At 39.3% G+C, this 57,671-nt stretch carries 44 protein-coding genes and 1 riboswitch (2 of these 45 cut by a window edge); of the genes, 9 read left to right on the forward strand and 35 right to left on the reverse strand.

All coding sequences use genetic code 11. The features are described 5' to 3' along the window. The 10 genes from IGL93_RS12860 to IGL93_RS12905 form a co-directional block, all read right to left on the reverse strand. Positions 1-1,965, reverse strand: the 5' portion of a protein-coding gene (locus tag IGL93_RS12860) for an AIPR family protein (protein WP_002385149.1). It extends 108 nt beyond the left edge of the window; the window shows 1,965 of its 2,073 coding nt (coding positions 1-1,965); its start codon is at positions 1,963-1,965; its stop codon lies beyond the left edge, outside the window. Then, positions 1,956-2,864, reverse strand: coding sequence for a PD-(D/E)XK motif protein (locus tag IGL93_RS12865; protein WP_002385148.1), 909 nt, complete (start codon positions 2,862-2,864; stop codon positions 1,956-1,958). Before IGL93_RS12865 ends, IGL93_RS12860 begins: the two co-directional genes overlap by 10 nt. After that, positions 2,861-5,494, reverse strand: a complete 2,634-nt coding sequence (locus IGL93_RS12870; RefSeq protein WP_002385147.1) for a Z1 domain-containing protein — start codon at positions 5,492-5,494, stop codon at positions 2,861-2,863. The genes IGL93_RS12865 and IGL93_RS12870 overlap by 4 nt, the downstream gene beginning before the upstream one ends. After that, positions 5,487-6,938, reverse strand: a complete 1,452-nt coding sequence (locus tag IGL93_RS12875) for an ATP-binding protein (protein ID WP_002385146.1) — start codon at positions 6,936-6,938, stop codon at positions 5,487-5,489. Before IGL93_RS12875 ends, IGL93_RS12870 begins: the two co-directional genes overlap by 8 nt. Continuing rightward, complete coding sequence (locus tag IGL93_RS12880) at positions 6,931-8,088, reverse strand: DNA cytosine methyltransferase (protein WP_002389497.1); 1,158 nt, start codon at positions 8,086-8,088, stop codon at positions 6,931-6,933. Before IGL93_RS12880 ends, IGL93_RS12875 begins: the two co-directional genes overlap by 8 nt. A 1,019-nt stretch (positions 8,089-9,107) precedes the next feature. Further along, entirely contained in the window at positions 9,108-9,500 is a 393-nt protein-coding gene (gene rpsI, locus IGL93_RS12885) for a 30S ribosomal protein S9 (protein ID WP_002354786.1), read from the reverse strand. Between the two features lie 13 nt (positions 9,501-9,513). Then, positions 9,514-9,942 (reverse strand): 50S ribosomal protein L13, encoded by a 429-nt coding sequence (rplM, locus tag IGL93_RS12890; RefSeq protein ID WP_048670019.1) that lies wholly within the window; start codon positions 9,940-9,942, stop codon positions 9,514-9,516. 236 nt (positions 9,943-10,178) lie between these two features. Next, positions 10,179-10,646, reverse strand: a complete 468-nt coding sequence (locus tag IGL93_RS12895) for a Dps family protein (RefSeq protein WP_002354782.1) — start codon at positions 10,644-10,646, stop codon at positions 10,179-10,181. Positions 10,647-10,773: 127 nt separating this feature from the next. After that, complete coding sequence (locus IGL93_RS12900) at positions 10,774-11,493, reverse strand: DUF5105 domain-containing protein (RefSeq protein WP_010706963.1); 720 nt, start codon at positions 11,491-11,493, stop codon at positions 10,774-10,776. Positions 11,494-11,576: 83 nt separating this feature from the next. Beyond that, the gene (locus IGL93_RS12905) at positions 11,577-13,097 is read right to left on the reverse strand and encodes a gluconokinase (protein WP_002396789.1); all 1,521 of its coding nucleotides are present in this window, start codon (positions 13,095-13,097) and stop codon (positions 11,577-11,579) included. Positions 13,098-13,205: 108 nt separating this feature from the next. On the opposite strand from IGL93_RS12905, the gene IGL93_RS12910 reads away from it, so the two are divergent. Then, positions 13,206-13,898, forward strand: a complete 693-nt coding sequence (locus tag IGL93_RS12910; RefSeq protein ID WP_010713678.1) for a prepilin peptidase — start codon at positions 13,206-13,208, stop codon at positions 13,896-13,898. A 49-nt stretch (positions 13,899-13,947) separates the two neighbouring features. Here IGL93_RS12910 and rpoC read toward each other — a convergent pair whose 3' ends face one another. The 5 genes from rpoC to IGL93_RS12935 form a co-directional block, all read right to left on the reverse strand. After that, positions 13,948-17,601 (reverse strand): DNA-directed RNA polymerase subunit beta', encoded by a 3,654-nt coding sequence (rpoC, locus tag IGL93_RS12915; RefSeq protein ID WP_002354777.1) that lies wholly within the window; start codon positions 17,599-17,601, stop codon positions 13,948-13,950. Between the two features lie 166 nt (positions 17,602-17,767). Then, the gene (gene rpoB / locus IGL93_RS12920; RefSeq protein ID WP_010712913.1) at positions 17,768-21,382 is read right to left on the reverse strand and encodes a DNA-directed RNA polymerase subunit beta; all 3,615 of its coding nucleotides are present in this window, start codon (positions 21,380-21,382) and stop codon (positions 17,768-17,770) included. Between the two features lie 625 nt (positions 21,383-22,007). Further along, positions 22,008-22,349, reverse strand: a complete 342-nt coding sequence (locus IGL93_RS12925) for a type II toxin-antitoxin system PemK/MazF family toxin (protein WP_002360937.1) — start codon at positions 22,347-22,349, stop codon at positions 22,008-22,010. After that, positions 22,349-22,579 carry a type II toxin-antitoxin system PemI/MazE family antitoxin gene (gene mazE, locus IGL93_RS12930; protein WP_002354773.1) on the reverse strand — a complete coding sequence of 77 codons (231 nt, stop codon included), beginning with the start codon at positions 22,577-22,579 and terminating at the stop codon, positions 22,349-22,351. Before mazE ends, IGL93_RS12925 begins: the two co-directional genes overlap by 1 nt. A gap of 170 nt (positions 22,580-22,749) precedes the next feature. Then, a complete protein-coding gene (locus IGL93_RS12935) occupies positions 22,750-22,965 on the reverse strand; it encodes a zinc ribbon domain-containing protein (RefSeq protein WP_002354768.1) in 216 nt (71 codons plus the stop codon). Between the two features lie 138 nt (positions 22,966-23,103). On the opposite strand from IGL93_RS12935, the gene IGL93_RS12940 reads away from it, so the two are divergent. Continuing rightward, on the forward strand, positions 23,104-24,096 hold the full coding sequence (locus IGL93_RS12940) for a biotin--[acetyl-CoA-carboxylase] ligase (protein ID WP_010776203.1): 993 nt from the start codon (positions 23,104-23,106) through the stop codon (positions 24,094-24,096). A gap of 263 nt (positions 24,097-24,359) precedes the next feature. On the opposite strand, the gene IGL93_RS12945 is transcribed toward IGL93_RS12940, so the two are convergent. Further along, positions 24,360-24,998: a lytic polysaccharide monooxygenase gene (locus tag IGL93_RS12945; protein ID WP_002375448.1), complete on the reverse strand. Its 639-nt coding sequence runs from the start codon at positions 24,996-24,998 to the stop codon at positions 24,360-24,362. Positions 24,999-25,427: 429 nt separating this feature from the next. Beyond that, positions 25,428-25,594, forward strand: a riboswitch (M-box (ykoK) riboswitch). Between the two features lie 91 nt (positions 25,595-25,685). On the opposite strand from IGL93_RS12945, the gene IGL93_RS12950 reads away from it, so the two are divergent. Together IGL93_RS12950 and IGL93_RS12955 are read left to right on the forward strand one after the other, a co-directional pair. After that, positions 25,686-27,302 (forward strand): phosphatase PAP2/LCP family protein, encoded by a 1,617-nt coding sequence (locus IGL93_RS12950; RefSeq protein ID WP_002408396.1) that lies wholly within the window; start codon positions 25,686-25,688, stop codon positions 27,300-27,302. Between the two features lie 331 nt (positions 27,303-27,633). Further along, entirely contained in the window at positions 27,634-27,777 is a 144-nt protein-coding gene (locus IGL93_RS12955; protein ID WP_033628601.1) for a putative holin-like toxin, read from the forward strand. 192 nt (positions 27,778-27,969) lie between these two features. Here the strand turns inward: IGL93_RS12955 and IGL93_RS12960 are convergent, their stop codons facing one another. The 5 genes from IGL93_RS12960 to pplA all read right to left on the reverse strand — a co-directional run bounded on the left by IGL93_RS12960 (position 27,970) and on the right by pplA (position 35,813). Beyond that, positions 27,970-31,863 (reverse strand): WxL domain-containing protein, encoded by a 3,894-nt coding sequence (locus IGL93_RS12960; RefSeq protein WP_010776205.1) that lies wholly within the window; start codon positions 31,861-31,863, stop codon positions 27,970-27,972. Continuing rightward, the gene (locus IGL93_RS12965) at positions 31,850-32,212 is read right to left on the reverse strand and encodes an LPXTG cell wall anchor domain-containing protein (RefSeq protein WP_010776206.1); all 363 of its coding nucleotides are present in this window, start codon (positions 32,210-32,212) and stop codon (positions 31,850-31,852) included. The genes IGL93_RS12960 and IGL93_RS12965 overlap by 14 nt, the downstream gene beginning before the upstream one ends. Positions 32,213-32,599: 387 nt before the next feature. Beyond that, entirely contained in the window at positions 32,600-33,547 is a 948-nt protein-coding gene (gene menA / locus IGL93_RS12970; RefSeq protein ID WP_002358958.1) for a 1,4-dihydroxy-2-naphthoate polyprenyltransferase, read from the reverse strand. Between the two features lie 13 nt (positions 33,548-33,560). Next, positions 33,561-34,628 (reverse strand): FAD:protein FMN transferase, encoded by a 1,068-nt coding sequence (locus tag IGL93_RS12975; protein ID WP_002354751.1) that lies wholly within the window; start codon positions 34,626-34,628, stop codon positions 33,561-33,563. A gap of 255 nt (positions 34,629-34,883) precedes the next feature. Beyond that, positions 34,884-35,813 (reverse strand): extracellular electron transfer flavoprotein PplA, encoded by a 930-nt coding sequence (gene pplA, locus IGL93_RS12980; RefSeq protein ID WP_002367507.1) that lies wholly within the window; start codon positions 35,811-35,813, stop codon positions 34,884-34,886. A 277-nt stretch (positions 35,814-36,090) separates the two neighbouring features. Here pplA and IGL93_RS12985 point away from each other — a divergent pair, with 277 nt between their 5' ends. The 4 genes from IGL93_RS12985 to IGL93_RS13000 all read left to right on the forward strand — a co-directional run bounded on the left by IGL93_RS12985 (position 36,091) and on the right by IGL93_RS13000 (position 40,634). Continuing rightward, on the forward strand, positions 36,091-38,037 hold the full coding sequence (locus tag IGL93_RS12985) for an NAD(P)/FAD-dependent oxidoreductase (protein WP_002354747.1): 1,947 nt from the start codon (positions 36,091-36,093) through the stop codon (positions 38,035-38,037). 581 nt (positions 38,038-38,618) lie between these two features. Then, positions 38,619-39,041, forward strand: a complete 423-nt coding sequence (locus tag IGL93_RS12990) for a NusG domain II-containing protein (protein WP_002358956.1) — start codon at positions 38,619-38,621, stop codon at positions 39,039-39,041. Positions 39,042-39,052: 11 nt separating this feature from the next. Then, on the forward strand, positions 39,053-39,610 hold the full coding sequence (locus IGL93_RS12995; protein WP_002354743.1) for a Gx transporter family protein: 558 nt from the start codon (positions 39,053-39,055) through the stop codon (positions 39,608-39,610). Positions 39,611-39,647: 37 nt separating this feature from the next. Further along, complete coding sequence (locus IGL93_RS13000) at positions 39,648-40,634, forward strand: polyprenyl synthetase family protein (RefSeq protein WP_010713672.1); 987 nt, start codon at positions 39,648-39,650, stop codon at positions 40,632-40,634. A gap of 1,282 nt (positions 40,635-41,916) precedes the next feature. Here IGL93_RS13000 and folP read toward each other — a convergent pair. The 6 genes from folP to gor all read right to left on the reverse strand — a co-directional run bounded on the left by folP (position 41,917) and on the right by gor (position 46,256). Then, on the reverse strand, positions 41,917-42,708 hold the full coding sequence (folP, locus tag IGL93_RS13005; RefSeq protein WP_010713671.1) for a dihydropteroate synthase: 792 nt from the start codon (positions 42,706-42,708) through the stop codon (positions 41,917-41,919). Beyond that, entirely contained in the window at positions 42,701-43,294 is a 594-nt protein-coding gene (locus IGL93_RS13010; RefSeq protein WP_010713670.1) for a non-canonical purine NTP pyrophosphatase, read from the reverse strand. Before IGL93_RS13010 ends, folP begins: the two co-directional genes overlap by 8 nt. Before the next feature lie 3 nt (positions 43,295-43,297). Continuing rightward, entirely contained in the window at positions 43,298-43,867 is a 570-nt protein-coding gene (gene folE, locus IGL93_RS13015; RefSeq protein WP_002383148.1) for a GTP cyclohydrolase I FolE, read from the reverse strand. After that, positions 43,861-44,346, reverse strand: a complete 486-nt coding sequence (gene folK / locus IGL93_RS13020; RefSeq protein WP_002378871.1) for a 2-amino-4-hydroxy-6-hydroxymethyldihydropteridine diphosphokinase — start codon at positions 44,344-44,346, stop codon at positions 43,861-43,863. The genes folE and folK overlap by 7 nt, the downstream gene beginning before the upstream one ends. Beyond that, a complete protein-coding gene (gene folB, locus IGL93_RS13025; protein WP_002372599.1) occupies positions 44,347-44,709 on the reverse strand; it encodes a dihydroneopterin aldolase in 363 nt (120 codons plus the stop codon). A 197-nt stretch (positions 44,710-44,906) separates the two neighbouring features. Beyond that, complete coding sequence (gene gor, locus IGL93_RS13030) at positions 44,907-46,256, reverse strand: glutathione-disulfide reductase (RefSeq protein ID WP_002354732.1); 1,350 nt, start codon at positions 46,254-46,256, stop codon at positions 44,907-44,909. A 424-nt stretch (positions 46,257-46,680) separates the two neighbouring features. Between gor and IGL93_RS13035 the strand changes: the two genes are divergently transcribed. Next, positions 46,681-48,198 carry an RNA-binding domain-containing protein gene (locus tag IGL93_RS13035; protein WP_002386215.1) on the forward strand — a complete coding sequence of 506 codons (1,518 nt, stop codon included), beginning with the start codon at positions 46,681-46,683 and terminating at the stop codon, positions 48,196-48,198. A 56-nt stretch (positions 48,199-48,254) separates the two neighbouring features. On the opposite strand, the gene IGL93_RS13040 is transcribed toward IGL93_RS13035, so the two are convergent. The 8 genes from IGL93_RS13040 to IGL93_RS13075 all read right to left on the reverse strand — a co-directional run. Beyond that, a complete protein-coding gene (locus IGL93_RS13040) occupies positions 48,255-49,808 on the reverse strand; it encodes a hydantoinase/oxoprolinase N-terminal domain-containing protein (RefSeq protein WP_002360919.1) in 1,554 nt (517 codons plus the stop codon). Beyond that, the gene (locus tag IGL93_RS13045) at positions 49,809-50,903 is read right to left on the reverse strand and encodes a DUF917 domain-containing protein (RefSeq protein ID WP_002354727.1); all 1,095 of its coding nucleotides are present in this window, start codon (positions 50,901-50,903) and stop codon (positions 49,809-49,811) included. Between the two features lie 19 nt (positions 50,904-50,922). After that, a complete protein-coding gene (locus IGL93_RS13050) occupies positions 50,923-52,197 on the reverse strand; it encodes a cytosine permease (protein WP_016617646.1) in 1,275 nt (424 codons plus the stop codon). Between the two features lie 133 nt (positions 52,198-52,330). Next, positions 52,331-53,893, reverse strand: a complete 1,563-nt coding sequence (locus IGL93_RS13055; RefSeq protein ID WP_010706951.1) for a PucR family transcriptional regulator — start codon at positions 53,891-53,893, stop codon at positions 52,331-52,333. A 23-nt stretch (positions 53,894-53,916) separates the two neighbouring features. Then, positions 53,917-55,164 carry a peptidase U32 family protein gene (locus IGL93_RS13060; RefSeq protein WP_002368523.1) on the reverse strand — a complete coding sequence of 416 codons (1,248 nt, stop codon included), beginning with the start codon at positions 55,162-55,164 and terminating at the stop codon, positions 53,917-53,919. A gap of 27 nt (positions 55,165-55,191) precedes the next feature. Then, on the reverse strand, positions 55,192-56,112 hold the full coding sequence (locus IGL93_RS13065) for a peptidase U32 family protein (RefSeq protein WP_002354722.1): 921 nt from the start codon (positions 56,110-56,112) through the stop codon (positions 55,192-55,194). 179 nt (positions 56,113-56,291) lie between these two features. Then, entirely contained in the window at positions 56,292-57,326 is a 1,035-nt protein-coding gene (locus IGL93_RS13070; protein WP_430600013.1) for an FUSC family protein, read from the reverse strand. A gap of 217 nt (positions 57,327-57,543) precedes the next feature. Next, positions 57,544-57,671 carry the 3' end of an ATP-dependent Clp protease ATP-binding subunit gene (locus IGL93_RS13075; protein ID WP_002360915.1) on the reverse strand. It continues 2,368 nt past the right edge of the window, so the window shows 128 of its 2,496 coding nt (coding positions 2,369-2,496); its start codon lies off the right edge, out of view — the gene reads right to left on this strand; its stop codon occupies positions 57,544-57,546.

Raw genomic sequence — 57,671 nt, forward strand, 5'->3', positions numbered from 1 at the left:
CTCTTTCGGTAAGAACTCTTTACAATGTCCATCAATGAAAATTAACATATCTGTATAATATTTTGGGTTCTCATCAAGTCTTTTATACACTGATGCGGTATCAAGAAAATCACTTTCAAATTTTTCATTATTTCTAGCTGTTTTTTTTAATTGTGCTACATCATCTTTTGAGATAGTAATACTAGATAAATCATAATCTCTATTTATCGTTACCATTGATTTAACATCATCCCATGCTACTATTCTTTTGGCATACTCAGTTACATTTCCCTCTACTCTTGTCAAGATATCACGGATTTCATATGAAATATCGTCCATGAATTCTAAAACTAGCTGGGGTACTGATTGTTGTTGCCATATTTTCAAATAGTTAAATTTCATATTCATTTTTTCTTCAAGATACCAATAAAGATATGCTAGCGTATAAGCATTAATATTTGCTTTGTATCCATTAGAACCTGCGCCACATTTAGTTAGTTTATCTAGTTCTTTAAACATAATAATATTTGAAACCATTTCTTTATAAAATTCTTGGTTTACAAGATTAGAATCCTTATCCCATATTTGAATTATCCATGTTGAAAAGGCTTTGAAGGCAGCTTGCCCGCCTTTAGAAGCAATATCAGGTCTTTTCTGATATATATTAAAGTACTTAGCAAAATCTGATTTTTTAAACATCTGATTTTTAGGGTTTCTATCCAAGAAATTTTTTCTCTGGCTAGTAGGCATTTTATAGGTCTCTTGCGCATATTGCCCCGCTGCTCTTTCATAGTACCAATACGTTCCATGAGAAAAACCGTCTGCTGCTGGAGTAGAAATTTTTCTTGATAATTCTTCAATTTTTTTATGAAATGGGTGGTTGCTTGCTAAATCAACATCTGATACTTTATTCTGTGAATTTGCATAACGAGATATAGCTGGAACCAACTCATCTTCTATATCCATATTTTTTATAACGTTCAATTTCATAGGAACTGAGACTTCTTGAAGCTTTTCGGCACCATCCTTTTCATTGACTAGAACGTTTGCTAAACTGGCTGTTGTTTGACCACCATTTACAATTTGCAAACCAATAATTTCAGAGATGGTATTGTTCTTAAAAAGTATACTTTTAGCCGTACAGGTTAAACCATTGTTATAGGCAAAAAATTTCTCTGGCTCTTTTAATATGGTAAGTCTAATTCCTTTATTAACTTTACCACGGGTCTGTAAAAAGGAACGGACATTGCTCTCTATTAATCTACTACCGTAGTCATTATATAATTTCGCTAATGTATATCCGTTTATGTTACACAAGTATGACTCATATTCATCTGTCTCATTTGCTTTTATAGCAGGTATTAATTGAAAATTGTTTAAATCGATCTCTAAATCAACCTTACCTTTTCTGCTTTCCGATAAACTTAAAATACGTTCTATCCCTACAATCATCGTTGAAATTTTTACTTCTTGAATTTGTTCATCTTCCATCCTTTTAAAAGTACGTGACAAAGGTTTATCGGTTAAAATGAAGACTTTGACAGATGTCAACTCGTAAAATTGATTTTGATCATTTTTTTTCCTAGTATAAATTGATTTAGCAAGATTCACAGCTTCATTTGACTCCTCACCATACTTTGAAATTTCTTCAGAATGTAAAAAAAAGTTTCGAGCCCTTTTATAAAGTCTCTCAGCATCGGCAAGTAATAAAGTGGGAACTTCATAAGAAAAATCTATATCATCGACAATCATCAAATACAAGATCCCATCAAACTCGTTATAAGCAAAGCCGGAGATACATGCTTTCTGATTACGAGATAAAGGCATTTCAAAGTGAAGGAAGTTTGGTTCACCGATGATTTCATCATTTTCCACTAAATAATCAACATAATTCTCAAAAAAAGCTTCCTCAAACGTAGAGCCAGTCAATTGCCGGTGTTCATTAACTTGTTGTATAAAAGACTGATGAAAATCTTTTAGTTCCATACTTCTTCCTCACTCAATTTTGATTCTGTTATATTATCAAGAGATAATTCATAACTATATTGTATTATGGCACTTGGCACATCTTCATGATCAATGAAAGGAAAGTCACGATTGATTCTAAAATACACGAGAGAAATAAATTCGTAAGAATATTTATCATACATCTTTGCTTTAGTAGTTGGAAACAAGTCAAGTTCTAAAAGTTTTCTGTTAAACTCTCCAAGAATTTTAGGATTTTTAATTTTAGCATAAATTGATGCTATCAGCTTATATAGATTAAAAGAATTCGCCGCTACTTCACTAGATCTAGAGAGTTCTATAACAGTTAGATACATATCTCTTGAAAGTTGGTTTTCATTTGAAATTCTAATAGAATTGGCTTGCTGAAGCTTTGTCTTTATTTCAAAAATTTTATCAGAAGTAATGAAGTCTTGATTTCCTTTTTCCGGTCCAATCCAAGATCTTATAGCCATATCACTTCCTAATTTATCAATTAACACATTATCAAGAAACCATAATTCTCCACAAAAACCTTGAATCCATTTTTCATCATATGTTCGTTCAGACCTTTTAAATAACTCAGTCCAATACTTAAATCTATTTGCAATAATTACTAATACTTCTACTTCAGTAGTTGCAACTTCAATACTTGTGATAATGTCGTTAGAGAATGTTTCAAAAATTTCCTTTGTGGTTGAATCATCATCGACTAATGATATAAATAAGCGCTGAGTATCACTAAGCGATACAATACGGCTAGAGATTTTGTTTGTAACCAATTCAAAATCCGGCTTACAGGCAAAATCAATTGCAATTGATTCCATTCCACGGCTATCTATTCCTATATAAACGCGCGTTGCGTTAATCTGAGGAACAAGGACAAAACTATCAGTTCTCATTCAATATCCTCCTCAATCTCGTCTTCTGCTTCTAACTCCCGTTGAGTAAGTAATTGCTGTTGTAATACAGTATTCATCTTGGTTTTATAACTTATTGGTGCTAAATCTGAGTTTGGTATACCCAACGACAATGCCCAAAAAACATTATCTTTATTCTTTTCCCAAAAATCGTGAGAAATCTTATCTGCGTTTTTAGGCTCGGGCAAACTAACAGGAAAAATCACGATCAGTGGATTTCGTTCATTAGAATAAAAATCAGAGAAGTATTCCTTTTCTGTTTTAAATGATTTAGCAAATTCCTTCTGTTGCTTTGTAAGACCATATTGTCCATCCCTCACGCTACCGATTCGCGAATTTCCAAACGCAATTAAATCGAATTCTTTTACATAACGAAATGCACGAGTCCTGCTTTTTTCTTTAATAGAATTAAAATCAATACTAGCTCCTAATCTTGCACCGATTTTAATGTCAAATTTGTCAAAATTATTTAACGCTTCTTTAGATACCGAAAGATTCAACTGATTATAAGAACCATAAGCATATTCCAAAAGTAATCTTTCAGCAACTTCTTTCGGAGCATCCTTGATTAAAAGATCACTGTCAAATAATAATTTATTCTTTTCAAACCATTTTTCTATGAGGTTGCTATTTCTACTTGCCACATTAATGGATAATTTCGAGGTTTCTTTATAATCACCAGAAATACGAATCGTAACATCATGATTCCTTGCACTACGCATTTTATTTCGAGCTGTAATTAGTATTGTCGCTTCATCTCTATTCTCAGCTTCACGAATGTAATATCCAAAATCTTCAGGCGTCTTCTTTTCATTTATCATCTCTTTTATTTGTTTTTTTAAATCATTCATCGCTTGTAATATTTGATAGTACCAATCTACAGATCTCTCAGGCATATAAAGATAAACAATATTGTCGTATCTTGGCCGATAACCAAACCATCGTCCCATTTGCATTAGTGTATCGTACATTAATGTATTTCTATATAGATAACTTGTTGATAACCCTTCAAGAGTAAGTCCTCGAGAAAGTGCAAATCCGCCAACAGCAATCACTCGAGCACCATTGGGATAATCCTCATACTGAAATCCTTTATTAGCATTATTTATTACATGAGTTTCGATAGTATCTGTCGACTTATATAAAGTTGGATATACGTCTTCCCAAGACTCCGGTATATTGTTAAATTTCTCTTTAAAAATCGCTTTCATATCAAGATGAATGGACTTCTCTGTATCTAAAATATAGTGTCTAATTTGGCGCTTTAATTCCCCAACATAAGCATCAACTAAAAGTTTTATTTGATCTTGAATTCTATTTAAATGACTGACGTTGATCAACATAGAACGATGTTTTTTTTGATCTCCTCGTAAATCCCTAATTGCATTTTGTAAGAAGAAGACACATATTGCCTCCTCCATACTAGGAGGCAACCCTTGAACTTCAAATGTTGCCCTATCTTCTTTCGGAATTACTATTGGAATATAGTCTTCCGCATCATCATTTGAAATTAGTATACTATGGTAGATACCACCCTCATCTTTTTCAGGAAAAATTGTGCTTGCTCCCATATAATTTGTAGGGGTATCTAATACTTGGATAAAAGAACTTGGAAAAAGATCATCTTTATTTTTATGATCTATCATTATATTAGCAAAGGGGGTAGCTGTAAAGCCAACATAACTAGCGCGTTGAAATAGATTCAGGATCGCTCTAATACCTAAATTAATAGTAGTCGGATCTTCCGTCTTCTTAGTATTAACGGTAGCATTATCTGCTTCATCATCAATAAAAAGAATGCTTCGATCGATTTTCCCTAAACGATTAATATCTTGTTGATTATTATTCTCTAACCACTCAGCAAGATCTTCAATTGATTTTTTATTTTTTTTAATCACCGCTACAATAGGAGCCGACCCAAACCCAACAGGATTTGCTGTTTTTAAGTTAAAATCTTTATCTGCATTAGTTAAAGCTAATGTTTGTTCAGTATTACCAAAATCCTTAACAGTTTTAGTTTTCGATTCTCGATTACGAGTTGCTGTGAAATATCCAAAAAAACCTTCTTCTATGCGTACTTGGGTTTGTCTTCTTAACTTTTCTATCGTTCCAGTAGTAATAACAATCATGTTATACCCCGCGTCAGCAGCTTTGTTCATCAAAGCAATAAAATTTCCTGTTTTACCAGATTGAACATCACCAATCACTAAACCTTTTTTTACAAACTCACCTTCAAAAGTAGGATCGCCAATATTATTCATGATAGTATCCATGGAGTTGCCGATCGTTGTCACTACATTAGATGAATACCCTAAAACATTTTGAAGATATTGCTCATATGCATCGAATCTTTTGCTCCCTCTATCAGCACGTGACTCTGTAAACCATTTAGGGCTTGGTTTAGATAATGTCATTGCCGGTTCAAGACTAACAGGAACAATAGATAAAACTCTATTCACCAACTCATTAAAAGTATCATCATTCATTCCAAAAATTGTTGTTTTGAATAAATTTAGATGGGCTTCTACATCTTTTGGAGTTTGCTTTTTTTCACTCTCAATAGCTATTTTAGCAGTATTAAAATGCTTCTCTATTAGTTCATAATCAACCATTTAACTCACGCTCTATTCTAGCCAATAAGGCTATTTTTTTTGAATAAACTTCTGAATACTTAAGACTATTCAACAACAACTTTTTACTTTTTTCAGTTGTTTGGTTGCTAAGTAGCAACATTATCTCTTCATAAATTTCATCATCTGTATCTTCATTTTCTTCAAATCCTTTGTTTGAAGCCAAGTCATATTGGATACTATCCAATGGTAAATGTTCTTCAATTTGCTTTAATAATGCCTTAAATATGATGATATCACTGTCTGATAAATTTTCTTGAAGTTGCTTTATCAGTGGATTTTCCATATTTAGGTAATAAGCAACTTTGTTATCTTTCTCAACACGATCAAACACATATTGTAAATTGTCTTTATTTCTCTTTGTGCCACGATATTTATATACTCTTTCAGATTCACCAATACTCTTTGTAATTACGTTTCTAAGTTGTGTCCTGAGACTGGTCGGAATATTTAATTGTGATTTTTTAACATCAATTTCCCAAAGATCATCTATCGTATTTGGAATATCAATTTGAATTCTTGCTAAATTCGCCAGTTCATTTGGTCGCACAAGCCTAAACCATTTTCCCCAAGCAATTAGCCTTCTGTTCCTATAAATATACAAGCCCGGACCAAGTTTACAATGCTCAAATTTTTTTAATACATGTCTTTCTTTCTGAGATAATCTCTTTTGATAAGGTACTATATAAGGTTTAATATCAATTCTAGCATTACGGCTATTCTCAAAAATCACGTCGGATGATTTAGGTTGCGTTGCCTTATTACTAATAAAAAAAGGGTCAACAAAATCAATTGCTCTTTGATTAAAGAAGATATCGATTTGGTTTTCTTGTAAAAATCGATGAAATACTAAAGATAAATGATTTTCAGTCTTTTCTAAAGATTCATCAAAATTAAATTTAAAATCTGCATATTGTTCCAATTTATCAAACTTTTCCCAAATGACCAGTGTCCCAGAACTTAATATTCCTAGCTCACTAAATCTATGTGTATTTCTTATTTCCTCATCATTTAGAATTTGCACTATCCATGCATTTTTCTTTTTGACAACATCAAGATCCCATACAGCACCCGAATATTCACCATCTTTGATTGATACAACTGTCAATTTTCTACATTGACTAAAAGAAGCCATTTTTAGACCAAGACCAAACCTACCTAGATCGTCCTGAGTGCGTAAATCATATATAGATCTCGATCCATATTTCATTGCTTGTAGCAACTCAATTTTAGACATTCCATACCCATTATCAAGAATAGATACATATTTTTGTTGATTATTGAAATTAATATCAATTCTCGTGGCGTTTGCTGAAACTGAATTATCAACTATGTCTGCAATAGCGGTTTCGAACGTATATCCAACAGAACGTTGGCTTTCTATCAGATTTGAAGCATCCGGAACTAATTCATAAAAGCTACTCATTAAAATAAATTCCTTTCAGTCTTTCAATTTCTTGGAATATCTTTGTCAGAACGTCAACCACAATCGAATTCCCAGACATTCTATATAGATGGCTATTTGTAAAATAACTATTACCTTCATTAGACTTCATAAGTTTTTCAAATTTACATTCCGGAAATCCCATCAGCAAGAATGTTTCGCGAGGCGTCAAGTATCGCATTCTATCATCTTGTAGTATAACACCTGCATTGGGATTACGATCTTGTTTAGTAGATATTGTATTCGTGAAATCTGCCTTAACTACTCCATTTTTTGCAAGGAGTCGGTTTTGATTATAAATTTTTATCCTACTAGGCGTATAGTTAGGTGTTGCCTCAATGATCTCTTCTTTATGATTAAACCTTAAATAGTCGCCTAAATTAGATTGAATATTATAATTCAAATTTGATATTTCTTCAGGTTCTATATCTTTATTTCTAATCGATAACATAAAGGTTCTTGATCGTGATTGTGGAACACCAAAATCCAAAGCGTTTAAACCCTTATAAACTTTATTGGTATAACCCATCGATTCGAGTTCCTCTTGCCATTGAACAAAATTTGGATTGTGTTTAGGTGAAGTAATTGCATTAACATTTTCCATTAACAAAAATTTAGGCAAAGGAACGTTAATCATTATACGTTCTCTTAGTATCCTCTCTATTTCCCAAAGTAAACCAGATCTTGTTTTTGCACCTTTTCTTATCCCGTCATTATCCTTGTTGTACCAAACTGAACCAATAGAAAGATCTTGACAAGGGAAACTATAGGTCAATAGATCAGTATCATCAGGAATCATATCACCTGACACTTGGGTTATATCACACAGATTGTTATTTCGGCGTATTGCTGCATATAGCTTCTGTAATTTTTCTTCTTTAATCCTATACAAACCATTGTCTGAAAAAGGTTTTTTTCCATCCGGACTAAGAGTTACATTAGCTAACCTTTCTATAATTTCATGTTTACTTAATTTTGACGGAGAATTATCATTATGATGCATAATATCATATGCATAAATCGCATTAATATCCCACTCAATTGTATTAATAATTTCATGTTCAATATTTAGTTTCTCTAAAGCTTGTTTTTGCGCTCCAATGCCAGAGAAAGCTTCTACCACTTTCAACATAATTATTCCATTCCTCATTTACTATCAATATTTAATTATTATACCTACCCGTATCAGTTTTATTGATACAATATAGGATTTAGTTTTTTTCATTCAATTAGTTGTGGAAAGTTTAATATTTTTTTAAGCAACTATGTGATTATTAAATTCATATAGTTAAATTCGTTATAATGATTTGTTTAACGTTAAATCTTAAAAAGCTAACTTACTAAACTTTTAAAACAATTATTTATCAAATAACATTATTACTTATTAGTATCCTATTAACTCTGTTTTTAGTCAAGCTTACACATTGTGATAGAAAATCCCCACTAAGTTTATTGGCCTAACTGACTCAACATCCCTAATGATTTTGTCCATATATTACCTCCCATTTAACATGTACGATAAGCCTTATTTCTTATAGGGAAAACTAAAATTAATTATATCATCAAATTCCTAATTCCACGCCGACATAACAATATTTTTTTAATTTAAACTAGAATAATTTACTTGCGATCGGTACACAAGTTTACTCTATCAACAAATGGTAATTATATTCAAATTAACAGACTCGCTTACAATAAATATAATCAGTCGATTTATATACTGCTGTACAGAAAATGTAAATGTCATTATATTAATATCTTCAATTATCAGATCGTAATGTATGTATAATTAGCTATTTCCCACAATTTATTGGAAGCGAAAGACAACCTTTTCTATTAGTAAATTTAATGATAAGAAAAATAATATTTTTCGATTGAGAATATTAGATTTCCAGTGGATACCCTATTTAATTTTTGGTTGTTTTCAATTGATCTTCTTCTAAAAAATCAGTCATCATCGAATTATCTTTACGTGATTCTTTCTCAAAAATTGTTTACATATTCATCCTGTTGATTAACCTAACAAAAAAAGACACTTTCCAATTTGGAAAGTGTCTTTCAAAATGATAATTGAGTGGCACTCGATTTCCAAGGAAATCTTCGTCCCAGATTGTTTTCGTAAGCGAACACGTTCGCAACGACTCCAAGTAATTAACGTTTTGAAAACTGTGAAGCTTTACGAGCTTTTTTAAGACCTGGTTTTTTACGTTCAACCATACGTGCGTCACGAGTAAGTAACCCAGCGCGTTTTAAAGCAGAACGGAAGTCAGGATCTACTTGTAACAATGCACGAGCGATTCCGTGACGGATAGCTCCTGATTGTCCAGCATAGCCACCACCGTTTACGTTTACGATTACATCGTAAGCGCCTTTTGTTTCAGTTACGCCAAATGGTTGGTTGATAACTTCACGCAAGTCAGCATGTGGAATATATTCTTCTACGTCTTTTTTGTTTACAGTAATTTTACCAGTACCTGGTACTAAGCGTACGCGGGCAACTGCATTTTTACGACGGCCTGTGCCGCTATATTGTACTTGTGCCAATGAATTTCCCTCCTTAAATTAAGTTCGTGATATCTAATACTTCTGGTTGTTGTGCAGCATGTGGATGCTCAGCTCCACCGTATACGTTCAATTTAGTAAATTGTTTACGTCCTAAAGTGTTTTTAGGTAGCATACCTTTTACAGAAGTTTCGATAAGACGGCGAGAGTTTTTGTCGCGTAATTCACCAGCTGTCACTGATTTTAATCCTCCAGGATACATTGAGTGACGGTAGTAAATTTTGTCTGTAGCTTTTTTACCTGTTAATTTTACTTTATCAGCGTTAATTACGATTACGAAATCTCCAGTATCCACATGTGGTGTGAATGTTGGTTTATTTTTACCACGTAGTACAGAAGCAACAACTGCTGATAGACGTCCTAAAGGAACATCTGTTGCATCTACTACGTACCATTTACGTTCTACTTCGCCAGCTTTGGCCATATATGTTGTACGCACGTTTCTTTCCTCCAATTTTGTTTTCGATGTTTGACATACACTTGAGTTTCCGGGGCTCATTGTGGGGCAAACAATACCATTTAATATTTTACCTTCAATCACTGATAAAGTCAATGTTTTTCTGCGCTTTCAGAAAATAGATTTTCACTTATTTTTTCGTGCCTTTTAAACAGAAAAAAACCGCCAACGTCAACGTCAGCGGCTTTGGGAGTTGTTTTAAATTATGCGTCAATACCAGGCGCTTTGCCAAGTTTGGCTTGTAACATCCAAATATTTTTTTCGATGTCTGTTTTGTTTGCGATGAAAATGTCTTGTGTGCAGTCGTCGCCTTCTTCACCAGAAACTTCGATTCCTTTTGCGTAAAGGTCTGCTAAATAACGGTAGCCTGCTACTAATTTTTCCATACGTTCTGGAATGGTGCGGTCCCAGTTACCAATTTCATCTTCAATTTTTGTATTTTCTGCGAATTCACGCAATGTTGAGAATGGAGAGCCGTCCAATGTGATTAAACGTTCTGAAACAACATCTAATTGCTCATTGATTTGATCCATGTATTCATCCATTTGTGGGTGAAGTGTTAAAAATTCAGGTCCACGCATATACCAATGTGTTTGATGAATTACCACGGAAAATTGGCTTAAATCTGCAACGAGTTGGTTCAAAATTTCTTTTGTTTTTTCAAATTTCATTCTTTGTCATCCTCCTAAATATTATTTCTACACTCTTAGTGTAATATGAATTGTGAAAAAAGTACACTGAAAACCTTTCTTTTTTAAAATTATTATCAAATTATAATAATTACAATTAAGAATCTAATTAATTTCCTGAAATCGCTGTTCTTTCATCCGCAGTGACGACTTTTTGTTCCGCTTGAGTGAGGATTGTGTCGAGTGCCTCTGTCAACTGGTCAGTATCTTCTTTTCCTGTGACGAAAGCTAAAAAAAACTGATTCAGTCTCAGCTGCTCCGCTGCCGGCAAGTACCATTGTCCTTCTACTTGCTTAACCGTTAATGGCAGTTCAACTGGCTCATAGCTGACATTGATTTGTTGGATTTCTTTTTTTAAAACGGCTAACGTGTGCTGCATGTCTAGCGCTTGTGTCGCCTGTTGCGTTTGCTGAAGAAGAGCAGTGGTTGTATCTTCAATCGCCGTCACAAAATCTAAGCCCTTAATCTGAAAAGTGATTGTCGCTTGCCCATTCAATTCTTTTGTGGCTACTAGTTGATATGACGCTTTTTTCTTCACTTGAGCCAGTAATTCTGCGCTAAGCTTCTGGGCTTCAGTTTCGGTGACTTCAGCGTTCATTTCTTTTAAGCTATTGAAAAATTGTTTCTGGAACTGTTGACGGCTCGTCTGCAAATGCTCCACCAAGACTTTCGGTTCACGAAAAGTTTGAGAGAATGTCGCTGGCTTTTCTTGATAAATAAAGTAATCTACCAACTGTTGCGCTGCTTTTTCGCCGGAACGAGACGGTGCACTGCAGCTTGCTAACGCCCCAATGAATAACAGAAATAGTGGTAGTAGCTGTTTCTTCATTCCTCATCCTCATTTCCTCAAGTCTTCGTCTCTCTTCTAGTTAAGCAACTTCTCAGCCATTTGTCAAAGCTATTTACTATCAATTATTTGCGGAATTCTGCTAATTTTTGATAACTTTGTGCTAAAACTTGTTGGGTTTCTTGAAAAACAGGATACAGTTCTTGATAAACTAGCAATTGATCCGCCCGTGGCGTGACCGTTTCATGAATCAGCACCTGTTGCGCCGCTGCTTGTAAATTTGGTAACTGCCCTAAGCCTTGCCAACCTAGCAAAACAGCGCCTAATGCCGAAGCTTCGGTGCTATCAGTGAACGATAACGTTTCTCCCAGCACATCAGCCATGATTTGACGGAACACAGGGGAATCAGCAAAGCCGCCTGTCGCTCGAATCTCCTGAACGGGTCCACCGAGTTGTTTCAAATCTTCTAAAATGGTTTTTAAATTGAAACAGATGCCTTCCACCACCGCTCGAGCTAAATGTCCGGCATGGTGATTTTTGCGCAAGCCAATAAAACTTGCGCTCGCCTCTGCATTCCACAGCGGTGCTCGTTCACCTAGCAAATAAGGATGAAACAGTAAGCCATTTGCCCCGGCTGGCACAGTTGCAATTTTGGCCATAATTGGGTCATAGAGATTGGTCCCGTTTTGAATAGCTTGCTGACGTTCTTCTGCAAAAATCGTTTGGCTCGCCCAATCTAACGCAACTGCACCATTACTACTTGCGCCACCAATCACCCAGTGCTGTTCATCTAGAGCAAAACAAAACGTTTCACCTTGCGGATGCAAAAAAGGTTCTTCGACAATATACCGAAGTGCGCCGCTCGTACCAACGGTCAAAGTCGCTACACCCATTCCTAGCGCTCCCAAACCTAAATTAGACAATGGACCATCCGCGCCACCAAGAACTAAAACCGTTTCCTCCTCAACACCAAGCATCTCTTGCCAAGAAGGCGCTAACGCTGGAAAAATGAACGTTGACGGGGCAACTTTTGGCAACTGTTCCTCCTCAATAGATAAATACGCTAAAATCGACGATTCCCATTGCCGCGTGTGAATATTAAATAAACCCATCCCCGAAGCACTACTATAATCTGTCCAGTATTCGCCAAAGAAACGGTAAAAAATGTAGTCCTTAATCCCAATAAACTTGGCCGCGCTCTGCGCAACGGCTGGCTGATTTTCCTGCAGCCAGCGAATCTTGTACAAAGGCGCCATTGGATGAACTGGCATGCCTGTCAATTGATAAAACAATTGGGCCGCTGGCGTTTCTTTTAACGCTTCCGCATAATCAGATGCTCGTGTGTCAGCCCAAGTAATCACTTGGGTCAATGGGCGTCCTTGCGCATCCATGGCAATTAAGCCATGCATCGCTGAAGCAAAAGAAATGAGCCCAATTGGTTGATTCTTCACTTGCTGTGTGACGGTTCGAATACAGTTCACCACAGCTTGGAACAGCGTCTCTGGGTCTTGCTCCGCCATTCCTTCAGTCTCTTGAATTAATGGATAACGCACATAGCTAGAAGCTACGACTGTGCCATTTGCTTGAAAAGCCACTGCTTTGGCTTGCGTGGTGCCAACGTCGACACCAATCGCTAATTTTTCCATTTGATTCCCTCATTTCTTGTTTCTTTTATTATTCCTAACAAAAAAAGATTTGTCTAGTCAAACGAAAAAGTTTAAAAAAAGCGTAGTTTATTTTTAAGGAGGTAACCTATGTTTTTCTTGAGTCTCTTTTTGATTGGTGCCTGTTTCGGTTCTTTTTTATGCTTAGTGGCGGAGCGCTTACCAATAGGGCGTTCTTTGTGGTGGCCCCCTTCCCACTGTCAAGGTTGCCACCAGCCTCTACAACTCTATGAATTAATTCCAGTTGTTTCGATTTTGCTGCAGCGCTTTCGTTGTCGAAAGTGTCAACAGCCAGTAGCTAAGAGTTATCTTTTAGCAGAACTTATCATGGGCGGCTTAACCGCAAGCTGTTTTTCAGCTGGCCTGACGATTGATGCTTTGATTCTCTGGTGGTGGCTGACGAGTGCTTTCACATTATCCTTGATTGATTACTGGTATTTAGTGGTTGAACCGAAGATTCTTTATCCTAGTTTTTTTGTGCTTTGCTTACTGAAAGTGGCGGGTCAGCATTCGTTTTACTTACTGACTGGTCTTTTTTGTTTTTGTTTTTTCCAAGCCGTCTTACATTATTTTCCGGAAGCCATGGGGCGAGGGGATCTTTTGTTACTGGGTTTGTGGGGCTGTTTTTTACAGGTACCTCAGTTGCTGATGCTACTATTTTTTGCCAGTAGTTATGGCCTAATCTATGGCTACAGCTGTAAATTTTTGGGGTATCCAGTTGAACAGACACTTCCTTTTGTCCCCTTTTTAAGTTTGGGCTTACTCACAATCAGTTGCTTATAGCAAATAAAAAAAAGCCGCAAGGAGCATGCTCCTTACGGCTTTTTAGGGTTTATTTATTGATGTTTTTCATCGCATCTTCAGCAGCCATTTGTGCTTCAATGTCTGAAATACTATAAACGTTTTCGCTAGCTACGCCAACTTCTTTTGGTTCCATGTTACGGTAACGAGCCATACCAGTACCAGCTGGGATGATTTTACCAATGATAACATTTTCTTTCAATCCAAGTAATGGATCTTTTTTGCCACGGATAGCAGCATCTGTTAACACGCGTGTTGTTTCTTGGAAGGATGCAGCAGATAAGAAGCTGTTTGTTTCCAATGACGCTTTGGTAATACCAAGTAAGACTGGACGACTAGTAGCAGGGACGCCACCAGCAACTAATGTGTCGTAGTTACGGTCTTTAAATTCTGCGATGTCCATTAATGTTCCTGGAAGGATTTCAGTGTCACCTGGATCCATTACGCGGATTTTACGTAACATTTGACGAACCATTACTTCGATATGTTTGTCGCCGATTTCTACCCCTTGCATACGGTAAACACGTTGTACTTCACGTAATAGGTAGTTTTCAACAGATAAAACATCACGAACTTGTAATAATTGTTTTGGATCAATTGAACCTTCTGTCAACGGTGCACCACGGTGGATGATGTCGCCTTCAGCAACTTTCATACGTGCAGTGTAAGGGACAGTATAGGTACGTGTATCTGTTTTTCCTTTGATGGTTACTTCTTTTTGACGTGTGGCAGGATCTTCAGAAATATCGATAACTTCACCGGTTACTTCTGTAATCACTGCTTGCCCTTTCGGATTACGTGCTTCAAAGATTTCTTGGATACGAGGTAAACCTTGAGTGATATCGTCACCGGCAACCCCACCGGTATGGAACGTACGCATGGTTAACTGTGTACCAGGTTCCCCGATTGATTGAGCGGCGATTGTACCAACTGCTTCTCCGACTTCAACGTCAGAACCAGTTGCCAAGTTACGTCCGTAACAGTGCTTACATACACCATGTTTTGTGTTACATGTAAAGACAGAACGGATGGTTACTTTTTCAATACCAGCGTCCACGATTTCTCTTGCAAGATCTTCAGTGATTAATTGATCCGCACCAATGATGATTGCACCAGTTTCTGGATGAACAACTGATTTACGTGTATAACGACCTAATAGACGTTCGTCTAATGGTTCGATAATTTCATTACCTTCACGAATTGCTTCGATTTCAAGACCACGGTCAGTGCCACAGTCGTCTTCACGAATGATTACGTCTTGGGCAACGTCAACTAAACGACGTGTTAAGTAACCTGAATCGGCTGTCTTCAAGGCCGTATCGGTCATCCCTTTACGAGCCCCGTGAGTTGAGATAAACATTTCTAAGACAGAAAGTCCTTCACGGAAGTTTGAGATGATTGGTAATTCCATGATTCGTCCATTCGGAGCGGCCATCAAACCACGCATACCAGCTAACTGTGTAAAGTTGGAGATGTTACCACGGGCTCCAGAGTCAGACATCATGAAGATTGGGTTACGAGCTTCCATACTTTCGATCAGTTTTTGTTGGATTTCGTCTTTGGCACCGTTCCAAACGCCGATTACACGTTCATAACGTTCGTCATCAGTAATTAAACCACGACGGAATTGTTTAGTAATTGTTTCAACTTGTTTGTGGGCAGCATCAATGATTGCTTGTTTTTCATGAAGAACCATGATATCGGCAATCCCTACCGTCATCCCAGCATAAGTTGAGTGTTTGTAACCTAAGTCTTTCATGCGGTCAAGCATTTTAGAGGTTTCCGTAATGTGGAATCTCTTGAAGACTTCAGCAATGATATTTCCAAGATTTTTCTTCTTGAATGGTAAAACTAATTCTTGCTCTTTAATGTGTGCAGGAATGTCTGTACCAGCTTCTACGAAGTATTTATCTGGTGTTTGAACAGTTAAGTTATAGTCTGTTGGTTCGTTCAAGTAAGGGAACTCAACAGGCATGATTTCGTTAAAGATGATCTTACCAACTGTGGTGATTAAGATTCGTTCTTTTTGCCAATCAGTAAATGGTTTGTCACCTAAAAGTGTTGTTTGAACCCCAATCCGTGAGTGTAAATGCACGTAGCCATTTTGCCATGCTAAAACAGCTTCGTTCATGTCGCGGAAGATCATGCCTTCCCCTTCACGGCCTTCTTCTTCCATTGTTAGGTAGTAGTTACCTAAGACCATATCTTGAGATGGTGTAACAACTGGTTTACCATCTTTCGGGTTCAAGATATTTTGGGCAGCAAGCATTAACATACGAGCTTCTGCTTGTGCTTCTTCGTTTAGAGGCACGTGAACCGCCATTTGGTCTCCATCGAAATCGGCATTGTAGGCTTCACAAACTAATGGGTGAAGACGGATCGCACGACCTTCAACAAGAACAGGTTCGAAAGCTTGGATCCCTAATCTATGCAACGTAGGTGCCCGGTTAAGTAAAACTGGGTGTTCTTGGATAACTTCTTCTAAGATATCCCAAACTTCATCTTCGCCACGTTCGATTTTACGTTTCGCATTTTTAATGTTTGTCGCAATTTCACGTTGTACTAATTCACGCATTACAAATGGTTTGAATAATTCAATCGCCATTTCTTTTGGTAAACCACATTGGTACATTTTTAAGAACGGACCAACGACGATTACGGAACGACCAGAATAGTCAACACGTTTACCTAGTAAGTTTTGACGGAAACGACCTTGTTTCCCTTTCAACATGTGAGAAAGAGATTTCAATGGACGGTTACCTGGTCCAGTAACTGGACGGCCACGACGACCATTATCGATTAAAGCATCGACCGCTTCTTGTAACATCCGTTTTTCGTTTTGAACGATGATGCTTGGCGCATTTAAGTCTAATAAACGTTTTAGACGGTTGTTACGGTTGATAACACGGCGGTATAAGTCGTTTAAGTCACTTGTTGCAAAACGACCACCTTCCAATTGAACCATCGGACGTAAATCTGGTGGAATAACTGGGATAACATCCATTACCATCCAGCTTGGTTGGTTACCAGAGGCACGGAAGGCTTCTAAGATGTCTAAACGACGGATGGCACGTGTCCGTTTTTGACCAGAAGCTGTTTTCAATTCTTCTTTTAATTGCGCAACTTCACCATCTAAATCGACGTTATCTAATAATTGTTTCACGGCTTCGGCACCCATAGCAGCTTTGAAGGCTTGGCCATATTGTTCACGTTTTTCACGATATTCGCGTTCCGTTAACAATTGTTTTTTCTCTAATGTTGTGTCACCTGGTTCGATGACAACGTATGAAGCAAAATAAATGACTTCTTCCAATGCACGAGGGCTCATGTCTAAAACAAGACCCATCCGAGATGGAATTCCTTTAAAGTACCAGATATGTGAAACTGGTGCGGCTAATTCAATATGTCCCATACGTTCACGACGTACTTTTGAACGAGTGACTTCAACGCCACAACGGTCACAGACAATACCTTTATAACGGATACGTTTATATTTACCACAAGCACATTCCCAGTCTTTGGTTGGACCAAAAATGCGTTCACAGAATAACCCTTCACGTTCGGGTTTTAATGTACGGTAGTTAATTGTTTCGGGTTTTTTAACTTCCCCATAAGACCAGCTTCTGATCTTTTCTGGTGAAGCAAGCCCTATTTGCATACTTTCGAATTTATTTACATCGATCAAAAGGAATTCCCTCCATTTCCTTATTTAGAGAAGCTGAGTCAGCAACTTGTTAGCAAATGGCAAGCATCACTTGAAAGAAGGTCTGACGACACTTGGAACAAGTAATGGCTTGCGCAGTTGCAACAAAGTCGCAGTTGAATCAACTCATCAGAGTGGTAGCGACAAATTAGTCTCTGTCTTCGGCTGTTTCAATTTCTTGAACAACGTCTTGTGCTTCTTCTTTCACGACTGATTCTGCTTCTTTTTCCAGCTGTTTCGCTGATTGTTGTTCCGCAAATTTGGTTAGTGCGTCAACGGTGATTAAATCATCATCGTCATCGTCCATATCGCGTAACTCAATCTCAGCTTCCTCAATGTCCAAGACACGCATGTCTAAACCAAGTGATTGTAATTCTTTCACTAATACTCGGAATGATTCAGGCACACCTGGTTTTGGAATTGGTTCACCTTTAACGATGGCTTCGTATGTTTTCACACGTCCGACAACGTCATCAGATTTGTAAGTTAAGATTTCTTGTAATGTGTAAGCAGCACCGTAAGCTTCCAGTGCCCAAACTTCCATTTCCCCGAAACGTTGTCCACCGAATTGAGCTTTACCACCCAACGGTTGTTGCGTAACAAGAGAGTAAGGTCCGATTGAACGAGCATGCAATTTGTCATCAACCATGTGGGCTAATTTAATCATATACATGACACCAACGGAAATACGGTTATCAAATGGTTCACCTGTACGTCCATCGTAAAGAACTGTTTTAGCATCGCTAGCCATACCAGCTTCACGAACAGTTTCCCAAACGTCTTCATCGGTTGCCCCATCGAAAACAGGTGTTGCGACGTGAATACCTAATTGGCGAGCAGCCATACCTAAGTGTAATTCAAGTACTTGTCCAATATTCATACGAGAAGGTACCCCTAATGGGTTCAACATGATATCAACAGGTGTTCCGTCAGGTAAGAATGGCATATCTTCTTCCGGCATAATACGGGAAACAACCCCTTTATTTCCGTGACGTCCCGCCATTTTATCTCCTTCGTGAATTTTACGTTTTTGAACGATATAGACACGAACTAACATGTTGACACCTGGTGATAATTCATCGCCAGCTTCACGAGTAAAGATTTTCACATCATGAACGATACCGCCGCCACCGTGAGGTACACGGAGAGACGTATCACGAACTTCGCGGGCTTTTTCCCCGAAGATTGCGTGTAATAAACGTTCTTCTGCAGATAATTCTGTGACCCCTTTAGGTGTGACTTTCCCAACTAGTAAGTCGCCATCTTGAACTTCAGCACCAATGCGGATAATCCCCATTTCGTCTAAGTCTTTCAACGCATCTTCCCCAACGTTTGGAATTTCACGGGTAATTTCTTCAGGTCCTAATTTTGTATCACGTGCTTCTGATTCATATTCTTCAATATGCACAGAAGTGTAGACATCGTCTTTAACTAAACGACGGCTCATGATAATGGCATCCTCGTAGTTGTAACCTTCCCATGTCATGAAGGCAACTAAGACGTTTTGCCCTAAAGCCATTTCGCCTTCTTCCATAGAAGGTCCATCCGCTAAAGTATCACCTTTTTCAACTTTTTCACCTAAGTGAACAATTGGGCGTTGGTTGTAGCTTGTTCCTGAGTTAGAACGACGGAATTTTGTAACCATATATTTGTCTAATGCGCCATTGTCGCGACGAACGCGAATTTCTTTGGCATCGACGAATTCTACGACACCGTCATGTTTACATAGTAGAGCAGCACCTGAGTCATGGGCTGATTTATATTCCATCCCTGTACCTACCCACGGAGAGCGTGGTTGAATTAATGGCACCGCTTGACGCTGCATGTTGGCACCCATCAAGGCACGGTTGGAGTCATCGTTTTCTAAGAAAGGAATACATGCTGTTGCGACTGCGACTACTTGTTTTGGTGAAACGTCCATGTAGTCAACTTTGTCTACGGCAACTTCTAAGTTTTCACTTTGTAGACGCGCCATAACAACATCATTGGCAAATGTGCCATCTTCATTTAAAACTGAGTTCGCTTGCGCTACGATATAATGGTCTTCGATGTCTGCTGTTAAGTAATCTACTTGATCAGTAACACGGCCTGTCGCACGATCAACACGGCGATAAGGCGTTTCGATGAAACCAAATTTATTCACTTTCGCATAACTAGATAAACTATTGATCAACCCGATATTTGGTCCCTCAGGCGTTTCAATTGGACACATACGACCATAGTGAGAGTAGTGAACGTCACGAACTTCATAACCGGCACGGTCACGAGTCAAACCACCAGGCCCTAAGGCTGATAGACGACGTTTATGGGTTAACTCACCTAATGGGTTTGTTTGGTCCATGAACTGTGATAACTGTGAAGAACCAAAGAATTCTTTGATACTTGCTACCACTGGACGGATGTTAATTAATTGTTGTGGTGTCAATGTTTCTGTGTCTTGAATAGACATTCTTTCACGAACCACACGTTCCATACGGGCTAAACCAATACGGAATTGGTTTTGTAATAATTCGCCTACTGAACGGATACGACGATTACCTAAGTGGTCGATGTCATCGACATTGCCGATATCTTCCATTAAGTTGAAGAAGTAGCTCATTGAAGCAACGATATCTGCTGGACGAACTGTTTTTACGCTGTCGTCTGGATAGCCGTTACCAATCACATTTACGATACGTTCAGGATCTTTTGGTGAAAGAACTTGAATCACTTGGATTGTCATTGGTTCAGTTACTACCGCATCTTCACTTGGATAGTAAGTTACGCTGTTTAAGCCGTTGTCAATGTATTCGCCTAATGTTTCCATGATTTGGTGTGTTAAAACCGTGCCTTTTTCGACAATGATTTCACCAGTTTCTGGATCAACTAGCGTTTCCGCTAAGGTTAAGTTTAATAGACGTGTTTTTAAGTCTAATTTTTTGTTAACTTTGTAGCGACCAACGTTTGCCAAATCATAACGTTTTGGATCAAAGAAACGTGCAGTTAACAAGCTACGTGAGCTATCTGCTGTTTTTGGTTCGCCTGGGCGAAGACGTTCATAAATGTCTTTCAAGCCTTCTTCTGTACGAGAATCACTTGCATTTTTGTGTAAATCTTTTTCAATTGTGTTGCGTAAGCTTTCGCTGTCGCCGAAAATTTCGAAGATGGTATCATCTGAACCGAAACCTAAAGCACGAACTAACACAGTTAAAGGAATTTTACGTGTGCGGTCAATCCGAACATAAGAAATGTCTTTCGCATCTGTTTCCATTTCTAACCATGCACCACGGTTAGGAATGACTGTTGAGCCAAAACCTTCTTTGCCGTTTTTGTCCACTTTTCCATGGAAGTAAACACCTGGAGAACGAACTAATTGGGAAACGATAACACGTTCTGCACCGTTGATGATGAAGGTACCCATTTCTGTCATTAATGGGAAATCGCCGAAGAAGACTTCTTGGGATTTAATTTCACCTGTTTCACGGTTGGTTAAACGTAATGTTACATGTAATGGCGCAGAATAGTTGGCATCATGTGCGCGGGCTTCTTCTACTGTGTACTTTGGTTCTTTTAATTCATAGTCAACAAATTCTAAGGATAAGTTTCCTTGGAAATCATCAATTGGTAAAATGTCTTCAAACATTTCACGAAGTCCCTCATCTAAAAACCATTGATAAGAGTCTGTTTGGATTTCAATTAAATTTGGTAATTCCAATACTTCACTGATACGTGCGAAACTTCTACGTTCGCGATGCTTTCCGTATTTTACTACGTGTCCAGCCAAGCTCTTCACCCCTCTAGTTATAAGTCTATCAAAACACCGATCCGAAAAATTACATTTACGTTACATATATTAAATATATGTAACAAAAAGCATTTTTTGCAGTTTTTAAGCAAAAAAAAACCAAAAATAGAACATGCTTCCGAAAAATTTTCTGGCGTTTCTACTTTTGTTTTCCTATAAAAAACCGGAACGGACAATATTTCGCTCCTGCTTCGTCACTTTCAGATAGTTTTTGCTCTATAGATTCTACTACCTTTGTCTAGAAAAGTCAAGGATTTCTTTAAGGTTTTCTTTTTCATAAAAAGGAGTTTTTTTGTAAAGGGTTTTAATGAAAAAAGGAGCCTGGGACAAAAATCACTTTGGATTTTTGTCCCAGGCTTAAAATCTTATAAACGGCGGGAACAGAACCAACTCCTTCGGAAATAAGCCGAAATTCTCCAAAAATTAAAGAGCACCGAGTAGGTATCATGCAACATCAACTCTTTCCTCGTTGTGTTTTATGACAATTTTCGGAAATTCCTTCTTATTGCTGAGAAACACTATTTGCAAAGCAAATAGATGTTGAACAGTACCTACTTGGTTCTCGGAGCTAAACGTTTCTGTCCCGACCTCATTTTTTCAACAACTAGAAAATATATTCAATTATTTGGTCAATTTTCGCCATATCTTTTAATGGCAAATGCTCAATTTGACTTAATTTTCTTTCAGTGAAGTCCAAAGATTTCAGTTGTGAGATCACTACTTGCCCATGGGTTTCTATGTCATCGGGCAACGTATATCGAGTGGGAATATTTTTAATGGTGGAAGTAATCGGGCAAATCACAGCAAACATGGTTTTCCGATTAAATTCATATCTTGACACGACTAAACCAGGCCGTCTCTTCTGAATCTCTTTACCTGCAGCAGGATCAAAATCAATCCATACAATATCTCCTTTTTTGGGAATGTACTTCTTTTCAACGTTCATTAAAAAAGTTCTCTCCCCTCAGGTGCAAGATCATGCCACTCATCTTTTTCATAATACTCACCTTCTGGACCTTCACTAAATGGATCCTGAATTTTAGGGACTAATGTAATTGTACCGTCGTCAGAATACATCACAATATATTCTTGGTCGACTTTTGGTTTTTTACCATTATCAGTGGGTAAAGTTAAAACGACCGAGCTTCCTTGTCTTCTTGATTTAGTTGTTAGCATGAAATCACTCCCTTCGCTTCATTATACTATGCCTTTGCAATGATGGAAAGAATTTTAAATCACACTTAATGTGACTAAGTTTACCCTATAATGCGTAATTATTTATTACGCATTTTCCCCAATCTTCTATTCACACAAAAAAACGAATGCAAAGATGCATTCGTTTTTGACTAACCGCCACCTAATAAAAAGTCTAGGACATTCATGCCGCCGCTTGTTTGGCTGCGGTAAAGTTCGGTGTAGCCGCATTGGGTACAGCTAATTGTAATAAATTTTTTATTTTGAACATCAAAAATTTTCGCAAAGTTCCCACCTGTTGCCTGAAATTGGTCCGACACATAGTGCATGTTGCCACATTTCTCACAAACATATTGTTGCTTTTCCATTCCCCTCACTCCTTCTCAATAAAACAAGTATAGCAAACGCCTGCTTCATTTTCCTCCATCCTAAGATGGATTTTTTCACTAGTTGACCAAGCCTTTTCCTTTCCGCTACAATAAGCATAACGAATCGGAGGAAAAAATATGTCGACAAAAAGCCAAGTCCTAACTTTATTGATGAAACAAACGCCCGCATTCCTTTCGGGCGAAGAGATGGCACAACGTCTATCCTTATCTCGCACAGCTATTTGGAAAGCGATTAATGAATTGAAAAAAGATGGCTATCAAATTACTAGCGTGCAAAACAAGGGGTATCGCCTTGAAAAATCAGATGTCCTTTCTGCAGAAGGCATTCAGTTGGCATTATGGCCCCAAACACCGCCTTTAACAATTACCGTCCTAGAAACATCTGAATCTACCATGACCGATGCTAAGCGGGCGATTTTAGACCAGACGCCCGACAATACTTTGATTGTTGCTGACATGCAAGAAATGCCGCGGGGCAGGTTCGGCCGACCATTTTTCGCTACGCCAGGTAAAGGGATTTACATGAGCATGGTGCTTCAACCGAACCAAAATTTTGAAGAAATCGCCCAATATACTGTGATTATGGCCGTAGCGGTCGCTCGAGCAATGGATGCTCTGGCAGGCGTTCACACAGAAATTAAATGGGTCAATGATCTTTATTTAAATGGCAAAAAAGTTTGCGGGATTTTGTCGGAAGCCATGAGCAATGTGGAAACAGGGCAGATTTCAAATGTCATCATCGGCATGGGGATTAATTTTTCAATTACAGAAACCGAATTTCCTGAGGACATTCGGCAGAAAGTGACTTCTCTTTTCCCAGATGGTGAACCGACAGCGACGCGAAATGAATTAGTCGCCAACATTTGGAATCATTTTTACCAAATTTTAGACGAACGTTCAACGAAAGACTTTTTAGAAGAATACCGACAACGCTCCTTTGTGATTGGCAAAGACGTCGCTTTTACCCAAAACGGGCAAGACTTCCGCGGCGTTGCGACAACCATTAATGGAAACGGGGAATTGATTGTCCAGTTGCCTGATGGTACGTCCAAAACGTTGTCTTCTGGGGAAATTAGTTTGGACCAGATTGGTGAATGGCGTCGAGGATAAGTGGGGAAATTTAGAAAAAAGAAAGCGGGACATCAGTCGTTTTGACTGATGTCCCACTTTCTACTTCTGAAAATAATCAGCTGAACAAAAGCAGCCCCTTCGAAAATAAGCCAAAATTGACTTTCTCACACAAGTGTTCGGCGTATCTTAATCCTTCCAAATGTTGAGAATCACGAAGAACGTAGTGATTTGATGATGAACAGGACCTACTTGGTTCTTGGCGCTAAACACTTTTGTCTCAGCCGCATTATCTTGATACCTGATTATTGAACATTAACATCTATCGCTTGATAAAATGAATTAATCGTGTCATTGATATCCCAAACGGCATAAATAACATGGTATCCTTTCCTATCAGCGGGAATATTTATTCTGTGTGTTTCTGTATCATTGACCATAAATCCTTGACCAGGAGGTAAATCTTGACCGATTGGTTGCCCTACTATGCCAATCAGTTCCATTTCGTCCATCGTTAATGGTGCATTAGGATTCCATCCAGGTTTCGTCATATAGTATCTAAAACGATTGGTCTTATGTTTTGCCGTCATCACCCATTTAAAATTATTCTCTCCTGTTGTTATATTACTTTTTACCCAACGAGTGGCTGTTTGTTCATCTAGTTTGGAATAGCTTGCTAATCCAGCTGAAGGCAACCTTCCATTTAATTGACCCGTGTCTAATAATTTAGTTGGCGCTTCAATTCCTTGGGGTGTCGTGATAATTTCTGGCTGTGAGCTGTCTTGACCAGGCCCCCATCCAAATCCGTTTGCTTCCGCATTTTTGACTCGACTGACTGGGCTATCAACATAGCCGTGTGCATAACTCTGCTGTGCATCTCCTAAAGCAAAAACACTGATCATCGTTGCGCCTACTGCAATTATGAATAACATCATTTTTTTCATGTATATCGCTCCCTTATAAGCAAAACCCTTCAAAAAACATGTAATCTTAATCAACTGAAACGTAAAATCTCCACAACATCATTTTTACTTTTTCGATAGCGACCATCAACTTTGTGCACAATTATTGTCGACATATTTATTTTAAATGAACTAGCAATTCAATAGCAACTGTCCGCCTTTTTTACTGAGAAAAACTTATAGCACTCTTATAAAAAATGTTTGTTTTTTAATTTATCATTATTGAACACCTACTATTTATAGCGATTAACCGAGAACAGCCTTGCCCACTCTTTTTTTAGAATGCTCAAGTACTGTTTTTTTTAACTGCTTCACTTCCCCACACCTTTAAATTTATTTAAAAAACAATAAATTTTCTTAAACTTCATTGTGAGAACCGCTGCATAAATTCTATACTTCTAGCGTTAGATAAAATAACCTTGTTAGGTGAGGCTCCTATCCAAACATAGGCTATTGCGCAGAAATGTCGAAAGACACCAATGTGTAAAACAGGAATGGTCGAATTAAGGCTCTTCTAAAAATAGCTAAGAGAAATCTTTACGTTGGATAGTGCTAAAGCTCAGACGATGAGAACCGATTGGCTTGCTGTGTCCTGTTTAGTCGCAAGCGCTTATTTACGATCGATGCTGGCTTAGTCTACTCTTTCAAGGGAAAAAGAAAGGGATTCTCATGCAAACATCGAATAAAAAATTTCCACTTTATGCCCTAACAACGCTTTGTTTTTCTTTCCTCACTTTGTTAGTGGCGGCTAGTCCAAATTGGTTTCAACAAATGGACGAAGCTATTTATCACATCAAATGGCAATTAAATGCCCCACTTTTAACAGCGGTCAATCTGTTAGCAAAAACTGCCACGATTGGACCAATGCTGCTATTCTTCTTATTATTGATGGTTTACCTTTTACGCAAAAAAGAAAAAATTCTAGCCTTTTGGGCTGTCAGTAACCTATTAGCTGTCGGCTTTTTAGGGAGCGTTTTTAAACATGTGGTGGGTCGGGCTCGACCAAACCTAGGCGCTTTAGCTGATCGAAGCTCTGCTAGCTTTCCCAGCGGACATTCATTATTAGCAATGGCGCTAGTCTGTACGATTTTGATCATTTTGGCCTATCTTCATGTCGAAAAAACCAAAGGCATCAAAATTTTCTTACTCACTTATTTAGTTTTGATTGTGTTAGGTCGCTTAATCTTACGCGTTCATTATCCTAGTGATGTCATCGCTGGGATGCTCCTAAGTTATAGCTGGATCAACTTTTCATTTCAAATTGTTCAACGTTATTTGCCGGCACCTGAACCAGAGGAAGCAGAAGTACCGACACAACGCCGGCGCCGCCATTCTCGTAAAAGAAAAAGTTTATTCGTGGTCTTTAGTTTAACCCTTTTATTTTTAGGCACACTTTCTGTTTCCGCTTACGGCGTCAGCATGTATCGTAATTTGCAAAAAACGGCGAACACCATGTATAAACCAAGAAAATCTTCCACGAAGAGTCCCGATTTAGCCAAAGGAGAACCGGTTAGTTTCTTAATTATGGGAATTGCGAATGACTCAAAACGCAAAACCGATTACCGCTCCAACGCCTTGATGGTGGTTACAGTGAATAATCAATTACAAAAAACTACCATCACCAGCATCCCGCGTGACTACTATGTGGAAATGGCTGGCACCAATGGCGAATACAATAAAATCAATGCGGCCCACGTTTTCGGTGGTGCCGATATGCAAATTAAAACGGTTGAAAATGTCTTGCACATCCCAATCAATCATTACTTTTCAATTGATATGGATGCTATGAAGGACCTTGGCGATGCGGTGGGCGGCGTCACTGTTGACAATGCCTTTGCTTTTGACGCTGAAGGGATTCATTATCCGAAAGGCAAACAGCATTTAGGGGGCTGGGAAGCTTTACAATACGCGCGCATGCGTTACGAAGACCCCGAAGGCGACTATGGTCGTCAACGCCGCCAACGAGAAGTTTTAATCGAATTAACCAACAAACTACTTTCTTTTAACAGCTTGCTAAAATATCAAGAAATTCTGGACGTAATCGGCGAACATGGCGAAACCGACTTATCCTTTGACCAAATGATGGCAATGCTAAAAAAATACACCCCCGCACTAAAAACGATTGAAACCGATCAATTAAAAGGCTACGATTACACTGGCGATGGCGTGACAGGGATTGAAGGTATTTCTTATCAACTTGTGGAAGAGAGTGAACGCCAACGTGTCGAAAATGCTATTAAAGAACAAATGAACCTCTCTACAAAAGACACTGAACAATCGCAATAACGACTAAAAAGCAGCGCCCCTTAATGAAAGGGGCGCTGCTTACTTTGGCTAGTTAGACGGTCATTTCAAAAATATTAATTTTTGTCACCGTTAGTAACGGCTCTACATCAGAGAGGTATGTTAGCGCATAGCTCTCTTTTCATTACCATTATAGTACAATTGCCTAAAAAATATATTGGAAACTAATTATTTTTTTGTTTTACATGGTATAATCTAAGTGTAGATAAGTTAACACGGAGGCAAGCGCACAGGAACATGCGCTTTGCGACGAGAATCGCAACGAAGTGAGAAGCGTAGGAGCAGATGCTTTCCCCTTTCGGTGGTGGTGCTTATGAATGTAAGTACTGAAATCTATGAAAGGAGAGGCCTTTTGTCTATCGCAGAAGCTTTAGCTCTGATGATTAGTTTCGGTTCTTTTATCGCAACGTTAATCTTCGGAATCCTAAAAGCTGTTAAAGAAGACAAGAAAAAATAACCGTCAACTTTAGCGAGCACGGTTATTTTTTATAAATCACTAAAAATCGCTACCGTCTGAAACGGCTCTACACTAGAGAGGTATGTTACAGCATATCTCTCTTCTCATTACCATTATAGCACAACGCCCCTAAAAAGACCATCAATAAAAGATGCCCGAGCCTCCTATTTCAAGGCTCGGGCATTTTTATTTTTATGGGCCAGTCACTAAATTCCACGTGACTGCAGCTTGGTATTGTTGACCAGTCATGCCTTGACTAGCTGGTACTTCTAATTTGATATTATCAAATGCGAAGTCTAGTTGATAGACATTACTGCCAGTAAATTGTTGGTTGGCAACGATGTTCGTAGCCGTGTTATTTGCCGTTAAGTTAATGGCAGTCGTGGTGCCAATCATGTTTTTCAACTCCGTTGGTTGATTGTAATTGGAGAAACTTGAAACAGGAGCCGTGCCTAATAATAGGCGAGTCGCTGTTGGCAAGCTGTCTGTAGCTGATTTTGGTTGGGACAGTTGTGCCGTTAAGCTCCAATTCGGTTGAGTTTTCTTAATTCGCAGATAGGGATTGCGTGTACCGTTGCCGTAGTAATCAGCGGCTTTCTTCAGGCCATGCTGTTGTGTGTTTCCTGCAATCCCTATCTGACCAAAATTGAAAGTTGGGACACTGATGAAGCCTTCAGCCGTTGGTGTAACAATCGCCTGATCATTGTCTTTCACACGAACAGTTGCCGAAGCAGAAATGCCACTGTAATTCCCACTGGTGGTAATCCCTGCACGCAAGACTTGCCCCGCTGTCCCCGTCGCTTTGGTAGTGAACTGAACCGTGGCAGATTTCCCTACTGGGATGTCAGTCCCTAAGCTAACGCCATTAGTCCAAGTAGTCGCTGTGACTGGGACGGTTTTCGCCGTGCCGCCAACTGGTGTAACGATCATGGCAGTTGGTGCTGCTAAGCCAGTTGTCCAAGCCGTTGATTTCTTGATGGTCGCCGTAGTTAATGGTGCTTGGCTTGTATTGGTAATCGTAGCACGCCATGTGACGTTGCCGCCGCTAGTCACTGTTTCAGCTGTAGTGCGTGTTAAAGTAACACTCGCTTTTGCCACTTCCTCTTTATACACTGCCGTCATGTCGTCATTGCCATCAAAGGTTGTGTTATATGTTGGCGTCGTACTTGTTGTCAATGTGTTTGGTTTGGTTTTACCTTTGTACCAACCTTGGAAAGTATAGGCTTTGCCACCAGCTGAATAACTAGCTGGCAAAGCTCTCGTCGCCGTATACTTGAAGCTGTTACTTGTCATTGGTGTTTGTTTCCCTTGCGTGAAACCTGTCGGTGGCGTAATTTTAGCACCAGTGGCATCAACGAAGTTTTCGGTGACTTGTTTTCGTGTGACTTTATAGTTTATCGTTTGCTTGTAGTCGCTAGTTCCATCGAAACCAAATAATCTTGGTTGGGAATTTGCACTAGTTAGAAATAACAAACTAGGAAGGACATCTCTTGTTAGTCCTGATTGGCCCCACCTTGCCTTAACAGAAAAAGTATTGTTCGTCTCTCTGTTAAACACTGTTTCAAAACTAGTAAAACTAGTCGTTGCTGAATCCGATAGAAGGTTGGTGCCAATGTCACTAATGGTCTCGTAGTCGTACAACGTAATGGTTTTCGTTGTTGCTTCCACTTTGTCAACATACTTCAATTCATTCGTAATATCAAAGTTGTTCAACGCAAAACCTTTATTTAAAACACCTGTTGGTAGATCAGAAAAAAGTTCATAATCATTAGGAATCAAGACGTTTTGCTTTGTTTCTACTTTATAGCGATTAGCAACGGTCGCCTCTTTACTTCCCACCATTGGGTAAAGCGAACCTGTTGCTTCAAAGGGACTAGTGGCGGTTTTTCTGAAAAATTCTGTATAGTTTCCAGAAAGCGTAAGTGGATTCGTGAACGCTTGACCTTGTTCATCGACAAACTCTGCGTAGAATCCTGGGTGAACAGTGATTTCTTGCACTTCTTCATAGACTGCCGTCATGTCATCCTTGTCATCGTAAGTGACGGCATAACTTGGTGTTTTCGTCGTTTTCATTTTGGTTTGATCAGTGCCTTTGTACCAACCTTTGAACTTGTAGTTTTTGTCCCCTACTGTGTAGGTATCTGGCAAGGCTTTGGCACTGGTGTAGGTGAAATTCTCACTATCAATCACTACTTTGTTGCCTTGGGTAAAGCCTGTTGGTGGTGTAATTTTGGCACCGCTGGCATCGACGAAGTTTTCGGTGACCTTGCGATTGGTTAACTGATAGTAAATCGTCCCTACTGGCGTAACGTAAGAATTAAATAAACGGGATGCACCTGATACATACAATCGATTATACAGATACTCCGATTGTTCTGGAATTGTAGTAGTCGAATCATACTCACTCACTTTAAATTGTGTCGTTGTCATTTTGTTTAGTCCGTAATACAATGGCGCATTACTGGTTGGGTTACCGATTAATGTATTATCTGCAGTTGAATAACGATTCAACGTAGCTTGTGTATAAGCACTTCCTGTATAGACAGAGATATTTTCATAAAATTTTGGAATAGTGATTCTTGTATTGGTTGTTCCATAATTATTCACACCACCTAAAGATACATCTGCTCTAATCGTTTTGGCAGGAATCGTCACTCGTTTGGTATTTCCTGAATTGATCCCAGTAATCGATCCAAGCTTCGTATAAGTGGAATTAATTTCTTGTTGTAAATCGGTTGTAATTGTAAACGGCGTTGGCGATATAATCGTCCCTGCTTCATCGATAAATTGGAAATTCACAGTCTTACTTGGAAAATTGTAATCTTTACCTGTGTCCACTTCATAGACCGCCGTCATGTCGTCTTGGTCATCGTAAGTGACGGCATAACTTGGTGTTTTCGTCGTTTTCAGGGCTGTTTTGTCCGTGCCTTTGTACCAGCCTTTGAATTTGTAGGTCTTGCCGCCTGCCTTGTACGTATCTGGCAAGGCTTTGGCACTGGTGTATGTGAAGTCATTGCTCGTAATACTTGTTTGTTGTCCTTGCGTGAAACCAGTTGGCGGTGTGATTTTGGCGCCTGTGGCATCAACGAAGTTTTCGGTGACTTTTTTGTAAGTAGTTGTTAAGTCAATATCTTGTTGCGCAGCAACATACGTTAAACCAGCCTGCTTTTTCTCATAAGTTGCCCTTAATTCCGCTGCAAAGCCTGCTGAATAGGGTTTATTCCATACATGACTCAACGGTTGCTGAAGGGTATAGCTATTATTTGTTTTGACTAATTTAATATTATATGGGCGTTCTAAGTAACTATATAGCTCATATCTGTTAAATATTCCTGAATTGGCTACTTCAATAGTATCAATATATTTGGGAACTGTCAGAACAGGGTCCTTCAAATAATATACGATCATATCTGACCAATAATGAAGATAATTTACGTTTAGAGTTTGACTAGGTATCAATATATCCAGTCCTGTAGTTGTCGGTACATTTGACACTGGTATCGTTTGATCTCCAGGAGAAACAAAACCAGACAGATTCGTAGATGCCCTCCATCTATCTAATCCCATCTCAGAAGTTAATTGAAAATCTTCCATATTTAAAGACGTTTTATCTTCCGAAGCAATATTAATGCTAAAGCGAGACTCTGGTACTACATAGCTTTGATTTTGTGCTGGAAAAGAATTTGCCTCTGATTCGAACCATGTAGAAAGTTCTGATACTTTTTTACCTTCTTTTACCCCAATCGCTCGATTCTGGATTTGTACTGGGAGTTGCGGTGTGAGTTGCACCTCCTGCTGAGCTTCCGCTTCTTTTTGCTCCACTTTCACTGGCGGTGCTTCCTTCTTTTCTACCGCCACTTCTGCTTGTTTCTCTATTTCCTGTGTTACTTCTTCTCGACTTGTTTCAGTCGTTGTTTCTTGCGTTTCACTACTTGCTTGTGTTTCTTCCTTGGCGCTACTTTTAGCGGTCGGACTACTTTCAATCGTGACGGTTTCCGCAACTGCCGTCACGCCCGAAAAGGCATTCACTAGCAAAGAACCACATAAACCAATAGCTGCAAGACGTTGCCACTTAGTTTGCTTCATGTCGTCCCTTCTTTCTATGTACCATTCCGACAAGGCCAATTAAGACCAAGCCGAGAATGCTAAGATTTGCCTGACTCTTGCTCCCTGTACGAGGGAGCGTTGAGCCAGTTGTGGTGGTCTGTGTCGAACCACCACTTCGTTGATCTCCTTGCGGAGGACCAGCTGGTCCCTTGGGATCAGTAGCTGGCGCATCTGTTTTCGGCGGGGCATCTTTAGGAGCGGGTGTTGTCGGATTTTGGTAAAATTCAATCCCCACCGAACTAGAACCACCATCAGATGCTTCAACATTTATAAAGAAACTAGGAGAAGATAGTAGACACACAATCATTAAATAACGCTTTTTTTTCATTTAAAAACCTCCTTTTAAATCAACAACAGATTTGAGCTTCTGTACAATCACTGCTCAAACAACCTTTTTTTCATACCTCTATGATAACAAAGAACCCCCCTGTAGAAGTTGACGATTTTTACGCACCCTATGCGAAATTTTTGAAACACGTTGATAGAACAACGTTTACAAGCTCGTTATTTAATTATCGATAAACAAAAATGTTGTTCTACGCCTACTTTCCCTCGAAATCACGCGTTCAAAGTTTAAGTCTTTACTCTTTTTAACGAGAAAAGCTCAAAATGTTAGCATTAAAGACTAACATTTTGAGCTTTTCTTAATTATTCCGACGCATTCTTTTTTAAAAAAACAAGATTTTTTTCGCATTCCTCGCACTTTTTTTAGGTTCTAACCAAGCAAGGCACTGATTAATAGCCCTAAAGCATAGGTGCCATTAAAAACCATTAAGTTCTTAATGGAATGGCGGAAACTTTTCGGCTGCGGCAATTCTTGTTTAAACGTTTGAATATTTTTCCAAATGACAGGTAAAGTAGCAAACGTAATTAACACTGGCCATTGATAAATACCACTAATGAAGCCGAATAAAATCACCAGATAGCCAGCTAGCGCTAACACTTGAAACAGCACAATCCCCGCTGGACGCCCGATATAATAGACTAATGTATAACGGTGGTTCTCAATATCCGTGTCTAAGTCCCGTAAATTGTTGGCGAGCATGATGTTAGCAATCGAACAGACCAAGGGCAAGGACGCCACGACAATCGCAAGCACCGCCCAGAGATTGCCGTCTAAGCGAAAGGCGCCACTGGCGAAATCAACCGTTAAGTAAAAAGGCGGATTGGTGACGACATTCAAGTAAACGGTTAAGACGAAGATGCCTAAGCCCATCGTGAAGCCACTGAAAATTTCTCCTAAGGGCATACGGGATAACGGAATCGGTCCATACGTGTAGAAAATCCCGATGAAGCAGCAAATTCCTCCTAACACAAGGAAGAGCCAACCGGTTTGAACCGTCAAGTACGCACCCACAACGGCAGTGAAGGCAATCATGGCGAAAATCATGTTGCGAACTAGTTGTGGTGAAACGCCTGATTGTCCGATAATATTTTCTTCATATTTGTAGACGTCCGATTTGGCTTTTTTGAAGTCCATGTAATTATTAATGGCGGTGGTGGCCATATCAAAGACCACCATGCCAATGAAGAAAACCAGCGTGTTGCCCCACTGGACTTCCCCAAAATAGGTCATTGAAAACAAGACCCCGATAATGAAGGGAAAGAGACTGGCAAGCTTCGTCTGAATTTCCACTACTTTTAAAAACACATTTAAAGACATTTTTAGTCGCTCCTTATTTCAAATCGGCCCGATTCCCCATCGTATAGCCAGAGTCTTTGCCGATTTCAAAGTTGCCTTCGATATCTTTGCTGATGTAGACTTTGTCGTCTTTTGTGACGAAAATGGCATCGGTTCCTTTCAGACTTTCGACATATTCTAGTCCTTTTTTGACGCCCATTGAGAAGACGGCTGTTGAGAGACCATCACCATCGATGGATTTGTCGGTGATAATGGTGACACCCGCGATGTCGTTATCAAACGGATAGCCAGTTTCACGATCGAAGAGATGGTGGTACGTTTTGCCATCGACTTTTAAGTAGCGTTCATAAATTCCTGATGTAACTAAGGTTTTGTTGCTTTCTTTGACTTGACCTAAAACAGTGTTGCGAGCTTTATTCGGATCTTGAATGCCGACTGTCCAGTCCATGTCTTTGCCACGTGGGCTGTGTCCTAAGACGTAAACATTCCCGCCTAAATCGACGATAGCGGTAGTGACGCCGTTATCTTTCAGAACTTTCACGACTTCGTCGGTGATGAAGCCTTTGGCAATTGCGCCTAAATCCAATTGCATGCCTTTTTCTTCAAGGTAAACGGTTTGCTCTTTGTCGTTGAATTTGACTTTCGTGTAATCAACGAGTTTCAAGGCTTGATCAATTTCGGCTTGGCTTGGTTTGCGGGCATCATCGAAGCCAATGTGCCACATAGAGGTGATTGGGCCAATTGCCATGTCGAAGCCGCCGCGGGAGTCTTTGCTATATTCATAGGCTTTTTTCAACAAAGGATACAGGTCATCTGAGACTTTGACTGGTTTCACGCCTGCTTCTTGGTTGATTTCATCAATTTCTGAACCTGGTTGGTTAACCGTGATTTTATCGCCTAGTTCTTTGACACGGGCAAAGGCTTTCGGTAAGACGTCTTCTTTGCCATCATCGTAGATGCGAATTTGAACGTAGGTACCAAGCATTGTTTGACGGTCAGAGTATGGTTCTGTATTAATTTTCGCTTCTGGTTTTGAGGAACAAGCAGCTGCCACAAACAGCACTGCTAGAACACTCACCATGAGCAGAAGTTTCTTTTTCATAGGATTCCCTCTTCTTTCCTTCTTTAATTAAAAAATAAGTTCTCTTGCATAGTAGCCTTTTTTGGAAAAAATGAAAAGTCTTTCTCTTGGAAATTCACAAATTTCTGTGAAAAAAATTTGTGAAATGATGGACAGAACTAGCGAAGAAAAAGGGGCGGGAAAGTCAGCCAACCGACTTTTTCCCAACCCCTCAATGGTGCTAAGTAATTGCTGAAAAGCATTTCAGGAACTACTTCACGATTCATTTATTTCTAATTATTTTGTTACGATGTTGTCAACAACGATTTCAGTTGTGTCGCCTTTTTCAGCAGCGTTCACTAATTGTTGTGCGTAGTTGATGAATGAATGTGTGCTGTGTGTTGCACCAGTTACCACTTCAACACCTGCAGGTGAGCCGTCTTCTTCGCCCATTGCTTTAACAAATTCTTTGTTTAATGTTTCGATATATTCTTTTGGTCCAACGCCAGTAACGTCTTTCATTTTGCTTTCGTATTCAGTGTCATCTTTTTTAGATTTGCCGTCAGCGTTCACGTTATCGTAGTTAGATTCAGTCACTTTACCATCTTTCACAGTCATTGAGAATGTTGTGTGGTAGCCGTTTGAGTCATTTTTTTCTTTCAATGAGTACGTACCATCTTTCAATGTTGCGCCATTGTCGATTTCGATTGTGTCTGTGTTACCAGCTTGTGCTGCTTGGATTAATTGTTGTGCGTAGTTTTGGAATGATTCAGATGAATGAGTCGCACCAGTTACTACTTCCACACCGCTTGCGCTTTGTGCTTTAACAAAAGAATCGTTTAATTGTTTGATGTATTCTTTTGGTCCAACACCAGATTTTGCTTTCATGCTTTCTTCATACTTAGTGTCTTCTGTTTTAGATTTGCCGTCAGCATTGATGTTGTCATATTTAGATTCAGTGATTTTGCCGTCTTTTACAGTCATTTCAAAGACTGCACGGTAACCATTTTTTTCATTTTTTTCTTCTAATTTATACGTACCATCTTTTAAATCGCCACCGGCAACTTTTTTCGCTGGTGCTGATGATTCAGTTGATTTTTTCGTTTCTGAAGATGCTGCGCTAGAAGAGTTCGTTGTGTTGTCTTTCTTGTCTGCGCCACAGCCTGCTAATACTAAACTAAATAATGCAATTGCCGCAAAACCTTTAACAAATTTATTCACTTTCATTGATAGTCACCTTTTCTTTCCTGATTTTCACAAACATCAAAAGTTTGTGATACATTACACATTATAATGGTTTTAAAAACGTTGTCAAGACCATCCCCTAAAAATATTTACATTTCGGTCTTTTTTTCATCAAAAACTCATCGTTGGAGTAAATTTGTTGACAATTAAAATTTATATTAGACAAATTCGTGAAATACTTATATAATGTTAGTCGATTGTGTACTTATTAATCATTATCACTATTTTACTACTTACAATATTAAGGAGCGGATTGTCAATGACAAAGCAAAATATTGTCGTTGTAGGTGCTGGGTATGCTGGCGTTTCAGCTACTAAATTTCTAGCAAAGAAATTTAAAAAAGATACGGACGTAACAATCACATTGATTGATCGCCATTCTTACCACACTATGATGACCGAATTGCATGAAGTAGCAGGCGGACGTGTTGAACCAGAAGCAATTCAATACGACTTACAACGTTTGTTCTCACGCAAGAAAAACGTAAAATTGGTAACAGATACTGTTACTGGGATCGACAAAGAAAACAAAGTTGTGAAAACTTTAGCAGGTTCTTATCCATTTGACCAGTTAATTCTGGGTATGGGTGGCGAACCAAACGACTTTGGAACACCAGGCGTGAAAGAAAATGGTTTCACCTTATGGTCATTTGATGACGCAGTGAAAATTCGTCATCACATTGAAGCAACCGTTGCTAAAGCAGCCATCGAACCAGATGCTGAAGTACGCAAAGCAATGTTAACATTCGTTGTCTGTGGTTCTGGTTTTACTGGGATCGAAATGGTCGGCGAATTAATCGACTGGAAAGATCGTTTAGCGAAAGATGCCAAAATTGATCCAGACGAAATTACATTAATGGTTGTTGAAGCAATGCCAACCATCTTAAACATGTTATCTCGTAACGATGCTGCCAAAGCAGAACGTTATCTAGAAAAGAAAAATGTTCAATTATTATTGAACTCACCAATCGTTGAAGTTGCAGCAGATCACATTAAATTAAAAGATGGTTCTGAAGTACCAACGCATACGTTAATCTGGACAGCTGGTGTGAAAGCAACTTCTGATGCCGCTGACTTTGGTTTAGAAGCAGCACGTGGTAGTCGTTTAGTTGCGAATGAATACATGCAAGCAAAAGGTTACGAAGACAAAAACATTTATATCATTGGTGACTTGGTTTATTACGAAGAAACACCAAATACACCAACTCCTCAAATCGTTCAAGCAGCTGAACAAACAGGTCATACTGCGGCTGCCAACATCGTTGCAGATATTAAAGGCGGCGAAAAACACGCCTTTAAAGGAAACTACCAAGGATTCATGGTTTCCATCGGCGCGAAATGGGGCGTTGCCAACTTATTCGATAAAATTCATTTGAGTGGTTTCTTAGCCATCATTATGAAACATATCGTTAACTTGAAATACTTCTTTGATATTCGTTCTGGTTACTACATGTTCCAATACATTATGCACGAAATCTTCCATATTAAAGATGATCGTTCTGTTGCTCGCGGACATACGTCTCGTTACGGCAATGTCTTGTGGAGTGTTCCGCTACGTGTCTTCTATGGTATGGTTTGGTTAGTCGAATCAATGAAGAAAATTGTCGGCAACGGCGATTACTTGAAACCAAGCACTTGGTTTGGTGATGGTTCTTGGTTCACAGATAAAGTCGTTTTCCCATTCCCTTGGTTACAAGAACAAGTAACAACAGGTGCTTCTCAAGCAACTGAAACAGCAACAACTGCTGCAAGTGGTGCGGCGGATGCGGCGGCAAGCGGTGGTGCCGATGCGGCAACACAAGCAGCGCACTTTGGTTTAAGCTACGCTTACGGCGAAACACCAATGCAAGTGTTTGATCACATGCCTAAATGGTTCGAAAGCGTAATGAAATTTATGATGCCAAACCAAGAAGTTGCTTTGTTCATGCAAAAATTCATGACAATCGTTGAAGTATGTATTGCTTTAGCATTGATTGCTGGTTTATTCACTTGGTTATCAAGTGCTGCTACAATTGGTTTAACAATTGCCTTCTGTTTATCTGGCATGTTCTATTGGGTAAATATCTGGTTTATCTTTGTCGCTTTTGCTTTGATGAACGGTTCAGGCCGTGCTGTCGGTTTAGACCGCTGGGTAATTCCATGGATTCAACGCAAACTTGGTAAAGCGTGGTATGGTACCCCGAAAGCTAGATACGGCGGTAAGTAAGCAATCGATCATCGATTGACAACTACGAGCAAAAGCTGAGACACATGTCTCCAGCTGACTATCATAGGATTTAGTATGTGGGACAGCAGTCAAGCATGACTTTTGTCCCACATATTTTCTTTTATATAATATGGTGGCTCAACTGAGGTCGGGACAGAATCGTTTAGCTCCGAGAACCAAGTAGGTACTGTTCAACATCTATTTGCTTTGCAAATAGTGTTTCTCAGCAATAAGAAGGAATTTCCGAAAATTGTCATAAAACACAACGAGGAAAGAGTTGATGTTGCATGATACCTACTCGGTGCTCTTTAATTTTTGGAGACCAAGTAGGTATTGTTCATCATCGAATCACTACGTTCTTCGTGATTCTCAACAATTTCGGCTTATTTCCGAAGGACCTTCAACTCTTAGAGCTTTAGCTCTTAGAAGTTGTTGAGATCGGAGCAACGCGTAGTGTTGGTTCTGTTCCCGCCGTTTATCAGTTTTTGAGCTTGGAACAAAAATTCAAAATAATTTTTGTTCCAAGCTCGTTCACTGTGTTATGATAGACAAGAAAAAAACACCAAAGGAGAGAGAAGAAAATGACGATCAAAGAATTCATTAAGAAAAGTCGCTTGAAAACATGGGACGTTATTATTATTGCTGTTTTAGTTCTTGGTTCTTTTCTGCCCCTTGTTGTTTTTGCCATGCAAAACCGTGGTCAAGAAGCGGCTACGTATCAAGCAGTCTTGAAAGTAGACAACAAAGTAATCAAAGTCTTTGACTTAAAAAAGGACGGCCCGCATTATACATATAAATACGAAGCAAAAGACGGTGATTACAACCTGATTGAAGTAGATGGTGATCGTATCCGCGTGAAGGAAGCCAACTGTGCTGACTTAGTGGATGTTCGGCGAGGCTGGATTTCCAAACCTGGTGAAACCCCGATTGCCTGTCTACCCCACAATTTGTTTATCACCGTGGAAGCTTCTGATGGGAGTGAAGACGGTAGCTTAATTTATTAAGCACGACAACTATGAGCAAATTACACAAGAATATTTATATTGCTATGCTCGTTGCCCAAGGGGTCATTATTGGCTTAATCGAAAATATGATTCCTTACCCTTTCGCATTTGCTCCTGGGGCAAAGCTCGGTCTAGCAAATTTAATTACTATTATTGCGATTTTCACCATGCGTAAGCGTGATAGTTTTTTCCTAGTCTGTTTACGTTTGATTTTAACGACATTACTGGGCGGTACACTTTCGACCTTTTTCTATAGTGCCAGTGGTGCCTTATTAAGTTATTTCGGCATGTTGCTTGTCAAGCAGCTGGGGCCAAAACGGGTCAGCATTATCGGGATTAGTGCCGTTGGTGGTTTCTTACACAACGTTGGTCAGTTGCTAACGACCTCTTTCTTTGCTCATTCGTGGGCGCCGATGCTGTACTTACCATTTTTATCTCTGTTTGGGTTACTCTCAGGGATTGCCATTGGGATTGCCGCTAATTATTTACTACAACATGTCCAGACGTTACGAAAATTCCAACTGAATTATGAACAAACAACGAAACATAAGTGGAGTCAATTTTTCTAATTGAAAACCTGTCCGCCACAATTAAAGGAGTCATCTTATGAATATACATCCTATGTGGAATACCTATCCTACGTTATCAAAAGAATTAACAACTACTCTTCGCTTGATGGAACAAGCGGTTCAAATCGATAATCAAGAGATTCAAGCTGCTGTCCATGATATGATTCATTCTGGCGGCAAATTGCTACGTCCAGCCTACCAACTGTTGTTCTCTTATTTTGGTGAACAGCGGGACCCTAAAAAGGCGACAGCGTTAGCGGCTTCCATTGAATTACTGCATACCGCCACGTTAGTTCACGACGATATTGTCGACGAAGCCGATACGCGTCGTGGCTTGCCAACATTGCGTTCGCGCTTTGGGAATAGCACAGCCGTGTATACAGGCGATTATCTTTTTGTTTGCTGTTTCAAGCTCTTATCTGATTATTCTTCTTCATTAAAAAGCATTCAATTAAATTCGCGCAGTATGGAAAAAGTCCTGACTGGTGAGCTTGGTCAAATGGACAATCGCTATAATTTCGAGGTAACGATTGACCAATATTTAAAAAATATTTCCGGGAAAACTGCGGAACTGTTTGCGCTAAGTTGTTTTGTCGGTGCCTATGAAAGTGGCACCTCCCAACGTTTTGCCAAACGTTGTGGTGAAATCGGCGAAAACATCGGACTGGCTTTTCAAATTATTGATGATATTTTGGACTATACGCAAACTGCCGATGCTATCGGCAAACCCGTCTTAGAAGACGTACGTCAAGGCGTGTATTCTTTGCCCTTGATTTATGCACTTGAAGCCAATCCTGAAGTTTTGTTGCCACTTTTAATGAAAAAAGAAGCCTTGACCGATGAAGAAACACAGGAAATTTATCGTCTTGTCCATGAACTAGGTGGCGTAGAAAAGGCCCAACAATTAGCCACTCATTACACAGAAAAAGCGCTGAAAGAAATCAGCAAACTTCCTGAAACAAAGGCCCAAGCGAAAGAACAATTGTATGAAATTACACAAACGATTTTGACAAGAGAAAATTAAAAAAGCCGCTGGATCCTATTGAGGATTTAGCGGCTAGCTTTTTAGGTGATACCTTGGTATAATAAAAACGAAGAGAGCGTACTAGACATACGCTCTCTGGTAGACCGTTTAAGACGGTAGCTGAATTAATTAGGAAATAAACCCGTTAATCCTGGCTAAAGATTATGACGGGTTTATTTTTTGTCGTTTTTATTACTGATTTTGACAATTAATGTTGCGAAAGCGATCGCAAGCATCAATGCTTCAAAGACAGTCACTACTATTCCTTTCTAGGGAAAGAGCAAACAAGCAAAAACATTGGCAGTCCCCCTTTTTTTGAGAAATTGCCACCGTCATAAACTTCCTACTTGTGTAGTATAACACATTTATGCCTTCCTAGAATACGCTTACTTTTTTATTTACTATTCGACTTTTCCGTTTCAACTTGCTATAATAAACACGAAGAGAGCGTACTAGACATACGCTCTCGGGTAGACCGTTTAAGACGGTAGCTTTAATTGTGGATAAATAAACCCGTCAATCTTCGCTAAAAGTTATGACGGGTTTATTTTTTGTCGTTTTTATTACTGATTTTGACAATTAATGTTGCGAAAGCAATCGCAAGCATCAATGCTTCAAAGACAGTCACTACTATTCCTTTCTAGGGAAAGAGCAAACAAGCAAAAACATTGGCAGTCCCCCTTTTTTTGAGAAATTGCCACCGTCATAAACTTCCTACTTGTGTAGTATAACACATTTATGCCTTCCTAGAATACGCTTACTTTTTTATTTACTATTCGACTTTTCCGTTTCAACTTGCTATAATAAACACGAAGAGAGCGTACTAGACATACGCTCTCGGGTAGACCGTTTAAGACGGTAGCTTTAATTGTGGATAAATAAACCCGTCAATCTTCGCTAAAAGTTATGACGGGTTTATTTTTTGTCGTTTTTATTACTGATTTTGACAATTAATGTTGCGAAAGCAATCGCAAGCATCAATGCTTCAAAGACAGTCACTACTATTCCTTTCTAGGGAAAGAGCAAACAAGCAAAAACATTGGCAGTCCCCCTTTTTTTGAGAAATTGCCACCGTCATAAACTTCCTACTTGTGTAGTATAACACATTTGTACCTTCCTAGAATACGCTTACTTTCCTGATTATTCAACAGCCGCTTTCTTTTGTAATAAAAATCGCGCACCGTTTACTGGGATAAAACGATTCAGCCAACTAAAATTTTTTAGACTAAACAGACCGACCATCTTTTTTGATGGTCGGTCTGTTTAGTCTATTGCTCCGCCCTTACTCCTTCTCCGACAATGCTCGCCAGACATCAAATGTTTGTTTTAAGCCTTGGACATTATGAACACGTAAAATTTCTACGCCTTGTTGTGCTGCATACAAGGAAGCAGCGGCTGAGCCAAAATCACGGTTGGCTGGTTCTGGTTCGTTCGTTAAAGCGCCGATGGTTCGTTTGCGAGAAACGCCGTATAGTAACGGATAATCTTGGTAGCGAAAGGCGTTAGGATCTTTTAACAGTTGAAGGTTTTCTGCGACAGTTTTATGAAAGCCAATCCCTGGATCGAAACAAATTTTTTCTAAGGAAAGCCCATATTTTTGGCATTGTTCAATTTTTTCTGTATAAAATTGGTGCAACTCTTCTTTTAAAGAAAGCGATTGGCGTTTTCTAGAATGCATAATCACAACTTGGACTTCAGGATATTGTGCGAGGACTTCTGCCATCCTCGGAGTGTCTAATCCTTTGATGTCATTAATCATTGTGGCGCCAGCTTGGATCGCGGCTTCTGCTACTTCGGGATAGTAGGTATCCACAGAAATCGGCGCTAGAGAAGTCTCACGTATTTTTTTTATTAATGGTAATACTCGGTCTACCTCAACTTGTGGAGAAACTTCTTCGTAGCCAGGACGTGTGGATTGGCCGCCAATGTCTAAAATATCGGCCCCCGCTTCTAGTAGATGAAGCGCATGTTGATAGGCCACGTCGACCGTTGTGTAGCTACCGCCATCAGAAAAAGAGTCGGGGGTCGTGTTGACAATCCCCATAATTTGGTAATTCTTTTTTAAATCAATCATTGTCACATTGCTCCTTTATCTGCTGAATCATCTTTCGTAAAGCCCGCATTCTAGGACTTATCTTCATTCGTTCACTCGTGGACAACTCCGCTAAGGTTTTGCCTCGATCTGGTAAATAAATAATCGGATCAAAGCCATAACCACCTGTACCGTGCGGTTCAACTAATTCACCAGTCAAAGTGGCTTCCGTTTGCAACAGTTTGTCGTCATCGAGTACATAGACCAACGTGGCTGATAAGGTTAACTCTCGAGTCGACTGTCGCCCTTCAAATAAGTGCAACAGTTCGCGGTTCTGTTCTTCCGGATTGGCTGAATGGAAAAAGCGGCTTGTATGAATACCTAATAAATCAGGAAAAGCAGTTAACGTTAAGCCGCCATCATCACCTAACACTGGGCGGCCAATTAATTGTTGGAAAAAGCGAGCTTTTAGATAAGCATTTTCAGCATACGTAGTGCCAGTTTCTGCAGGTTGTTCTTGACTGGTTGTATACTTTCGATAAGAGACAAGTTGAATAGCGGGGTCCTTAAGTCCTGATTGCATTTCTTTTAACTTACCTTGGTTATTCGTGCCAACAATAATTTCCATTTTCTAACGTATCTCCATTAAAAATTGATTTTTCCACTCTTGTTCTTTAAATAGTCCGGTAAATTGAAATGTTTTGGTGCTACTTTGTGGTGTTTTCACGCCGCGCATCGTCATACACATATGTTCCGCTTCAATGGCTACTGCAATGCCTTTAACGGGAATATTTTCTTGAAGTTTGCGGGCAATTGTCACTGTTAAATCTTCTTGAACTGTGGGACGTTTGGCACAATGTTCTACTAATCTTGGTAACTTGCTTAGTCCCAATACTTTGCCACCTTCTGGCAGATAAGCGACATGTACTTTTCCATAAAATGGCAATAAATGGTGTTCACACATTGAATAAAAGGCAATATCTTTTACTAGAACCATTTCGCCTTCATTTAAGCTATCAAATAATTTATAATCGTCAAATTCAGGTTCGGTTAATCCACTAAAAACTTCTGCATACATTTTAGCTACACGTTTGGGTGTATCAATGAGTCCTGCCCGTTGAGTATCTTCCCCCACTGCTTCTAAGATTGTGGTAACTGCCTGCTCAATTTGCGCTTGTTTTTCCTGCTCCATCTCTACCATTCCTTTTCGCTTACTCGCACTTCTTCTTGATTGCCACTGCGCTGAATCCACGTAGCTATTGGCGCGCCCAATAGTTGTTCCTCTGCGTAAACATCACTTAAGGGAATCAAAACAAATGACCGTTTTGTTAATTCTTGATGAGGAACTTGTAAGTGGGGCAACGCGACTGACTGTTCCCCTAATAATAAAATATCAATATCAATAATCCGCGGACCCCAGTGAATTAATTTTTTACGTTTCATTGCTTGCTCAATCCCTTGGGTAACAGCCAATAACTCTTCAGCGGTATAGCTAGTATCAATTTTCAATACGGCGTTCAAAAAATCATCTTGGTCTGTATAGCCGTAAGGATCCGTTTCATAAAGTTTTGAAGAAGCCACGACCTGAATCTGCGGGTCTTCGTTTAAATAATTGCGGGCTTTCACTAAATTTGCGTACGGATCGCCGACGTTACTACCTAATGCTACATAGCCAATCATCTATACTTCTCGCTCCATTTCAATTTCAATATTGTCAAAAAGGCCGGGCATCGGCACACTATATTTTCTAATTTTAATGATAATTTTGTCCAATTGTTCTTGATAATCTGCGGAAATATCATCTAAAATAGCACTCGCTAAACCTTCGATTAAATCGTACGAGTGATTGTTTACTCGTTGGGCAATCAATTCATTCACTTCGGCATAATTGACAGTTTGGGTGACATCATCTGTTCGCCCTGCCTCGGCTAGCGACAACTGCATTTCAAGGTCGATTTCTACTTGCTGTCCTAGACGTTTTTCTTCTGCCAAAACACCATTTTTTGTGAAAAATTTCAAGTTGTTGATTCTAATTTTATCCATCCTCTAACTCCCTACCCTCTGTTTTGCTGATTTTTTTAATCATAGCATATTTCTTGGAAAAGTCAGTAGTTAAAAGATGGAAAAGTGGTTATTGGCATGATATAAAAAATTACTTTTTATGAATCAAATAGTATAACTTGTGTATTCAAAAAAGAGCGTTGCATCAGCAACGCTCTTTTTTGGGGTTTATTCGCCTTTTATCGCATTGTTACAAATTCTTCTGAGCCTGTTGGATGAATCGCAACAGTATTATCAAAATCAGCTTTGGTCGCGCCCATTTTAATAGCGACTGCAAAGCCTTGTAGCATTTCGTCAACACCGATGCCGATGCCATGCAAACCGACAATTTTTTCTTCTTTACCGACACAGATTAATTTCATGTCGCATTTTTGACGGTATTCTCCTAAAGCGAAGTACATTGGCGTAAAGCTAGAGCGATAGATTTTCACTTGGTCTTCACCATATTCTTCAAGCGCTGCTTTTTCCGTTAAACCAATTGTCGCAACTGGTGGATGGGTAAAGACCACCGTTGGCACCAAGTTATAATCCAGATATAAATCGGTTTGTCCGTTAAATAAGCGTTCAGACAGGCGCCGACCAGCGGCAATCGCGACTGGCGTTAAGTCGATTTTCCCAATGACATCGCCGACTGCGTAGATGCCATTTTGTGTGGTATTTTGGAATTTATCTACTTTGACGTAGCCTTTTTCATCAAGAGCTACTTTCGTATTTTCTAAGCCTAATTGATCCGTGTTCGGCTGACGGCCTGTCCCGAAAATCACGGCATCTGTCGTGATTGATTCACCATTTTCAAATGTAATAACATACTCATTCTGCGCCGTTTTTTCAATTTTAGCTGGTGTTGCATTCGGATGAATTTGCATGCCCATTTCTTGATAGCGTTCTACGACTTTTTCAGAAAGCATGTCATCAAAGCTTCGTAATGGTCGTTCATGACGGAAGGCCCAATGTGTTTCTGCGCCTAAGCCATGTAAGGTTCCTGCTAATTCGGCTGCGATGTAACCCGCACCGACAAAGACCACACGTTTTGGCATTTCTTCTAACGCAAAGAAGCCGTTTGAATCTAAGGCATATTCTTCTCCTGGAATACCTAGTTTTTTCGGACGACCACCTGTCGCGATTAAAATGTGCGGCGCCGTATATTCTGTCCCATTGACTTCAATTGTTTGCTCCCCAGTAAACGTAGCGTAACCATGGATACGTTCAATGTTGTTACTGTCTAAACCACGATTATACGCACCATGTAAGAAGTCGATATATTTTTCACGATTTTCAACTAATTGTTTAAAGCTAAAATTTTTGATTTCAACATCAAACCCATAGCCTGCTGTGTCTCTTTCCATCATTTCCATCATGCTGCTGGCTTGCCACATGACTTTTTTAGGCACACAACCAACGTTGACACAGGTCCCACCAATTTCGTTGCCCTCAATTAAAAGGACGTTGGCTCCGTGCATTCCTGCGCGGTTAGCAGAAGCAATCCCGCCACTACCGCCACCAATAACAATATAATCATAGGTTTTCATTTATTCTGGCTCCCTTTCAATTTGAACTTTCTCCCTTATTATCGCAAAAAATAGCAAAAAAAGACAGTCGTATTACTTACTTTTGTTTAGTTTTCTGCTGCTTCTGTTTTATTGATTCGTTCCGTAAAAGCACTGGGGGAAAGGAATTCAATCGTAGCATTGTCGAAGGGAATTCCTAGTTATGATTGATTTACTTGGTTCATTTAACTACTTCTTGCTAAAATCTTCTAGAAAAAAAAGTTTTTTAATGATACAATTTAATTATTGAAACCTAAAATTATACCACATTTTATCTATATGTCAATTCTTTTGGTTTTCTTTTCAAAAATGACTTTTTCTTTTGAAAAAATCACTCAAAGGCTTGATACCACTCAGTTTTTTTACTTTTGATTTACTTTTGAATTTATTACTAAGGAGGGGACGTATGAATCAATTTATAGAATTAAAAGACGAAATCTTTTCACATCCAAAAGAAAGTTGGCAATTAGAGTACAAAAAATCACAGACTTCTCTTTCCAAAGATATCTGGAGTACATACAGCGCATTTGCAAATACTAAGGGTGGTATAATTATTTTAGGTGTAGAAGAAATACCCAACGGCTATAGAGTTGTTGGCGTTGATAAGCCAGAAATGATCCTTAGGGATTTTTGGAATCTTATTCACGACAAGAAAAAAGTGAGCGCTAATTTATTGAGTAATGAAGATGTTATTACATTAAAAGTTGCTGGAAAATCAATTATACAAATTAAAGTCCCAAAAGCTTCATTTGAAAGAAGACCTATTTATCTAAATGGAAATAAAACGAATACCTACATAAGAACAGATGATGGCGATCGAAAAGCAGATGATAATCAATTTAAATACCTAATTGTCGATTCTCAGAACGATATAGATACTGAGCTACTAAATAATTATACCCTGGACGATTTAAACACAAAAACAATTCAAGAATATAGAGAATTACTTTATAAAAATACTCAGGAGCAAAAATACTTAGATTATTCAGATGAAGAGTTACTTATAAATTTGGGTGTCCTGAAAAAGGATAGAATGAACAGCGATAATGTATATAAATTAACAACTGGCGGACTATTATTTTTCGGAAAATATCATTCAATTACAGACAGGTTTAAAAAGTTTCAATTGGATTATTTTAAGAAAAAAAGTTCATTAGATAGCGATTGGTTAGATAGAGTTTCCACAGGTGATATGAACTATCCAGAGATGAATATTTTCTCTTTTTACACTATTGTCATTGAAAAATTCGCTCTCGCAATTCCTGATACTTTTAGACAATCACAAGATATGACTCGCGGTTCCTATAAATCAGATCTATTATTATCACTAAAAGAAGCTTTGGTAAATGTCTTAATGCATGCGTATTATGATTCAGATCATGTCATTAAGATTGCAGATTACGATGATTATATTGAGTTCTACAATCCAGGAGAAATGAAAGTGTCTAAAGAAGAATTTATTCATGGAAGTTATTCAGTCACTAGAAATCCGATTATTTCAACTTTGTTTAGGAGAGTAGGAATTGCTGAGAAGGCAGGGTCTGGAGGACCTAGAATAATAGATGCAGCGACTAAAAATAGTTTAAAAGCACCTGATATTGATACCTATTTCGATGCAACCACTATCAAAATCTGGAAAATTAATATGAAAGATAGCCTAAAAGGTTATACTGATATTGAACAATTAATTATTTTATACTTGATGGATCACGGACAAGCAAAAATTAAAGATATTCAAAAAAATAGTGGGTACTCTGACTATAAAATTAGAAAAACCGTTACCAGCTTAGTCCAACAAGGTACTTTGTTAAACAAAGGAAATGGGAAATCAACGATTTATATGCTTAACTCAACAGAAGAACTTGGTATAATTGCGAACAAGAGGATTTTAAAACGCATTGAAACTGAATTGACTCGAAAGTAAAGATGAGACTATAGCACAAAAAGGAAACCCTCATATGCCAGAGGATTTCCTTTCTTTTAATACATATTCCCAACCACTTTTACTCGTAAGCGGGTTGCATTTTCTGGATGATAGGCGAGTGGTGTTTCTTCCACCTCGACTAACTCGATTGTGCCAGGGACTGCACCCGCAAGTTCAGCTTGTTGGACGGCTTTTTCTTGGGCATCAGTCAACGCCGCATCCCGTTGGATTTTTGAATAGACATAAATTTGTTCGTATTGTCCGCTAATCTGAGCGATAGAGGCACCGATGGCATTCGCCACTGCTCCGTTTTCGTTGCGAATTAGCGCTTTAACGCCTGTCAATTCTTCGGGGATGATAATACTCCCACCACCAACTAAAACGACCGTCACGTCTGCGGAACTGGTCTTCATGCGATCAATCGCTTCACTGACCAATTCGCCAATTTTTTGGTACACTTTTTCCGCAAACGCTTGGTCTAAATGAGCCACTTTGCTAGGATCACCGACTTGGGCATGGCCTAAGCGAACCGCAATATCAGTGGTCGTTAATTGTGTGCCGCCAAAAACAAGGGCCTCTTGTGTAATACGGTAGCCGACACTATCGGGGCCAACTGTCACAGAACCATCTGGTTGTTCACGCACTAGACTGCCGCCGCCGACACCGATTGACACGATATCTGGCATTCTAAAATTAGTCCGTACCCCGCCAACATCAACGGCCAGTGAAGATTCTCTTGGAAAGCCATCCACTAACACGCCAATGTCTGACGTTGTGCCACCAACATCTAAAACAACCGCATCTTTCAAGCCGGCTAAGTAAGAAGCCCCACGAATACTATTGGTTGGTCCACAAGCAATGGTTAAAATAGGAAACTGTTTGGCATACGTTAACGACATTAACGTACCATCATTTTGACATAAGTACACTTGGGCGTGATGAATTTTTTCTTGTTCTAAGGCTTGTTCAAAGCCTTCGCTGGTCACTTTAATTACTTTGTGCAACGCAGCATTCAAAATTGTCGCATTTTCCCGTTCGATTAAACCGACAGACCCAATCATTGAGGAGCAAGATACAGGAACATCTGCCCCTAACACTTCCTTCGCAAGCGCTTGAACAAACAATTCTTGGTCATTTTTTAAAGAAGAAAAAACGCCAATTACTGCGATTGCCTCTACTTCTCCTCGCCAAGAGGCCAAAATCCCACGTAATTCTTCTTCGTCCAGTGCAGTCAATGGTTGTCCATCATATTCGTAGCCGCCATGTGCTAAAGCATACGTTTCTGAAAGAGTGGCCACTAAATCCTTGGGCCAAGCTGTGTAAGGCAAGACCGAAGCGGTTGCTGGATAGCCCAAACGAAGGACCCCAACTTTTGCTAATTTTTTTCGCTCAACAATGGCATTCGTACATTGGGTCGTGCCCAACATTGCATGTGTGACTTTGGTTGGGTCCACTGCTGATTCTGCCAAGACTTTATTTAAGGCACCGGCAATCCCTGTTTGAATATCATCGGTTGTTGGAACTTTCACTGAATGAATCAAGTTTAATTGATGATCTAAAATAACAGCATCTGTATTTGTGCCGCCGACATCGATACCGATTTTATACATTTATTTGTCCTCCTTCGCTACTAAGTTTTCTAGTGGTTGATAATCCATTTCGTAGCCGAAATACCGAGGACCCACTGTTTCGATACCTTTTTTCGTTCGCCAAGCGGCATTCGCTTTCAAGCCCATTACTTGGACACGTTTGCCGTATTTCAAGCTTTCTGTTGTCACAGGCGTTAAAGTTTCTAAATCTACCATACAAATCAAATCAGGCGTCATCGCAATCACCTGACCATCTTTCTCGGCAATTAAATTTTCATTTTGAAAATGGACGACTGCTTCTGAACCAGCATCACTGTTTAAGCCACTCAATTTGACACGTCCCAAATTGAAGCCACCTTTTACTTCTCGTTCCACATCTAGAATTTTTCCTTGGAACAATTCAAACCCATCCGTAACTTCTACTAATGCTTGGCGTTTTTCTTGTTCATCTGCATAGGTACCTCGAATCACTTTGCCAATTTCTTCTGATAATGTCACGATGTTGTGAATACCATAGTCTTGTAATTGTTTGCCTGTCGCGGGATAAATACTCACTAAAGCACTGGCGCCCATTTCAACCGTTTGAACACGAGCAAGACGTTCTGTCCAAGTATTATCAATCGTTTCCATAATGCCAATATTTCCTTTTTCATCGGTAATTGCCATAGGGGTCGCTGACATCCCATTCAAATGGAACGTTACCATAGGCAATTCTGGAAAGGCCCGACCCATACCATCACAATCCACCAAGGGAATGCCTAGCTTCGCTGCAACAACAATTGGAATCATTGAATTGACGCCCCCAGCTTCCATTGGAAAGGTCCCCGCAATCGTTTCTTGGTCTAAATATTTTCCTAACTTCTCAAAGACACGGACGAATTCGTCGCCTTTGGGAAATTTTTCAATTGCGACAGATGGGGCACCCATCATTGCGGCGGGTAGGAAAAAATCCTCCGCAGCTATCTCTTCTGGAGAAACCAGTTTGACAGGTCCGTTTTCTTCGATGGCGGACAAAGCCATCATTTTACCAATGTAGGGATCACCGCCACCTCCTGTCCCTAAAAAAGCTGCTCCTGTGGCTATATTCTCAATTGCTTCTGCATCTAAATAACGCATTCTCCGACACTCCTCTTCTTCATTCCATTTCTAATGATTCGGTGTTCATCTGTTGACGTTTTGCACCGAAATAATAAATAACAAACGATAAAACAATGCCAATTAGCGGTTGGTTAGGCAATTGAGGGGCATTGGGAAAGAAACTCATAATCACCGGAATGCCCCCCACTGCAGCACCAATTAGCCATGAAAAAACACCTAATTTATTCACGCCAGGCGTTGGCTGCCATTTGGTTCGATCGCCTTTGTTAATCAACCAATAGGCAGCAATCATTACACCAGCCACTGGTGGCACCATCGCAGAAAGGACGGACATAATCGGCGTAAAGTAATTTAAAATCCCCACAACTGCTAATAAGGTTCCAATGGCGCCGGCCGCACCGACAGCGACTTTTTCTTTTTCTTTTGGAATATCAAAGACATTAATCAAGGCCAATCCGCCAGAAAAAGCATTCACGGCATTCGTGGTCCAAGTTGCTAAAATTAGCGCAATAATTCCTAAAACTGGAAAACCGAGATTCATAAAAACTTCCGTGATATCTGCGGTGTTCGATGCAATGGTCAAGACCGCACCAACGCCAATCATCAACAAGCCTGTCGGTAAAATCCCTAATGTGGCCGCTTTAACCACATCTTTACGAGAAGAAACATATTGAGAGTAATCTCCAGCAATTACTGCGCCTAATGCAAAAGAACCGACAGTCATTGAAAGACCTGACATAAAGCTTCCTGCTGTTTGAGGTGTATATTGACTAACAGCTTCCCAACCGTTGTTTCTTAACGAAGCCACCAAGCCATAAAGACAAACCAGAACTAACACAGGAACCGCAAAATAATTCAGAATTTTCAATATTTTTATGCCATAAAGAGCCGAAATAAGCATGATAACTCCCCAGATTAAGGAAGAAAGCGACACAGGTAAATCAATGCCGTAAATTTTTAAAAAGTTCGTGAAGGCGCCGCCGCTGACATTGGCTTGCAAACCAAACCAACCTAAGCAAGCAATCGCTAGAATAATGGAAATAATCTTTTGCGAACCTTGAATGCCAAACACTTGAGAAGCGACTTTGACAGAAGGTTCTTGTAAGTCGGAACTTTGAATTCCTTGTAAAATCATTAAAATAACAATAATACCGTAACCAATAAATCCTGTTAACAAAGCTTCCCATAAAGGCATGCCTGCAACTAACGTTCCTCCAATAATTAATCCTGGCACGCTAATCATTGCGCCCGCCCAAACAAATGCTAAGCTAAGCCACGATTGTTGTTGCTCGTTTTTTAATTTCATTCTCATTCCTCCTTAATTATTTTTTCAATTATAACGAAAAATCAGTCATAGGTCTTTTTCAAATTGAAAAAAATATCGAGGAAGTTTTGGCTTAAAATAAAAAAGCAGACAATCGGCTACTGCCGATTGTCTGCTTTTTTCATTCATTCGTGACCAAGCGATATAAGATCATCGCCAAATAGACTTCATAGGCTTCGGCGGCGTTAGTCATATCATAGCCGAGCGCTTCATTAATTTTACTGATACGATATTTGACCGTATTTTTATGAACAAATAGGCGTTCGCCGCATTCTTTAAAATCACTACTTGCATCTAGTAAAAACGTTCCTAATGTCATTAACTGCTCTGATTCTTTTAAGAGAGGTTGGATAACTGCTAAGCGTTGTTGGATGGCTTCTTCTCCTGCTTGGAGACACGTCATCATTTGTTGAACTGTACGAATTTCCGCGATTGATAACACTTTTCTTTGTGGATAGACACGCTTTAAAAACGGCGCGACTTGATTAGCGGTTTGGTAGCTGACACGCACTTCAGTCGTGTTACGAACTTTCGGACAAAGGATGATTTCACCTAAATAGTCCTGATAGTCTGTGGCTTGCAAGTATTCTTTACTGATCGAGGCTTCAGGCTGTTTGTGTAAATAATTACCTAAGAGAACAATCAGGTAATTTTCTGTTTGTTGGACAATCGTTGTTTGGTAATAGTAACGTAGGAAATCTTTCAAATCTTGCTGAATAGCGTGGATTTCTTGTCCTTGTTGCCAAATAGGCAAAAGCCACATCGTTTCGACAGAAGAAATATCAATCATTAATTTTTTGGCTAATTGGTACATCTTATCACTTTCATCGTTAATGATTGCTTGGACTAAGGCATACTCACTGACTTCGTCATAGTTTTTCCCCCATAAATTCAGAGCCATCTGAACGACTTCCACCGCTTGATTCATCTCAAAAGAGGTTAACTGCTCTTCTTCTCGAATGAAGTAAAGCTTCAATGTTTGTCCATCTTTCTGAGGAAGTTTTTGCGAGGTAATGAAGTAGGTCGTTTCTCCTAGCGCTACTTTCTCTTGTGATTGATAAAGTAACTTGGTTAAGGGTAATTTCGTGCTTCGCGGCCAATTGATGGTGCTGATGATTTCATTGGTATAGGTGGTTAACGCAATGTTGACTTTTAAAAAATCGGATAGGATTTTCAAGGTCATTTCCACACTGCGGTTTTGTTCAGGCAAAAGGGAAACTTTTTCCAAGAGGTCCGTTGCAAAAGAAGCCATTTTATTTTTATTGACTAACAATTTCATGACTTCATAAATGACTTCGTTGTAGCGTAATGTGGGATCATTTTTAGGCATTTGGATTAAAATAAAACCTAAAGAATCCGCTAATTGAATCACTTCCTCTGCAACTTTCGGTACGATAATCCCAACGTAGTACAAGATTAGGCCTACTTCGCCTAATTCATGGAGATGCCGAATCGTTTCACATTGCTTCACCACATCATGACGAATGGCACAAAATGAACCAATCAAAATTTCACCAGCATGGTATTCATTTGTTTTGTGAAGTTTTTCCGAAAACAAAGACATATCAGAGACTTCTAAAAAAGAAAGAGAAGCAACAGATGTGTCCAATTGGTTTTTACCAGAAAGTACCGTTGCTTCTCGCAAAGACGGTAATTTTAATAAATCATTCACGCGGACACTCATAATTACTCCTCCTTTTGGCTAGTTTATTTTTTCTTACGAATCATATCGCCGACTGCAACAGGTTGCGTCACTTCCATTGTTAATAACATCATGGGATTAGGTGCCCGATCGATCGCTTCACCGTCTTCATTATACATCTCTTTAACGGTTTGGTGGAAATGGGTAAACCCGGGACCATAAAATTCAATTTCATCGCCGACACTGAAAAGGTTCCGTTGACGAATCGTTGCGACTTGCGTCTTTTCGTTGTACGCAATCACTTCGCCAACAAATTTATATTGTGGAATTTTACGACGTTCGCCGAATAATTGTTCATTTTCACTTGGTGTATTGTAATAAAAACCAGTTGCTAATTCACGTTGTGCTACTTTCCATAATTCATCAATCCACTCTTGTTGGCAGACATAGTTTTCAGGATCTTCCATGTAAGAATCGACGGCTTTTTTATACACATTAGCGACTGTCGAAACATAGTGAATGGATTTCATGCGGCCTTCAATTTTAAAACTATCGACACCATTTTCAATTAATTCTGGAATATGTTCAATCATAGACATATCTACGGCGCTCATTGAAAACTCTTCTTCAACTTCCCCTTCACTGGTTTTGCTCCGACGTTCTGTCCCAAAAGGCATATCAAATAACTCGTATTTCCAACGACAAGATTGAGAGCAACCGCCACGATTGGCATCCCGCATCGACATATGGTTGGATAAAGTACAACGACCTGAATAAGAAATACACATTGCTCCATGAATAAAGGCTTCAATTTCAATGTCCGTATTTTCACGAATCGCTGCAACTTCCTCCATTGAAACTTCGCGCGCTAAAACCACACGTTCTAAGCCTTCATTTTTCCAAAATTCTAATGTTTCATAATTAGTTGCTGAAGCTTGTGTCGATAAATGGATAGGTAAACCTGGTGCTTCTGTCGCACAAATTTCGATTAAAGCTGGATCGGAAACAATCACAGCTGAAATTCCGATGTCTCGCAATTCTCTGAAAAACGCTCCTGCCCCTTCCTGGTTTCCTTCATGAGTGACCATATTGGCAGCGACATAAACTTTCGCATTATGTTCGCGGGCAAAGGCTACGCCTTCCGCCATTTCTTCTGGCGTGAAATTTCCTGCGCGGCTACGCAGACCGTAGGCATTCCCTCCGATATAAACGGCATCGGCACCGTAACGAATTGCGACTTTTAGTTTTTCTAGCGTCCCGGCTGGAGCCAACACCTCGGGACGCTTCAATGTTCGTTCTGTCATTACTTTCATGTTCTTCTTCCCCTTAAATGAATCAATTTATTTTATTGCATCGGCACTTAAATCAAAGAAACCATTGTCTAAGCCACGACCTGTTGGATGTAATTTTTCAATTTCAGCTGTTGCATGAGCTGCTTGATCTTCTGACCAAGTTCCCGCTTCAAGTGCTGCTTTCGCTTCAGCAAATAAGCGAGCAATCGCGACAAAATTTTCACCTGGCGTGTAAAGGCCATCGAGCTTCCATGTACGATAGTGATGGTCATACAAGTTTGTTAACTCATTCATCAAGTTCACATCGTTATTGGCAAAAATATGCGTACCATGACTATCTTCATAAATGGAATAGTGGGTTTCTGGTTTTTTGGGTTCAGAAATAAACAGCCCTTCGTCTTTCGTAACCCCTTTGTCGTTCTTTGTGTAATTGTAGTAATTTTGAATTAATGGGCGTTTCGATTGATGAATACACGTCGCCCCATAGACAAGAATTTCAGCTGGAACTGCTAAGTTCTCTTCCATTGCGACCATTTCTTCAAAAGGTACTTCCCGAGCTAGGACAGCTCCGATGGCTCCTCGTTTACTCCAAAAATTGATTTGACGTGAGCTCGTTACTAAGGTTTCGCCATCATAAACGTAAGGAATTTCTAATCCATCTCGTTGCATAATAAACACAATACCTGGATCACCCAAAGTAATTTTATCGACGTTGATTTCTTTTAAAAATGTCAGATACTCTGGGACTAATTTCATTTTTTCAGGGTGCATAATGCCATTTACTGCAACTAGCACTTGTTTGCCCATTTCATGTGCACGTTTCACAATCTCGCGTTGTTCATCTCGTGTAAAAGATACGGGCAAACGCAACCCGAATGTTTCTTCTCCAATATATAATGTATCCACACCTGTTGCGAGTAATTCTACAGCCTGCTCAACAGATTCTGCAGTTGCAATCAGTTCAATCATAAATATAGCCTCCTTCTTTATGACCGTTTAATAGTATCATACGTTCACAAACTTTAAAAGAGCCCATCTGTATTAAACGTACATTTTTCACAATGTTTCCGAAAAAATTTTGGTAGAAAAGCGCCAACCGCTTACCTACCAAATGCTCTTTTTTTAATTACTGGTCATCTGTTCTTTGGTCACTCGTTCAAGTGATATTTTCGTTCATAAAACGTTACTACAACGGTGAATAGCCACGCTGCCGCTAAGCCTAACAAGCTGCCTAAAACAATCCCCAAAAAGCGGAATTGAATCAACGTTATCACGTACTGCTGACGAACGAGCAATGAAAGCATCAGAGCCATAGGCGTTGTGAAAAAATGCGCCAATCCATAATTACGACGAATAAAATACTCAACGGTCACAAATAAGATTGTAATCACGACAATCGATTCAAAAGTTGTCAAAGCTAAATTAAGCAGAAAAGCGGAAATAACCAATCCAATCGTTGTGCCAAAAATTCGCTGAATATTTCGCTGCTTAATCGCACGTAAATTGTCTCCTTGTAAAATGGATGCACAGGAAACGACTAACCAATACGGATTCTGTAAATGTAAACTTTCGCTGATATATACAGCAAAAAATAAGACAAAGCTATAATATATGCTATCTAATGGCGCTTCTGGATGCCGATAAATTCGTTCCCGTAATGATCGCTTAGCTAGCGGGGCACTGATTTCCTTCTCTGTAAAATGCAACACTAGTGCAAACAAAATGGAAAAGCCAATGCCTAATAACATACAGCCACTCATGAACGGAATTTTTGCTAACGGAATACTCGTACTGGCACCCATCGCTGTCACCATCACACCAAAGAAGGCCCCTGGTTTTGAAATATCGTAGACTTCAAAGAAAAAGCGGCCACCAAAACCGACCAGTGCAACAACAATGGGAATGAGCCATGCAATATGGGTCGATAACATGCCTAACAAATTTCCTAAAAAAAGGTAACTACCGACCACAGATAAACGAGTCATTAACTGTTTTAATGGTAACGGCTGATAATATAAAAAAGTAAAAATACCTAACGAGCCAAAGCTTGAAATCAATAATTGATGATTGATATAGCCCAAAAAAAGAATGCTGAACATAACCAAGCCAGCAAACACTAGTCGAAAAGGATTATCCTTTGGACGTTGATAATGTAGTAATTCTCGAAAAAAAGATTGTTCCATTCCATCACCCCTCCTTATTAACGTAGCACAGAAAAATCAATCTGGCAATTCTCAAAAAGAAATCGCCACTGGAAAATAGAAAAAGGAGCGTGGGACAAAAATCACTTTGGATTTTTGTCCCACGCTCAAAAACTGATACACGGCGAGAACAGAAGCAACCCCTTCGGCTTATTTCTCGGAGTTAAACACTTCTGTCCCGACCTCCTTTGCATCTCATCTATACAGTTTGTAATTCTTTTGCTTCTGTCTTTGGTGCTTTTGGTGCCCGCACATTTAACGTGATTTTGCCTTTGCTAGCGCCTAAAGTTACTTTATCCCCTAACTGAATTTGACCAGAAAGAAGGG

Source organism: Enterococcus sp. DIV1328a, assembly GCF_050536905.1.
GTDB lineage: Bacteria > Bacillota > Bacilli > Lactobacillales > Enterococcaceae > Enterococcus > Enterococcus faecalis.

Coding starts and splice junctions, on each gene's coding strand:
- IGL93_RS12865 (WP_002385148.1), bottom strand. CDS start 2,864: ATGAGAACTGATAGTTTTGTCCTTGTTCCTCAGATTAACGCAACGCGC.
- IGL93_RS12870 (WP_002385147.1), bottom strand. CDS start 5,494: ATGGTTGATTATGAACTAATAGAGAAGCATTTTAATACTGCTAAAATA.
- IGL93_RS12875 (WP_002385146.1), bottom strand. CDS start 6,938: ATGAGTAGCTTTTATGAATTAGTTCCGGATGCTTCAAATCTGATAGAA.
- IGL93_RS12880 (WP_002389497.1), bottom strand. CDS start 8,088: ATGTTGAAAGTGGTAGAAGCTTTCTCTGGCATTGGAGCGCAAAAACAA.
- rplM (WP_048670019.1), bottom strand. CDS start 9,942: ATGGCCAAAGCTGGCGAAGTAGAACGTAAATGGTACGTAGTAGATGCA.
- IGL93_RS12895 (WP_002354782.1), bottom strand. CDS start 10,646: ATGAAATTTGAAAAAACAAAAGAAATTTTGAACCAACTCGTTGCAGAT.
- IGL93_RS12900 (WP_010706963.1), bottom strand. CDS start 11,493: ATGAAGAAACAGCTACTACCACTATTTCTGTTATTCATTGGGGCGTTA.
- IGL93_RS12905 (WP_002396789.1), bottom strand. CDS start 13,097: ATGGAAAAATTAGCGATTGGTGTCGACGTTGGCACCACGCAAGCCAAA.
- IGL93_RS12910 (WP_010713678.1), top strand. CDS start 13,206: ATGTTTTTCTTGAGTCTCTTTTTGATTGGTGCCTGTTTCGGTTCTTTT.
- IGL93_RS12925 (WP_002360937.1), bottom strand. CDS start 22,349: ATGAACGTTGAAAAGAAGTACATTCCCAAAAAAGGAGATATTGTATGG.
- mazE (WP_002354773.1), bottom strand. CDS start 22,579: ATGCTAACAACTAAATCAAGAAGACAAGGAAGCTCGGTCGTTTTAACT.
- IGL93_RS12935 (WP_002354768.1), bottom strand. CDS start 22,965: ATGGAAAAGCAACAATATGTTTGTGAGAAATGTGGCAACATGCACTAT.
- IGL93_RS12940 (WP_010776203.1), top strand. CDS start 23,104: ATGTCGACAAAAAGCCAAGTCCTAACTTTATTGATGAAACAAACGCCC.
- IGL93_RS12945 (WP_002375448.1), bottom strand. CDS start 24,998: ATGAAAAAAATGATGTTATTCATAATTGCAGTAGGCGCAACGATGATC.
- IGL93_RS12950 (WP_002408396.1), top strand. CDS start 25,686: ATGCAAACATCGAATAAAAAATTTCCACTTTATGCCCTAACAACGCTT.
- IGL93_RS12955 (WP_033628601.1), top strand. CDS start 27,634: ATGAATGTAAGTACTGAAATCTATGAAAGGAGAGGCCTTTTGTCTATC.
- IGL93_RS12960 (WP_010776205.1), bottom strand. CDS start 31,863: ATGAAGCAAACTAAGTGGCAACGTCTTGCAGCTATTGGTTTATGTGGT.
- IGL93_RS12965 (WP_010776206.1), bottom strand. CDS start 32,212: ATGAAAAAAAAGCGTTATTTAATGATTGTGTGTCTACTATCTTCTCCT.
- menA (WP_002358958.1), bottom strand. CDS start 33,547: ATGTCTTTAAATGTGTTTTTAAAAGTAGTGGAAATTCAGACGAAGCTT.
- IGL93_RS12975 (WP_002354751.1), bottom strand. CDS start 34,628: ATGAAAAAGAAACTTCTGCTCATGGTGAGTGTTCTAGCAGTGCTGTTT.
- pplA (WP_002367507.1), bottom strand. CDS start 35,813: ATGAAAGTGAATAAATTTGTTAAAGGTTTTGCGGCAATTGCATTATTT.
- IGL93_RS12985 (WP_002354747.1), top strand. CDS start 36,091: ATGACAAAGCAAAATATTGTCGTTGTAGGTGCTGGGTATGCTGGCGTT.
- IGL93_RS12990 (WP_002358956.1), top strand. CDS start 38,619: ATGACGATCAAAGAATTCATTAAGAAAAGTCGCTTGAAAACATGGGAC.
- IGL93_RS12995 (WP_002354743.1), top strand. CDS start 39,053: ATGAGCAAATTACACAAGAATATTTATATTGCTATGCTCGTTGCCCAA.
- IGL93_RS13000 (WP_010713672.1), top strand. CDS start 39,648: ATGAATATACATCCTATGTGGAATACCTATCCTACGTTATCAAAAGAA.
- folP (WP_010713671.1), bottom strand. CDS start 42,708: ATGATTGATTTAAAAAAGAATTACCAAATTATGGGGATTGTCAACACG.
- IGL93_RS13010 (WP_010713670.1), bottom strand. CDS start 43,294: ATGGAAATTATTGTTGGCACGAATAACCAAGGTAAGTTAAAAGAAATG.
- folE (WP_002383148.1), bottom strand. CDS start 43,867: ATGGTAGAGATGGAGCAGGAAAAACAAGCGCAAATTGAGCAGGCAGTT.
- folK (WP_002378871.1), bottom strand. CDS start 44,346: ATGATTGGCTATGTAGCATTAGGTAGTAACGTCGGCGATCCGTACGCA.
- folB (WP_002372599.1), bottom strand. CDS start 44,709: ATGGATAAAATTAGAATCAACAACTTGAAATTTTTCACAAAAAATGGT.
- gor (WP_002354732.1), bottom strand. CDS start 46,256: ATGAAAACCTATGATTATATTGTTATTGGTGGCGGTAGTGGCGGGATT.
- IGL93_RS13035 (WP_002386215.1), top strand. CDS start 46,681: ATGAATCAATTTATAGAATTAAAAGACGAAATCTTTTCACATCCAAAA.
- IGL93_RS13040 (WP_002360919.1), bottom strand. CDS start 49,808: ATGTATAAAATCGGTATCGATGTCGGCGGCACAAATACAGATGCTGTT.
- IGL93_RS13045 (WP_002354727.1), bottom strand. CDS start 50,903: ATGCGTTATTTAGATGCAGAAGCAATTGAGAATATAGCCACAGGAGCA.
- IGL93_RS13050 (WP_016617646.1), bottom strand. CDS start 52,197: ATGAGAATGAAATTAAAAAACGAGCAACAACAATCGTGGCTTAGCTTA.
- IGL93_RS13055 (WP_010706951.1), bottom strand. CDS start 53,893: ATGAGTGTCCGCGTGAATGATTTATTAAAATTACCGTCTTTGCGAGAA.
- IGL93_RS13060 (WP_002368523.1), bottom strand. CDS start 55,164: ATGAAAGTAATGACAGAACGAACATTGAAGCGTCCCGAGGTGTTGGCT.
- IGL93_RS13065 (WP_002354722.1), bottom strand. CDS start 56,112: ATGATTGAACTGATTGCAACTGCAGAATCTGTTGAGCAGGCTGTAGAA.
- IGL93_RS13070 (WP_430600013.1), bottom strand. CDS start 57,326: ATGGAACAATCTTTTTTTCGAGAATTACTACATTATCAACGTCCAAAG.